61 protein-coding genes, 1 pseudogene and 1 riboswitch (1 of these 63 only partly in view) are annotated in these 55,611 nt (G+C 69.9%); of the genes and pseudogenes, 8 read left to right on the top strand and 54 right to left on the bottom strand.

Going from position 1 to position 55,611, the window contains the following annotated elements; translation table 11 throughout:
* The 4 genes from DLJ58_RS27385 to DLJ58_RS34710 form a co-directional block, all read right to left on the bottom strand.
* Window positions 1–297, bottom strand: partial view of a DUF742 domain-containing protein gene (locus DLJ58_RS27385; protein WP_007465174.1) — the 5' portion only. Its footprint begins 69 nt before the window's first position; 297 of the gene's 366 nt are visible here — the first part of the coding sequence; it begins with the start codon at window positions 295–297; the stop codon falls past the left edge of the window.
* Window positions 298–386: 89 nt separating this feature from the next.
* Window positions 387–794: a roadblock/LC7 domain-containing protein gene (locus DLJ58_RS27380; protein ID WP_007465177.1), complete on the bottom strand. Its 408-nt coding sequence runs from the start codon at window positions 792–794 to the stop codon at window positions 387–389.
* Complete coding sequence (locus DLJ58_RS27375) at window positions 791–3,928, bottom strand: sensor histidine kinase (RefSeq protein WP_124860552.1); 3,138 nt, start codon at window positions 3,926–3,928, stop codon at window positions 791–793. Before DLJ58_RS27375 ends, DLJ58_RS27380 begins: the two co-directional genes overlap by 4 nt.
* 395 nt (window positions 3,929–4,323) lie before the next feature.
* Window positions 4,324–4,470, bottom strand: coding sequence for a hypothetical protein (locus DLJ58_RS34710; RefSeq protein ID WP_244166361.1), 147 nt, complete (start codon window positions 4,468–4,470; stop codon window positions 4,324–4,326).
* On the opposite strand from DLJ58_RS34710, the gene DLJ58_RS27370 reads away from it, so the two are divergent.
* On the top strand, window positions 4,421–5,551 hold the full coding sequence (locus DLJ58_RS27370; RefSeq protein WP_244219146.1) for an ABC transporter substrate-binding protein: 1,131 nt from the start codon (window positions 4,421–4,423) through the stop codon (window positions 5,549–5,551). The genes DLJ58_RS34710 and DLJ58_RS27370 overlap by 50 nt on opposite strands.
* Window positions 5,552–5,766: 215 nt before the next feature.
* Here DLJ58_RS27370 and DLJ58_RS27365 read toward each other — a convergent pair whose 3' ends face one another.
* The gene (locus DLJ58_RS27365) at window positions 5,767–6,624 is read right to left on the bottom strand and encodes an ABC transporter permease (RefSeq protein ID WP_124860548.1); all 858 of its coding nucleotides are present in this window, start codon (window positions 6,622–6,624) and stop codon (window positions 5,767–5,769) included.
* A 103-nt stretch (window positions 6,625–6,727) separates the two neighbouring features.
* A complete protein-coding gene (locus DLJ58_RS27360) occupies window positions 6,728–7,759 on the bottom strand; it encodes an ABC transporter substrate-binding protein (protein WP_124860546.1) in 1,032 nt (343 codons plus the stop codon).
* 270 nt (window positions 7,760–8,029) lie between these two features.
* Between DLJ58_RS27360 and DLJ58_RS27355 the strand changes: the two genes are divergently transcribed.
* The 4 genes from DLJ58_RS27355 (at window position 8,030) to DLJ58_RS27340 (ending at window position 13,314) form a co-directional block, all read left to right on the top strand.
* Window positions 8,030–8,815 carry an ABC transporter ATP-binding protein gene (locus DLJ58_RS27355; RefSeq protein ID WP_124860544.1) on the top strand — a complete coding sequence of 262 codons (786 nt, stop codon included), beginning with the start codon at window positions 8,030–8,032 and terminating at the stop codon, window positions 8,813–8,815.
* 2 nt (window positions 8,816–8,817) lie between these two features.
* The gene (locus DLJ58_RS27350; protein ID WP_124860542.1) at window positions 8,818–9,768 is read left to right on the top strand and encodes an LLM class F420-dependent oxidoreductase; all 951 of its coding nucleotides are present in this window, start codon (window positions 8,818–8,820) and stop codon (window positions 9,766–9,768) included.
* Window positions 9,765–10,073, top strand: coding sequence for a cupin domain-containing protein (locus DLJ58_RS27345; RefSeq protein WP_007465195.1), 309 nt, complete (start codon window positions 9,765–9,767; stop codon window positions 10,071–10,073). The genes DLJ58_RS27350 and DLJ58_RS27345 overlap by 4 nt, the downstream gene beginning before the upstream one ends.
* Before the next feature lie 76 nt (window positions 10,074–10,149).
* Window positions 10,150–13,314, top strand: a complete 3,165-nt coding sequence (locus tag DLJ58_RS27340) for a hypothetical protein (RefSeq protein ID WP_124860540.1) — start codon at window positions 10,150–10,152, stop codon at window positions 13,312–13,314.
* A 308-nt stretch (window positions 13,315–13,622) separates the two neighbouring features.
* On the opposite strand, the gene thiC is transcribed toward DLJ58_RS27340, so the two are convergent.
* From thiC to thiE, 7 genes and pseudogenes are all read right to left on the bottom strand, one after another.
* Window positions 13,623–15,215 carry a phosphomethylpyrimidine synthase ThiC gene (thiC, locus tag DLJ58_RS27335; protein WP_124860538.1) on the bottom strand — a complete coding sequence of 531 codons (1,593 nt, stop codon included), beginning with the start codon at window positions 15,213–15,215 and terminating at the stop codon, window positions 13,623–13,625.
* 17 nt (window positions 15,216–15,232) lie between these two features.
* Complete coding sequence (thiD, locus tag DLJ58_RS27330) at window positions 15,233–16,018, bottom strand: bifunctional hydroxymethylpyrimidine kinase/phosphomethylpyrimidine kinase (protein ID WP_124860536.1); 786 nt, start codon at window positions 16,016–16,018, stop codon at window positions 15,233–15,235.
* Between the two features lie 218 nt (window positions 16,019–16,236).
* Window positions 16,237–16,815 (bottom strand): annotated as a pseudogene (locus DLJ58_RS27325) (thiamine phosphate synthase); the annotation flags it as partial.
* Window positions 16,812–17,591 (bottom strand): thiazole synthase, encoded by a 780-nt coding sequence (locus DLJ58_RS27320; protein WP_124860532.1) that lies wholly within the window; start codon window positions 17,589–17,591, stop codon window positions 16,812–16,814. The gene DLJ58_RS27320 and the pseudogene DLJ58_RS27325, both read right to left, overlap by 4 nt.
* Window positions 17,588–17,788 carry a sulfur carrier protein ThiS gene (thiS, locus tag DLJ58_RS27315; RefSeq protein WP_124860530.1) on the bottom strand — a complete coding sequence of 67 codons (201 nt, stop codon included), beginning with the start codon at window positions 17,786–17,788 and terminating at the stop codon, window positions 17,588–17,590. The genes DLJ58_RS27320 and thiS overlap by 4 nt, the downstream gene beginning before the upstream one ends.
* Window positions 17,779–18,945: a glycine oxidase ThiO gene (thiO, locus tag DLJ58_RS27310; protein WP_425271351.1), complete on the bottom strand. Its 1,167-nt coding sequence runs from the start codon at window positions 18,943–18,945 to the stop codon at window positions 17,779–17,781. The genes thiS and thiO overlap by 10 nt, the downstream gene beginning before the upstream one ends.
* Window positions 18,939–19,565 carry a thiamine phosphate synthase gene (gene thiE / locus DLJ58_RS27305; RefSeq protein ID WP_124860528.1) on the bottom strand — a complete coding sequence of 209 codons (627 nt, stop codon included), beginning with the start codon at window positions 19,563–19,565 and terminating at the stop codon, window positions 18,939–18,941. Before thiE ends, thiO begins: the two co-directional genes overlap by 7 nt.
* A riboswitch (TPP riboswitch) is annotated at window positions 19,560–19,669 on the bottom strand. Its footprint overlaps the gene before it by 6 nt.
* Before the next feature lie 313 nt (window positions 19,670–19,982).
* Here thiE and DLJ58_RS27300 point away from each other — a divergent pair.
* Window positions 19,983–25,814, top strand: a complete 5,832-nt coding sequence (locus tag DLJ58_RS27300) for a ThuA domain-containing protein (RefSeq protein ID WP_124860526.1) — start codon at window positions 19,983–19,985, stop codon at window positions 25,812–25,814.
* 71 nt (window positions 25,815–25,885) lie between these two features.
* Complete coding sequence (locus DLJ58_RS27295) at window positions 25,886–26,455, top strand: hypothetical protein (RefSeq protein WP_124860524.1); 570 nt, start codon at window positions 25,886–25,888, stop codon at window positions 26,453–26,455.
* A 194-nt stretch (window positions 26,456–26,649) separates the two neighbouring features.
* Here DLJ58_RS27295 and DLJ58_RS27290 read toward each other — a convergent pair whose 3' ends face one another.
* Genes DLJ58_RS27290 through DLJ58_RS27280 form a run of 3 tightly spaced genes read right to left on the bottom strand, consistent with a single transcriptional unit; the run spans window position 26,650 to window position 29,960 of the window.
* Window positions 26,650–27,612 carry an aldo/keto reductase gene (locus tag DLJ58_RS27290; RefSeq protein WP_208741354.1) on the bottom strand — a complete coding sequence of 321 codons (963 nt, stop codon included), beginning with the start codon at window positions 27,610–27,612 and terminating at the stop codon, window positions 26,650–26,652.
* Between the two features lie 21 nt (window positions 27,613–27,633).
* Window positions 27,634–29,313, bottom strand: coding sequence for an ABC-F family ATP-binding cassette domain-containing protein (locus tag DLJ58_RS27285; RefSeq protein ID WP_124860522.1), 1,680 nt, complete (start codon window positions 29,311–29,313; stop codon window positions 27,634–27,636).
* Window positions 29,314–29,354: 41 nt separating this feature from the next.
* On the bottom strand, window positions 29,355–29,960 hold the full coding sequence (locus DLJ58_RS27280; protein WP_124860520.1) for a class I SAM-dependent methyltransferase: 606 nt from the start codon (window positions 29,958–29,960) through the stop codon (window positions 29,355–29,357).
* 102 nt (window positions 29,961–30,062) lie between these two features.
* On the opposite strand from DLJ58_RS27280, the gene DLJ58_RS27275 reads away from it, so the two are divergent.
* Window positions 30,063–31,139: a hypothetical protein gene (locus DLJ58_RS27275; RefSeq protein WP_244219144.1), complete on the top strand. Its 1,077-nt coding sequence runs from the start codon at window positions 30,063–30,065 to the stop codon at window positions 31,137–31,139.
* Between the two features lie 12 nt (window positions 31,140–31,151).
* Here the strand turns inward: DLJ58_RS27275 and truA are convergent, their stop codons facing one another.
* From truA to DLJ58_RS27085, 38 genes are all read right to left on the bottom strand, one after another.
* Window positions 31,152–31,982 (bottom strand): tRNA pseudouridine(38-40) synthase TruA, encoded by an 831-nt coding sequence (gene truA, locus DLJ58_RS27270; RefSeq protein ID WP_124860516.1) that lies wholly within the window; start codon window positions 31,980–31,982, stop codon window positions 31,152–31,154.
* A gap of 67 nt (window positions 31,983–32,049) precedes the next feature.
* Window positions 32,050–32,607, bottom strand: a complete 558-nt coding sequence (rplQ, locus tag DLJ58_RS27265) for a 50S ribosomal protein L17 (protein ID WP_053653920.1) — start codon at window positions 32,605–32,607, stop codon at window positions 32,050–32,052.
* Between the two features lie 34 nt (window positions 32,608–32,641).
* Entirely contained in the window at window positions 32,642–33,664 is a 1,023-nt protein-coding gene (locus DLJ58_RS27260) for a DNA-directed RNA polymerase subunit alpha (RefSeq protein ID WP_007465227.1), read from the bottom strand.
* Window positions 33,665–33,762: 98 nt separating this feature from the next.
* Window positions 33,763–34,389: a 30S ribosomal protein S4 gene (rpsD, locus tag DLJ58_RS27255; protein WP_030489600.1), complete on the bottom strand. Its 627-nt coding sequence runs from the start codon at window positions 34,387–34,389 to the stop codon at window positions 33,763–33,765.
* A gap of 13 nt (window positions 34,390–34,402) precedes the next feature.
* Window positions 34,403–34,810 (bottom strand): 30S ribosomal protein S11, encoded by a 408-nt coding sequence (rpsK, locus tag DLJ58_RS27250; protein WP_030329919.1) that lies wholly within the window; start codon window positions 34,808–34,810, stop codon window positions 34,403–34,405.
* Window positions 34,811–34,897: 87 nt separating this feature from the next.
* Window positions 34,898–35,278 carry a 30S ribosomal protein S13 gene (rpsM, locus tag DLJ58_RS27245; RefSeq protein WP_030329917.1) on the bottom strand — a complete coding sequence of 127 codons (381 nt, stop codon included), beginning with the start codon at window positions 35,276–35,278 and terminating at the stop codon, window positions 34,898–34,900.
* A 266-nt stretch (window positions 35,279–35,544) separates the two neighbouring features.
* Window positions 35,545–35,658, bottom strand: a complete 114-nt coding sequence (gene rpmJ, locus DLJ58_RS27240) for a 50S ribosomal protein L36 (protein WP_043965539.1) — start codon at window positions 35,656–35,658, stop codon at window positions 35,545–35,547.
* Between the two features lie 91 nt (window positions 35,659–35,749).
* Window positions 35,750–35,971, bottom strand: coding sequence for a translation initiation factor IF-1 (gene infA / locus DLJ58_RS27235; protein WP_007073013.1), 222 nt, complete (start codon window positions 35,969–35,971; stop codon window positions 35,750–35,752).
* Between the two features lie 307 nt (window positions 35,972–36,278).
* Window positions 36,279–36,830, bottom strand: coding sequence for a DUF1707 SHOCT-like domain-containing protein (locus tag DLJ58_RS27230; RefSeq protein ID WP_124860514.1), 552 nt, complete (start codon window positions 36,828–36,830; stop codon window positions 36,279–36,281).
* A gap of 118 nt (window positions 36,831–36,948) precedes the next feature.
* The gene (gene map, locus DLJ58_RS27225; protein WP_124860512.1) at window positions 36,949–37,800 is read right to left on the bottom strand and encodes a type I methionyl aminopeptidase; all 852 of its coding nucleotides are present in this window, start codon (window positions 37,798–37,800) and stop codon (window positions 36,949–36,951) included.
* 87 nt (window positions 37,801–37,887) lie between these two features.
* Window positions 37,888–38,541 carry an adenylate kinase gene (locus DLJ58_RS27220; RefSeq protein ID WP_088950228.1) on the bottom strand — a complete coding sequence of 218 codons (654 nt, stop codon included), beginning with the start codon at window positions 38,539–38,541 and terminating at the stop codon, window positions 37,888–37,890.
* Window positions 38,542–39,870: a preprotein translocase subunit SecY gene (gene secY / locus DLJ58_RS27215; protein WP_124860510.1), complete on the bottom strand. Its 1,329-nt coding sequence runs from the start codon at window positions 39,868–39,870 to the stop codon at window positions 38,542–38,544.
* A 232-nt stretch (window positions 39,871–40,102) separates the two neighbouring features.
* Window positions 40,103–40,546 carry a 50S ribosomal protein L15 gene (gene rplO / locus DLJ58_RS27210; RefSeq protein ID WP_088950230.1) on the bottom strand — a complete coding sequence of 148 codons (444 nt, stop codon included), beginning with the start codon at window positions 40,544–40,546 and terminating at the stop codon, window positions 40,103–40,105.
* Window positions 40,546–40,728, bottom strand: a complete 183-nt coding sequence (rpmD, locus tag DLJ58_RS27205) for a 50S ribosomal protein L30 (RefSeq protein WP_007465262.1) — start codon at window positions 40,726–40,728, stop codon at window positions 40,546–40,548. The genes rplO and rpmD overlap by 1 nt, the downstream gene beginning before the upstream one ends.
* Window positions 40,728–41,342, bottom strand: a complete 615-nt coding sequence (gene rpsE / locus DLJ58_RS27200) for a 30S ribosomal protein S5 (RefSeq protein ID WP_074314587.1) — start codon at window positions 41,340–41,342, stop codon at window positions 40,728–40,730. The genes rpmD and rpsE overlap by 1 nt, the downstream gene beginning before the upstream one ends.
* Window positions 41,343–41,375: 33 nt before the next feature.
* Window positions 41,376–41,765 carry a 50S ribosomal protein L18 gene (rplR, locus tag DLJ58_RS27195; protein ID WP_091402381.1) on the bottom strand — a complete coding sequence of 130 codons (390 nt, stop codon included), beginning with the start codon at window positions 41,763–41,765 and terminating at the stop codon, window positions 41,376–41,378.
* Window positions 41,762–42,304: a 50S ribosomal protein L6 gene (gene rplF, locus DLJ58_RS27190; protein ID WP_124860508.1), complete on the bottom strand. Its 543-nt coding sequence runs from the start codon at window positions 42,302–42,304 to the stop codon at window positions 41,762–41,764. The genes rplR and rplF overlap by 4 nt, the downstream gene beginning before the upstream one ends.
* Before the next feature lie 16 nt (window positions 42,305–42,320).
* Window positions 42,321–42,728, bottom strand: coding sequence for a 30S ribosomal protein S8 (rpsH, locus tag DLJ58_RS27185; RefSeq protein ID WP_007465270.1), 408 nt, complete (start codon window positions 42,726–42,728; stop codon window positions 42,321–42,323).
* A 116-nt stretch (window positions 42,729–42,844) separates the two neighbouring features.
* Complete coding sequence (locus DLJ58_RS27180) at window positions 42,845–43,030, bottom strand: type Z 30S ribosomal protein S14 (RefSeq protein WP_007465272.1); 186 nt, start codon at window positions 43,028–43,030, stop codon at window positions 42,845–42,847.
* Window position 43,031: 1 nt separating this feature from the next.
* Entirely contained in the window at window positions 43,032–43,598 is a 567-nt protein-coding gene (gene rplE / locus DLJ58_RS27175; protein WP_091402385.1) for a 50S ribosomal protein L5, read from the bottom strand.
* A complete protein-coding gene (rplX, locus tag DLJ58_RS27170; protein WP_172899047.1) occupies window positions 43,598–43,918 on the bottom strand; it encodes a 50S ribosomal protein L24 in 321 nt (106 codons plus the stop codon). Before rplX ends, rplE begins: the two co-directional genes overlap by 1 nt.
* A complete protein-coding gene (rplN, locus tag DLJ58_RS27165; RefSeq protein ID WP_007465279.1) occupies window positions 43,915–44,283 on the bottom strand; it encodes a 50S ribosomal protein L14 in 369 nt (122 codons plus the stop codon). The genes rplX and rplN overlap by 4 nt, the downstream gene beginning before the upstream one ends.
* 97 nt (window positions 44,284–44,380) lie before the next feature.
* A complete protein-coding gene (rpsQ, locus tag DLJ58_RS27160) occupies window positions 44,381–44,659 on the bottom strand; it encodes a 30S ribosomal protein S17 (RefSeq protein ID WP_030489590.1) in 279 nt (92 codons plus the stop codon).
* Entirely contained in the window at window positions 44,656–44,892 is a 237-nt protein-coding gene (gene rpmC / locus DLJ58_RS27155; RefSeq protein ID WP_007465283.1) for a 50S ribosomal protein L29, read from the bottom strand. Before rpmC ends, rpsQ begins: the two co-directional genes overlap by 4 nt.
* Window positions 44,892–45,317 carry a 50S ribosomal protein L16 gene (gene rplP / locus DLJ58_RS27150; RefSeq protein ID WP_053653940.1) on the bottom strand — a complete coding sequence of 142 codons (426 nt, stop codon included), beginning with the start codon at window positions 45,315–45,317 and terminating at the stop codon, window positions 44,892–44,894. Before rplP ends, rpmC begins: the two co-directional genes overlap by 1 nt.
* A gap of 3 nt (window positions 45,318–45,320) precedes the next feature.
* A complete protein-coding gene (rpsC, locus tag DLJ58_RS27145; protein WP_007465294.1) occupies window positions 45,321–46,190 on the bottom strand; it encodes a 30S ribosomal protein S3 in 870 nt (289 codons plus the stop codon).
* A complete protein-coding gene (gene rplV / locus DLJ58_RS27140; protein ID WP_007465297.1) occupies window positions 46,190–46,648 on the bottom strand; it encodes a 50S ribosomal protein L22 in 459 nt (152 codons plus the stop codon). Before rplV ends, rpsC begins: the two co-directional genes overlap by 1 nt.
* Before the next feature lie 42 nt (window positions 46,649–46,690).
* Window positions 46,691–46,972, bottom strand: a complete 282-nt coding sequence (gene rpsS, locus DLJ58_RS27135) for a 30S ribosomal protein S19 (RefSeq protein ID WP_007465299.1) — start codon at window positions 46,970–46,972, stop codon at window positions 46,691–46,693.
* 12 nt (window positions 46,973–46,984) lie between these two features.
* Entirely contained in the window at window positions 46,985–47,824 is an 840-nt protein-coding gene (rplB, locus tag DLJ58_RS27130) for a 50S ribosomal protein L2 (protein ID WP_053653944.1), read from the bottom strand.
* Between the two features lie 12 nt (window positions 47,825–47,836).
* Window positions 47,837–48,139 carry a 50S ribosomal protein L23 gene (gene rplW / locus DLJ58_RS27125; protein ID WP_007465304.1) on the bottom strand — a complete coding sequence of 101 codons (303 nt, stop codon included), beginning with the start codon at window positions 48,137–48,139 and terminating at the stop codon, window positions 47,837–47,839.
* Window positions 48,136–48,786 (bottom strand): 50S ribosomal protein L4, encoded by a 651-nt coding sequence (rplD, locus tag DLJ58_RS27120; RefSeq protein ID WP_030489587.1) that lies wholly within the window; start codon window positions 48,784–48,786, stop codon window positions 48,136–48,138. Before rplD ends, rplW begins: the two co-directional genes overlap by 4 nt.
* A complete protein-coding gene (rplC, locus tag DLJ58_RS27115) occupies window positions 48,783–49,448 on the bottom strand; it encodes a 50S ribosomal protein L3 (RefSeq protein ID WP_091402403.1) in 666 nt (221 codons plus the stop codon). The genes rplD and rplC overlap by 4 nt, the downstream gene beginning before the upstream one ends.
* Before the next feature lie 11 nt (window positions 49,449–49,459).
* The gene (rpsJ, locus tag DLJ58_RS27110; RefSeq protein WP_007073037.1) at window positions 49,460–49,768 is read right to left on the bottom strand and encodes a 30S ribosomal protein S10; all 309 of its coding nucleotides are present in this window, start codon (window positions 49,766–49,768) and stop codon (window positions 49,460–49,462) included.
* A 350-nt stretch (window positions 49,769–50,118) separates the two neighbouring features.
* Window positions 50,119–51,312: an elongation factor Tu gene (gene tuf / locus DLJ58_RS27105; RefSeq protein ID WP_030489585.1), complete on the bottom strand. Its 1,194-nt coding sequence runs from the start codon at window positions 51,310–51,312 to the stop codon at window positions 50,119–50,121.
* A gap of 212 nt (window positions 51,313–51,524) precedes the next feature.
* Window positions 51,525–53,621 (bottom strand): elongation factor G, encoded by a 2,097-nt coding sequence (gene fusA, locus DLJ58_RS27100; RefSeq protein ID WP_030489584.1) that lies wholly within the window; start codon window positions 53,619–53,621, stop codon window positions 51,525–51,527.
* Window positions 53,622–53,695: 74 nt separating this feature from the next.
* Window positions 53,696–54,166 carry a 30S ribosomal protein S7 gene (gene rpsG / locus DLJ58_RS27095; RefSeq protein WP_007465317.1) on the bottom strand — a complete coding sequence of 157 codons (471 nt, stop codon included), beginning with the start codon at window positions 54,164–54,166 and terminating at the stop codon, window positions 53,696–53,698.
* 1 nt (window position 54,167) lies between these two features.
* Window positions 54,168–54,542, bottom strand: coding sequence for a 30S ribosomal protein S12 (gene rpsL / locus DLJ58_RS27090; protein ID WP_007465318.1), 375 nt, complete (start codon window positions 54,540–54,542; stop codon window positions 54,168–54,170).
* A gap of 507 nt (window positions 54,543–55,049) precedes the next feature.
* Window positions 55,050–55,430: a hypothetical protein gene (locus tag DLJ58_RS27085; RefSeq protein ID WP_124860506.1), complete on the bottom strand. Its 381-nt coding sequence runs from the start codon at window positions 55,428–55,430 to the stop codon at window positions 55,050–55,052.
* Window positions 55,431–55,611: the final 181 nt, after the last annotated feature.

The raw sequence follows: 55,611 nt of genomic DNA, 5'->3' as shown, positions 1-55,611 counted from the left end.
AGCAGCAGTGTGTAACGTCAGCAGGCTCTCGGCCACCATGTCGGCGACCAACACCCGTGCGACGCCCAGCGGCATCCGGGTATACGCGGCGATCTCCGCCAGCGACTGTGCTCGGCCCTCACAGACCGTGGCGATGCGGTGCTTGTCGTGCCCGGCGAAGCGGGACTCGGCGACCTGGGTGGGAGACGCGGTCAGGACGGCCTCGAGGGCGATGTCCTGCCGGGGCTCGGTACGACCACGGGTGACCGCGTACGGACGCACCAGCGCGCCACGCGGGTCAGCGCGTCGTTGGTCCATTCCCGATCACCTCCTCGTCCCCTGCGGAGCCGGACTGTGCCGCCTCTCGTCCCTGGTCCGGCGCTCGGTTTGAGCGCCGTTTTCCGGTGCTAAGAGCGCACCGCGTCGCGCGGCAGCGGCACCAGCGCGGCACCCACCCGCTCGACCAGCAGTGCCATCTCGTAGCCCACCTGGCCCACGTCGCAGCTGCGCGCGGCCAGCACGGCCATCGAGGAGCCGTCGCTGATCGACATCAGGAAGAGATACCCGCTGTCCATCTCGATGACTGTCTGCAACACCCCGCCCGCGCTGAACATGCGGGCCGCGCCCTCGGTCAGGCTCACCACCCCGGAGGTGATCGCGGCGAGCTGGTCCGCCCGGTCCCCCGGCAGATCCCGGGAGGACGCGAGCAGCAGCCCGTCGGCGGACACCGCCACCACGTGGGCGATGCCCGCCACGCTGTCGGCGAAGTTGGTGAGCAGCCAACCCATGTCCTGCATGGCAGCTGGCCTGTTCATCGGCTCTCCTTGGTCGAGGTGCTGTTCAGGTCCGTTCCGGCCGTCCGACCGCGCTGCACACCGCGGTGGTAGGCCGACAGCAGACCACGTACTTCATCCGGGGTCCGCCGGCTGCGGTCCCGGCCGCTCTTCGGCTCGATGCCACCCGGCACGAGCTGTTGCTGCGGCACCCGCTTGGGCAACCCGGAGCGGGTGGTGCCGGCGGGAGCCGGCTCGGCAGCCCGGCTGGCCCGGGACCAGCCCTCGTCCGCCGCCGTACGCCATGCCCCCGGGTCGGGGGCCGGCGCGGCCGGAGCCGTCCGGGCGGCCGGTGGCGGGGCGTACGTCGGCGGTGTCGACGGCCGTGCCCCGAACCCGTCCATGGTGGCGCCGAGGCCGTCGGCGCCCGGGGTGGCCGTCCCGTCGGTGCCGGAGCCGCCCGGGGTACGGGTCGGCAGTTTCGGTCGGGCCGGCGACGCGGCCGGCACCGACCCGGCGCTCGGCTGGCCGCCGTTGCCGGTGCGCAGGCCGCCGTCGGCCGCAGCGGTGGTGATGGGCGCGGGCGGCTCGTCGAAGTTGGGCCGGGTGAAGATCGCGGTGGCGTCGTCGCCGTGCGACCGGAACCAGACCGCCTCCATCTCCCGGAAGATCGGAGCCTCGGCGGGGAAGTCGGGCCGGGTGCTGACCGGTGCGGGGGGCACCGACGGAGCGGCTGGCGGTGCCACCGCGCCCGGCCCGGCGACCGGCCCGACCGGGAGGCCCTGGGCGCCACGCCCGTCAGCGTTGTCCGCTGCGTCCGGGGTGGAGCCACGCCGAGGCAGCGGGTCGACGGCCGGGTAGGCCACGGTCGGGCTGCCCAGCGAAGCGCCCGCACCGTTGCTGTAGGCCGGCCGGGCCGGCGGAAGCGGGGCGGCGGGCGCCGGGGCGGCGGGCGCTGGTGGCATGGCCGAGCGCGGACCGGTGTAGCCACCCGCCTGTACGGCCGGGGTGGTGTCCCGCGAGTCCAGCGGCGACTGCCACTGGGCGGGTGCCGGTGCGCTGGTGCGCCACTGGTCGGGCAGCGTCGCCGCCGTCGTGGCGGCACCGGCGAACTGCTCGGCGTGGCCGCCGGCCGGAGTGAGTGGCGCCTGCTCCACGGCCATCGGTTGACGTGGCCGGGTGAGCACCTGCTCGCGGCCCCGGTTGGTGGGCAGCACCACGGTGGCGGCGGGCAACGTCACCTGGGCGACGGTGCCGCCCTCGACGTTGCGGCGCAACTCCACCCGGATGCCGTAGCGGGAGGCGAGCCGACTCACCACGGCCAGACCCATCAGTCGGAACGCGGCGACGTCCACGCTCGGCGGGGCTGCCAGACGCCGGTTGAGAGAGTCGAGCTGGTCGTCGGTGAGGCCGAGCCCGCGGTCCTCGATCTGGATCAGCACGTAGTCGCGGATCCGGCGACCGTCGGCGACCACGGTGGTGTTCGGCGGCGAGAACCGGGTGGCGTTGTCGAGCAGCTCGGCCACGAGGCGTACCACATCGTTGACAGCGTGCGCGGCCACCGAGATATCGGTGTCCACGGTGCCGAACTCGATGCGGTTGTAGAGCTCCACCTCGGACTGGGCGGCGCGCAGCACATCCACCACCAGCGCGTTGTCGTGACGCGGTGCGGCGGAGTCGGCGCCGGCCAGGACGAGCAGGTTCTCGTCGTTACGGCGCATTCGGGTGGCCAGGTGGTCCAGTTCGAAGAGCTGCGCGAGCCGCTTCGGGTCCTCCTCGCCGCGCTCGATCGCGTCCAGCTCGCCGATCATCCGGTCGACCAGGGTCTGACTACGGCGGGCCAGGTTGAGGAACATCGCCGAGACGCTCGTACGCAGTGCCGCCTGCTCGGCGGCGACCCGCACCGCCTCCCGGTGTACGACGTTGAAGGCCAGCGCCACCTGACCGACCTCGTCGCGGGTGTTGAGCTGGATGGGGTCCCGGACCTGGCGAACGATCTCGTCCACCCCGCCGTCACCCACGCTGCCCATGTTCTGCAGCCGCTGCACGGCGTCGGGCAGGTCGTGGTTGGCCACGGAGAGGGCGCCCTCACGCAGTCGGCGCAACGAGTGGTTGAGCGAGCGGGCCAGCACCACGGCCAGCGACACGGCGATGATCAGGGTCAACAGCACCAGGATCGACTCGACCACGGCCTGCCGGATGACGTCCGACCGGGCCTGGTCGGCCTGCTGGAACAGTCGGTCCTGCAGTTGAATCTCGGCCCAGCGCATCAGGTCGTTCACGGCGCCGATCGCCGCGGTGGCGTCCTGTGCGGTGACCAGCGAGCGCTGCCCGACCGAGCGGGTGATGTCGGTGGCCACCCGGTCGGCCAGGCCGACCGCGTCGCCGGAGACGGTGCTGTCGACCAGGGCGCGCTGCACCGGGTCGGCGGCCAGCGAGAAGGCGACCAGGGCCTCCTGCTGACCGGTCAACGTTGCCACGAAGGAGGAGAACTGCTCCGAGTCGAGCTGGCCGGCCGTCAGCGCGGTGAAGGCGACGGCCTCTTCCTCCGCGACGGAAGCCTTGGCGCGGGCGAAGGCGGCGACCGCGCGGCGGCTGTCCGCCAGGCTCTCGTCACCGGGCAGCTGGGCCAGGCCGTCACCGTACGAGACCAGGTCGGTGAGGATGACTCCGTAGCGGAGCACCGCCTCGGCGACCGCCATCTGCCGGCGGTCCAGCACCTCCTGACGGGTGCCGTCCAGGGTGGCCAGGTGGTCGTCGATGGCGGCCAGCCGGGTCCGCAGGGCGGTCGGCACGTCGCCGATCCGGCCCCGCTCGGCGCGGTACTCGTCCACCCGCTGCTGCGTCTGGCGGACCCGCAGGTTGTACGCGTCGGCCGGCTGCTGCGGAGCGGCGAGGTAGGCGGCCGCGGCCATCCGTTCGGCCTGGAGGTCCTGGGTGAGGGCGCTGACGTCGACGGAGAGGGCCGTCAGTGACCGGGCCCGCGTGGCGTCGATCGCGCCCTCGCCGACGGAGATCAGGCGGACCGTGGCCAGCGCGATCACCGCCGCCACCGGGACGACCAGAATCAACGCCAACTTGGACCGGATCCGGGCGTCACGCAGCCTCGGCATCCGTCGGCGCGCAGGCCGACCGCTGTCGCCGAGCGCGGGCAGGGTCGTCGGTCCGGTGCTCACGACATCGCCTCCGTCGTTTCTTCCCCGCCTGAGCCGCCGAGCCATGCCGTAAGCGGAGGGGACCACGCGCGGCACGGCCGCGATTTCATCAGAGATGATCGTGTTTGGGAAGCCGCAGTGAGGTAGGAAACGGTCGGACGGAGCGCATCCCGTGATCCGGGCAACTGATACCTTCATTTCCGCAAGCCCCTGAACAGGGCATGTAACTCCAGAGTGGTCACGCGTGCATGCAAAGTGAGCTTTTGCAAACATTGCGTTACCCCAGCATGTGGGATGGCCGTCCCGAAAGTGCTGCCGGGGTCCGCGCTTGACCACAGCGCCGGCCATTGGCAAGGTTTTGCAGGCTTCGCGCACACCGTACGGCAGAGGAGATCCCGTCCTCCACTGAGGACGGATTAGCGGCGGTGACCGGGCAGCGCCCGCGCCCGCACCTGGAGGACTGAGTTGAGCCCCATCCGCTCCGCGACCATCGCGGCGCTCGCATCGGCCGTAGTGGCCACCACGCTCACCGGCTGCCAGTTTGGCGAGGCGGAACAGGACACGAGTCCGATCGTGATCGCTGCCGATCTCGAACTCTCCGGCGCCGCGGCCACGGTTGGCCGGACATACCAGCGAGCCCTCGAACTCAAGGTCGATCAGTTGAACGCCTCCGGAGCACTGAACGGCCGGAAGATCGACCTGAAGGTGAAGGACAACCGTTCCGACTCGGCCGAGTCACTTCGCAACATCGTCGACTTCAGCAGCGATTCGAAGGTCAGCGCCATCATCATGGGCGGCTGCAACGAATGCGCCGTCGGAGCGGTCGGGACCATCAACGAGAAGCGGATTCCCACCATTGCGCTAGCCGCTTCCGGCGCGATCGCCGCGCCGGCCGCTGAACGGCGCTACGTGTTCAAGCTGGGCCCCAACGCCCCGGACAGCGCCGCAGCACTGACCACCGAACTGCGCCGCAACAACGTCCGTAAGGTGGGGATGCTGGTCACCGACGACGACTACGGCCAGGAAGGCGCGACCGCGCTCAAGAGCGAGCTGGACAAGGCCAAAATCACGCTCCGACAGCAGCGGATCAAGACCACCGACACCGACGTCAGCCAGCAGGTCCAGCAGCTCGCGTCGGGCAAGCCCGACGCGATGGTCTTCTGGACCCCGCCGGAGCAGGCGACACTCGCCGCCACCAGCGTCCAGCAGACCACCTTCCGTGGGTCGATCTACTTCGACGCGGGAGCGGCCGGGGACCTCTTCCTCGGCGCGGCGGCCAAGGCGACCGAGAAGGCCACGCTGATCTTCACGCAGACCATGGTGATCGATGACGTGATCGCGACCACGCCGGCCAAGGCGGCGCGGCGGCAGTGGTTCCAGGACTACACGGCCCGCTTCGGTGGCTACAACGGGTCCTCGTCGTTCGCCGCGGACGCCGTCCAGCTGATCGCCGACGCCGAACTGCGCGCCGGTGGTGAGATCGGGAAGGTGGACCGCAACGGCATCCGGGACGTGCTGGAGACGTCCCAGATGGACGGCCTCTCCGGCCCGATCCGCATGACGCCGGACAACCACAGCGGCCTGATGCCGCAGGCGCTCACCACGCTGGTCGCCCGCAATGGCCGCTGGCGGTTGGCGGGGTAACGCTTCTGGGCCTCGTGTAGCTCGCCGGTCCGGCGGGTTCGTCGGGGTGCCGGGTGGGGTGTGGCCGACCGTGCCCGGCTCCGGGCGGTCAGGCTTGATCCCTCCGCCGGGCACGGTCGGCCACACCCTTTGCGCCGGCAGCGTCGATGAAAAGGGCCGGCCTCCATGTGGAGGCCGGCCCTTCACGTTTCTTGTGGTTGATCTCTTTTGTGGGGTTAGCGGCTGCTGGTGGTTTCTCGGACCCAGGGGAGGGCGAACCGCTCGATCAGCAGGAGCGCCGAGTAGAGCAGGATGCTCACCAGCGCCACCAGCATGATCGCCGCCCAGGCGGTGGCGGCGTCGCCGATGCCGGCGTACTGCGTGATGACGTAGCCGAGGCCGCTCTCGCCGGCCTGGAACTCACCGATCACCGCACCGATCGCGGCCAGTGGCATGGCCACCTTGAGCCCGACGAAGATCTGCGGCAGCGCGGCCGGGAAGCGCACCTTGCGGAACGCCTGCCAGCGGGAGGCGTTCCAGGAACGCACCAGCTCGGCCAGGTCGGCCGGCGTGGTGGTCAACCCGGTCGCGGTGGACAGCACGATCGGGAAGAAGCAGAGCAGGAACACCATGGTCAGGATCGGCTTCTGGCCCCAGCCGAGCGCCACCACCAGCAGCGGACCCAGCGTGATCTTCGGCACCGCGTTCACCGCGACCAGCAGCGGCGTGAACATCCGCTCCACGGTGCGGGAACTGGCCAGCGAGAGCCCGATCAGCACACCGGCGGCCACCGAGAGGGCGAAGCCGGTCAGGATCTCCAGCGTGGTGTCCCAGGTGTGCTCCAGCATCTGGGCGGGCTTGTCGACGAACGCGCTGAACACGTCGCCGGGCGGCGGCAGGGCGAAAGGGTGGACCAGTTCCAGCCGGGCGATCAGCCACCACGCCGCCAGCGCGACCAGGATCCCGACCGCGGGCAGCACGGCGTCGGCCCCGGCCCGAAGACCGGCACCTCGACCCGCGCGCCCCGCTTCGGGGCTGGCACTCGGGGGCGGGGGTTCCGCCACCGCCGGGTCCGCTGACCGGACGTCGGTCATCTCTGTCCTCCTCGAAATCCCACGGCCCGCCGGGGGCCGACGAGCGACGGGGGTACGCCCCACCGGGATCGGCGGGACGTACCCCCTGATGACGACCGGACGATCAGGCCTTCGGCGCGAGGCTGAAGTCGATGATCTGCTCGGGGGTGATGTTCTGCTTCAGCGCGCCGGCGCCCTGCAGGATGGCGATGCTCTTGGCGACCCGACCGCTGTCCAGGGTGCCGATCGCGGTGCCGGTGTTGCCGGAACGGACGTACGCGGCCATCAGCTCCAGCTCGGCGGCGGCGGAGACCGGGTTGGTGGCGTCGACGTTCTTCTTCAGGATGTCGGCGGCCTCCTTCGAGTTCGCCAGGCTGTACTCCAGGCCCTTGAGCAGCGCCGCGGTGAACTTCTTCACCATCTCGGGCTTCTCCTTGGCGATCTTGGAGGAGGTGATCAGCACGTTGCCGTAGAGGTCCTGCATCACGTTGCTGTACGGCAGCATGACGGCCTTCTTCTTGGCCACCGCCTCGATGGTCGGCTGACCGACGACGAACTGACCGATGCCGTCCACCGAGCCGGAGGCCAGCGTGCCGATCAGGTTCTGCGCCTCACCGTTGACCCAGGTCACCTTGGTCGCGTCCACCCCGGCGAGCCGGGCGTACGTCGGGAAGAGGTTGCGGACCACGGACCCGGGGGTGTCGGCGAGCTTCTTGCCCTCCAGGTCCTTCGGGGAGCTGATGTTCTTGCCCTCGACCGTGGCGACACCCGCCATGGTGCGCTGCTGGATCGCGGCCACCGCGGTGAAGTCCTTGGCCTGGCCGTTGCCGAGCTGGAGCAGGCCGCCGGTGAGGTCGATCGGGCCGAAGTCGGCCTGACCACCGACGACGGTCTGGATCACGCCACCGGTGCCCTGACCAGCCTTGATCTCGACGTCGAAGCCGGCTTCCTTGAAGAAGCCCTTGTCCTTCGCCACCCAGGCGTAGGAGTCACGGCCGAAGTTACCGAACGAGGTGAGGTAGGTCACCTTCTCCAGCGTCTTGCCGTCGCCGCCCTTGGCATCGTCGGCCGAATCCGACCCGCTGCTGCAGGCGGAGACAAGGGCGAGGGCGGTGGCCAGCGCGGCCGTAGCGACCGTACGGGTCAGCCTTCTCATCAGTGCACCATGTCCTTTCCGACCGGGGCCGACAGGCCACCGGAGGGGGTTGTCGTGACGGGCCGGCGGGAGGGGTGGAAGCCGGACGCCGCCGTCGTGGGGGGACTCTTCGCGGGCACAGCGTACGAGAAACCCACAGTTGCGACGCCAGGCGTATCGGGTTGCGGAACGGATACAACCTGACGACCACCCCAGCCGGTGCCATACCTCAACGGAGCGGTTAGCCTTTGTCGGATTCCTGACCGTCCACTCAGCGGAGGTGCGCCGGAGATGATCCGACTGTCCGGGGTGTCCCGCACTTTCGAGGGCCGATCCGGCCGGGTGGAGGCGCTGCGCGGCATCAACCTCGACGTGGCCGAGGGCGAGTTCGTCGCCGTGCTCGGCCGCTCCGGCTGCGGCAAGTCCACACTGCTGCGGCTGATCGCCGGGCTGCTCCCGCTGAGCGCCGGCGAGATCACCGTCGCCGGTACGCCGATCACCCGCCCCCGCCAGGACATCGCCATGCTGTTCCAGAAGCCGGCGCTGCTGCCCTGGCGCACCGTGCTGGACAACGTCCTGCTGCCCGTGGAGATCTTCGGCTGGAGCCGCGCCAAGCACCGGGAGCGGGCCCAGCAACTGCTCGACGTCGCCGGGTTGGCCGGCTTCGAGAAGCGGCTGCCCCACGAGCTCTCCGGCGGCATGCAGCAGCGGGTGTCGCTGTGCCGGTCGCTGATCGGTGAGCCCCGGGTGATGCTGATGGACGAGCCGTTCTCCGCGCTGGACGCGCTCACCCGCGAGGAACTTTCCGGCGAACTCCAGCGGGTGCACATGGAGAACAAGCCGACCATCGTCTTCGTCACCCACTCGATCGACGAGGCGGTGCTGCTCGCCGACCGGGTGGTCGTGCTGAGCCCCCGCCCCGGCCGGATCCGCAAGGTCGTCGACGTGGCCATCCCCCGGCCCCGCACCCTGGGCCGCAACGCACACCTGGCCGACGTCGCCCAGGTCAGTGCCGACCTGCACGAACTGCTGATGGAACGCGAACAGCCGGCCACCGCCGGCGCGGAAGGACACTGACCATGCGGGTGTCGGTCTTCACCGAGCCGAACCGTGGCGCCAGCTACGACACCCAGCTCCGGTTCGCCCGGCTGGTCGAGGCCTGCGGCTACGAGGGCTTCCTCCGCGCCGACCACTACCAGTCGATGGGCGCCGACCCGGGCCTGCCCGGCCCCACGGACGCCTGGCTGACCCTCGCCGCGCTGGCCCGGGAAACCGAGCGGATCCGACTCGGCACCCTGGTGACGTCGGCCACGTTCCGCCTGCCCGGCCCCCTCGCGGTGATGGTCGCGCAGGTCGACCAGATGAGCGGCGGCCGGGTCGACCTGGGCATCGGCGCCGGCTGGTACGAGCGCGAGCACACCTCGTACGGAATCCCGTTCCCGTCGGTCGGCGAGCGCTTCGACCGGCTGGCCGAGCAGCTTGAGGTGATCACCGGATTGTGGGGAACCCCGCCCGGCGAGACCTACAGCTTCACCGGCGACCACTACCGCCTGGTGGACGCTCCCGCCCTGCCCAAGCCGGTGCAGGTACCCGGCCCGCCGATCATCGTGGGCGGGCGTGGCCCCAAGCGCACACCCGAACTGGCCGCCCGGTACGCCGACGAGTTCAACATGCCGTTCAAGTCCGTGGCCGCCACCGCCGAGGCGTACGACCGGGTGCGCGAGACGTGTGAGCGCACCGGGCGGACGGAGTCCGGGCGCGCCCCGTTGGTGCTGTCCGCCGGGGTCGTCGTCGCCATCGGCCGGACCGACGCGGAGGCCCAGCGTCGGGCCGCGCCCCTGCACGAGAAGAGCGCTCTGCCACCGGAGGACCCGGTGGTCGGCTCCCCCGCGCAGCTCGTGCAGCGGCTCGGTGAGTTCGCCGCGATCGGCACCACCCGGGTCCACCTGCGCCTGATCGACTTCGATGATCTCGACCACCTCGAGCTGATCGCCGCCGAGGTGCTGCCCCAACTGGACGGAGCACGATGACCGACGTGATCGACGGAACCGAACTCGGACCGGTGGGTCAGGAGATCGTGTACGAGAACGACCGGGTCCGGGTCTGGCACATCCGCCTTGAGCCCGGCGAGCGGCAACCGCTGCACCGGCACGACCACCCCTACCTGGTGGTGGCGATCGAGGGCGCCAAGAACGTCGTACAGACGATCGACGGCACGCGGATCGACGCCGACGAGCCCACCGGCGGAGTGGTCTATCGGGACCCGGGCGCGGTGCACATGCTGACCAATGTCGGAGATACGACTTACCTGGCCCGGCTGGTCGAACTCAAGTAGACCCGCCGATGGCCACCGGCGTGCCGCGCGGCGCGCCGTTGGCGATCGGGTGTACCAGGTGCGTAACGTGCCGGACATGGCCTTTCGGACCTGGGGCAGACTGCTGCTCACGGCGCTCGGGGTGAGCGTGCTGGCCGGAGCCGGCCAGCTCGGCGTCGCGTACGGTTTCGGCATCGTCCGCCTGACCGGCGCATTCACCGGTACGACCGTCAACCAGTGGCCGGCCCAGCTCGTCTGGGTGGGCTGGTTCGCCGCGAACGCAGCCGTCGCCGGCGCGGTCCTGACCGGACGCCTCGCTCGCCGCGACGCTCCGGCGGCCAGCACCGGCCGGCAGTTGGCCGTCGCCGGTGCGGCGGCGCTCGGCGCCACCGTCATCGCCCCGCTCTGCATGCAGCCCGCCCGTGCCGCGGAGCTGATCTCCGTCGACCCGGTCTGGGCGGTGGGCATCTGCGCCATGGTCGGTGCGGTGATCGGGGCGGGCGCGGCGATCGCCGTCCTGTTCCGGCCCGAGCTGGGATGGAACATGGCGGCTGTGGCCGGCGCGGTCTGGCTGCTGGCGCTGATCTCCGTCCTACCGTCGCTCGGCACGGCCGGCCCACTGCCGACCGTCCGGCTCGGCGTACTGGAGCCGAGCTGGCTCGACGACGCCGCCGCACAGCGGCTGGCGCTGCTCCTGCTGCCCATCGTGGCGCTCCTGGCCGGCGCGGCGACCGCCGGGCTGGCTCGCTGGCGGGGCCAGGCCCCACTGGTCAGCGGGGCCACCGGGGTGGCCGGTCCGGTGCTGGTGGCGTTCGCCTACCTGACCGCCGGTCCGGGCGACGCGGTGGACCGCTACCAGACCGCCCCCTACTACGGCTCTTTGATCGCGATCCTCGCCGGAGCGCTGGGCGCGGCCGCCGCCGCGCTGCTGCGCTGGCCGACGGGCACCCGTACCGCCGATCCGCAGGCGATCGAGCCCACCGCCATCCTGCGCCCGCTGCCCGCCGGCCCGGCGCTGCCCGGCGCGGCGAAGGACCGGGACAGCGCGGCGAACGACCGGGACAGCGCCGAGCGCAGCGACACGGAGACGACCAACGCCGAGCTGGCCACCGGCACGAAGCCTGCCGGTGTCGTTGCGGGTCCGAGGGCGACGGGCGACCCCGATGCCGTACGCACCGTCCCGGCCCACTGGGACTGGCCGGAGGCCACAGCGAGCGGACAGCACGGTCCGGCTCCCGCCACTGCGGCTCCCACCCCGACTCAGCCCGCAGCCTGGCTGACCGCGCCGACCGGTGAGTTCACCGCCGAAGGGCAGACGCCCCAGCGCCACGATGATGTCCTGGCCACGACGGAGCCCTCGGCCGGCACCGACGTCAGCAACGTCACCGCGACCGGCACCACGTCCGGACGCGCTGACGCCGCGACCCCGACGAGCGGCCGAGCGGTCGACGAGGCGACCGGCAGCACCGCGACGGACACGAGCGGCAGCACGGCGACCAGCGGCAGGCCGACCGGTGGGCGCACCACCCGCAGGTCCGCCGCCACCCCGAGCGGCACGGGTGCACCCGGTTCCGGCACGACCAGCGCGGCCCCGACCAGCGCAGCCCCGACCAGCACAGCCCCGACCAGCGCAGCCCCGACCAGCGCGGTCCCGACCAGCGCGGCCCGGACCGGTACGACCCCGACCAGTACGGGCAGCGGTATCGAGGCGACCAGCACAGCCCCGACTGGCACGGACGCTCCCGGTCCCGCCGCCACGGCCTCGACGGGCACGGGGTCAGGCACGAGCACGGAGGCGAGCAGCGCGGGCACGACCGCCCACGGCGCGCCCGAGGCGCCGCTGACGATCAAGCCGCGACGCGGCCGTAAGTCGAAGGCCAACCCGGACACCACCGCCTCCGACGTGGCTGACGACAGGTCCCCCGCCGGTTCGGCAACCACCAGCGAGACGACCACCAACGAAACGACCACTCGCGAGACGACCACCGACGCAACGGCCACCCGCGAGACGACCACCGGCCGCGCCACGAAGGGCACCCGGCCGGGCAGGTCCGCCGACAGCACCGCCTCCGACGCGGCCACCGACACTCCGGCGCCCAGCCGGGGAGGCCTGGGCGAGCGGTCGAGTTCGACCTCCGAGGTCGCCTCGGCTGCTGCCTCCGACACGGCAGCGGCCACCGCTACCGGCGCGACGCGAGCATCTGCCACCCCCGCCACCGGCTCGAAGCGAGCACCGGCCGCCTCGACGACCGCCGAAACCGGCGTGACACAGGTGTCCGCCAACCCGGAGTCCTCGACCACGCCAACCGACGCCACACAGACCCCGGCCACCGGGACCGGGGCGACACCAGCACCGGCCACCGCAACCGGCGCGACGCGAGCCGCGGCGGCGCCGACCACCGCGGCCGGCCAGGTTGGCGCGGAAGCCATCCCGCGCATCCCAAAGGCCGGCACGGGCAGCAAGGCAGCGCCGGCCGACGCGACCAGCGATTCCGCAATAGCCGGGCCTCGTGGCACCGACAGCGCGCAGCCCGCCGCCGAGGACGTTCCCACTGCCGGGTTGTTCGGGGCCCCCGACGCCAGTGACCAGGACACGGACCGGTGGACACCCGCGCCGTCGGCCTGGCCGGTCACCTCGACGTGGACGGTGCCACCGCAGGCCTCCGAGCCGGAGGCAACCGCATCGGACGGGTCGAGCAGGCCCGACGAGCCGACCGGGCCGACCCCCAGGCCCCGGCATCGGGCACCGTTGCCGGACCTGAGCCGGGCCGGCACCTGGAACGCGTTCGACACCTCTCGGCGCCGCGGATCGGCGGGATCGCAGGACAATCCGGCGGCACGGACAACGCCGGCCGAAGCCGGCGAGACGACCGGCCCGGCCGAACACCCGGGCCGGCCGGAGTTCCCAGGCACGGTGGGCGCGCCCTCCGGTGCCGCCGCCGACAGCACCACCACCGACGGCGCCACCGGGGGCACCGGCGACGTGGCGGCTACCGACGCCACGTCGGCAACTCCGACGCACCCGAAGGTGGCAGAGCAGCCCTCCCGGCGAGGGCGGCTCGGCGGGCTGTTCCGCCGCAACCGGTCCCGCGCCGACGAGGAGAGCCCGAAGACGTCGGATGAAGCGGAGCCGCTGGCGTCCCAGGACGAGGAATTCGTCGACTGGGTCGCCGGTCTGAGCAAGCCGGTGTCGGACAACGAGCCTGAGCAGGAGAACGGCCGCCGGTCGTTGCGCTCCACCGGTCGACACCACCGCGACTGACCCACCGCGACTGACCCACCTCGACTGACCCGCACCACGCAGCGCACAGACGCACCGACCGATCGTTTGATCGACTCGGGTTCACTGATATCGGGCTATCCCACGCGGCCCGACACCCCGACATCAATGAACCCGAGTCGATCACCCCGCGACATCCCCATGCACCGGGGCCACGCACGACACCCCACGCAGGCCGACCCCCGCGACACCCCCACGCACCGGCCACGCAGGCCCGACCCCGCGAGGCCATACGCACCGGGCCACGCGCGCCGCCCCGCACCACAGGGGACGCCACGTCCTGGAAGCGGTCAGGCGAGCGGTAGGTAGACCCGGCTCCCGCCGGAGACGAACTCCTCCGACCTGTCCTTCATGCCGCGCGCCGCGTACTCCTTGAGCTCTTGGGTGATCTTCATGGAGCAGAACTTCGGGCCACACATCGAGCAGAAGTGGGCGGTCTTCGCCGGCTCCGCGGGCAGGGTCGCGTCGTGGTACGAGCGCGCCGTCTCCGGGTCCAGTGAGAGGTTGAACTGATCCTCCCAGCGGAACTCGAACCGCGCCTTCGACAGGGCGTCGTCCCAGGCCTGCGCGCCGGGGTGCCCCTTGGCCAGGTCCGCCGCGTGTGCCGCGATCTTGTAGGCGATCACGCCCGCCTTCACGTCGTCCCGGTCCGGCAGGCCGAGGTGCTCCTTCGGCGTGACGTAGCAGAGCATCGCGGTGCCGAACATGCCGATCATCGCGGCGCCGATCGCCGAGGTGATGTGGTCGTACGCGGGCGCGATGTCGGTGGTCAGCGGACCGAGCGTGTAGAAGGGCGCCTCGTGGCACCACTCCTGCTGAAGGTCCACGTTCTCCTTGATCTTGTGCATCGGTACGTGACCGGGGCCCTCGATCATCACCTGGACGTCGTACGCCCAGGCGATCTTCGTCAGCTCACCGAGGGTGCGCAGCTCGGCGAACTGCGCCTCGTCGTTGGCGTCGGCGATCGACCCGGGGCGCAGCCCGTCGCCGAGGGAGAACGTCACGTCGTAGCGCGCGAGCAGCGCGCACAACTCCTCGAAGTTGGTGTAGAGGAAGTTCTCCTCGTGGTGCGCCAGGCACCACGCCGCCATGATCGAACCGCCTCGGGACACGATCCCGGTCACCCGGTCCACGGCCAGCGGCACGTACGGCAGGAGCACCCCGGCGTGCACCGTCATGTAGTCCACGCCCTGCTCGGCCTGCTCGATCACTGTCTCCCGGAACACCTCCCAGCTCAACTTCACCGGGTCGCCGCCGACCTTCTCCAGCGCCTGGTAGATCGGCACCGTCCCGATCGGCACCGGCGAGTTCCGCACGATCGCCTCACGGGTCTCGTGGATCCGCTTACCCGTGGACAGGTCCATCACGGTGTCCGCGCCCCAGCGGGTGGCCCAGGTCAGCTTCTCCACCTCCTCCGCGACCGACGAACTGACCGCCGAGGTGCCGATGTTGGCGTTCACCTTGACCAGGAACGCCTTACCGATGATCGCCGGCTCGCACTCCGGGTGGTTGACGTTGAGCGGGAGCACCGCCCGGCCGGCGGCGATCTCGGCCCGTACGAGTTCCGGTTCGACGTTCTCCCGGATCGCCACGAACTCCATCTCCGGCGTCACCACACCGGCCCGCGCGTACGCCAACTGGGTGGGCCGGCGATTGTCCACCCCGGCCAGCGGTGTGCCCGCACCCCGCACCGGTGCCACGTCACCCCGCTCGGCGATCCACGGGCCCCGCAGTGCGGGCAGCCCCACCGATGGGTCCGACCCCGGGCCGGACGTGTCGTAGAGCCGCACCGGCGGCAGGTCCCCGGTCAGCCCCACCTCCGCGAACGGCACCCGGACATCCGGCCGCGAACCCTCGACGTACACCTTGCCTCGTGCGTGCATGACAGCCTCCCTGGTGATCAAGCGGACCAGCCGAAGTGGTTCAGCGGCCCACGCCCCGCGCCCAGCTCCCAGCCCCGCGCGCCGGTCAGCGCACGGAGCACGTACTCCTTGGCGGCCCCCACGGCGGCCGGCACCGGATCGCCCAGACCGAGCCGCACCGCGATCGCCGCCGAGAACGAGCACCCGGTGCCGTGGGTGTGCCGGGTGGTCACCCGGGGTGCGCGCAGCAGGGTGGTGACGCCGCCGCCGTGCAGCACGTCGACCGCCTCGCCCCCGTCCAGGTCACCCCCCGTGACCACCACGTACTCCGGGCCGCCGGCCACCAGGGCCTCGGCGGCCACGACCATCGCGGCCACGTCGTCGACCGGGCGTCCCGTGATCGCCGCGGCCTCCGCGCAGTTCGGGGTCGCCACCCTGGCGTACGGCAACAGCCGCTCCACCGCGCCCACCACGCCGAGCCGGTGACCGCTCGTGGCGACCAGCACCGGGTCGACGACGAGTTGAGGCAGCCGGCCGTCCCGGGCGGCCTCGGCCACCACGTCCGCGATCGCCGGGGTGCCGAGCATCCCCGTCTTCACGGCGCGGACGGTGAAATCGGTGAGCACGCTGTCCAACTGCTCGGTGACAGTGCGTGGGGGCAGCGGCAGCACCGCGTCGACACCTCGGGTGTTCTGCGCGGTGACCGCCGTGAGGACGCTGGTGCCGTACGCGCCCAGCGCGGCGAAGACCTTGAGGTCGGCCTGGATGCCTGCGCCGCCACCGGAGTCCGAGCCGGCGATGGTTAGCAGTGTTCGCGGGGTCATTTTCTATCCCTGGTTGCGGTTGGGGGCTGGGGCTGACCGTTTCTGGCTGCGGTTTGGGGCTGCGGCCGACCGTGCCCACTCCGGGCGGTCAGGCTTGATCCCTGCGCGGGCACGGTCGGCCGCAGCCCCGACGTGGGAACGGTCGGCCGCAGCCCTGACGTGGGGACCTGGGTGACCCCGCGCCGGGTTTGGGTCAGCTTGGGGGTGACCGCCTCTGCATAGGCGCTGGTCAGGGCGGCGGCTGTTTCGGTGGGGTCTTCGGCTCGCATGAGCGCGCCCAGGACTGCTACTCCGGTGGCTCCTGCTTGGACGCAGGCGGTTACCTGTTCTGGGGTCTCGACTCCACCGAGGGCCAGCAGCGGCACGGGGGTGGCCTCGACCAGCTTTCGCAAGCCGTCCGGTCCCAGGGGTGGGCCGTAACCCGGTTTGGTCTTTGTGGGCCAGACCGGGGAGATGGTGGCGTAGTGCTCGGTGGTTAGGCGGTCCAGCTCGGGTTGGTGGTGGCAGGAGCGGCCGACCAGGCCGTGGGCTGGCGGTGGGTACGGGCCGGCGGCGGGCAGGTGCACGGCGTCACCGCCGAGTGGGTCGGGGCCGGCCACGATGAGGGTTCCGCCGACGTCGGCGAGGATCGCACGCAGGTCGGCGGCGATGGTGGCGCGTTCGGCGCGGGGCAGGTCCTTCTCCCGCAGCACCACCCAGCGCACTCCCCCGGCCACGGCACCCGCCACCACCTGGTCGAGCCGGCCCCGCGCGACGAGCCGGTCGGTCAACAGAACAACCCCCGACGGCGGGGTCACAGCTCGGGTCTTCCCTCGTCGGGGGTGGAGGCGAGCGCGTGGAAGCGGCGCTCGATCCGGCCGGCCTGGGCCGCCAGTCGGCCCGCCTCGACCGCGTACCGCATCGCGGTGGCCATCGCCACCGGGTCGGCCGCCCGGGTGACCGCGCTCGCCAGCAGCACCCCGTCACAGCCCAGCTCCATGGCCAGCGCCGCGTCGGACGCGGTGCCGATGCCGGCGTCGAGGATCACCGGCACGTCCACACCCTGCCGGATGAGTCGAATGTGGTGCGGGTTGCCGATGCCGAGCCCCGAACCGATCGGGGAGCCGGCCGGCATCACCGCGGCGCAGCCCACGTCGGCGAGGCGGCAGGCGAGCACGGGGTCGTCGCTGGTGTACGGCAGCACTGTGAAGCCGTAGGAGACCAACTCCTCGGCGGCGCGGAGCAGTTCCACCCCGTCGGGCAGCAGCGTCCGCTCGTCGCCGATCACCTCCAGCTTGACCCAGTCGGTGTCGAACGCGTCCCGGGCCAACCGGGCCACCTTCACCGCCTCGGTGGCGGTGTGACAGCCGGCGGTGTTCGGCAGCAGGCGTACGCCGCACCGGTCCAGCAGCTCCAGCAGCCCACCGGTGGAGCCCGGTGCCGTGCCCACCCGCCGCAGCGCCACTGTGACCAGCTCGGTGCCGGACGCCCGGATCGCCTGCTCCAGGACGTGCAGGTTCGCGGCACCGCCGGTGCCGAGGATCAGCCGTGAGGTGAAGGTCTCCCCACCCAGCTCGAAGGGCACGCCGCTCACCCGCCCTGCGCCGCGGTGAGCACCTCGACCCGGTCACCGTCGTGCAGTGCCCGCGCCGGCCAGCCGGTCCGGGGCACCACCTCGCCGTTGACCGCGACCGCCACCCCACGCGGCTGCGCCACGATGTCGCGGACCAGGTCCGCCACGGACGCGCCGGCGGCGACGCTGCGCCCGGCCCCGTTCACAGTCAACTCCACAGGTCCCCCTTCAACGTCGGTTCAGGTCCGCCCGGCGCGGCCACCGCGGCACCGCCGAAGCGGTCGGCCCGGAATGGCGCGAGCAGCGGGTCGGGTACGCCGCCGAGCACCAGGTCGGCGATCAGGTCGGCGGTGATCGGGGTGAGCACGATGCCGTGCCGGTGGTGCCCGGTGGCGGCCAGGACGTCCGGTCGGTCGGGCAGCGGCCCGAGGATCGGCGCGTTGTCCGGGGTGCCGGGGCGCAGCCCGGCGACCGCCTCGACCAGGTCGTACTCGGCCAACTCGGGCAACAGGTCGACCCCGGCGCGCAGCAGCCGTTGCACAGCACCGGCGGTGACAGTGGTGTCCGAGCGCTCCTCGACCGTCGCGCCGAGCACGACCTCACCGTCGGCGCGGGGCACCAGGTAGACGTGCTCGCCGTCGGCGTACCCCCGGATCACGTGCCGGAAGCCCGGCGCGACGCCGTCGGGCGCGCGGAGCCGGAGGACCTGGCCCTTCACCGGCCGCACGGGCAGGCCGGTGAGCGCGGCGGCCCCGCAGCCGGCGGCGACCACTGTGACCTGCCCGTCCACATCGGACAGGGACCGGACCGGCTGCGGCACGAGCACCGCGCCGGCCCGCTGCGCGGCCGTGCGCAGCGCCGGCACCAGCAGCCGGGGGTCGACCTGATGGTCGGTGGGCGCGAGCGCGCCGCCGCGCACCCGCGGGGCGAGCGCCGGTTCGCGGTCGCGCAGCTCGCTGGGGCGCAGCGGCGTCACCGGCAGACCCAACCCCTGCTGGTACGCCCACAGCCGGCGCGCCTCGGCCAGGTCGTCGCCGGTGAGCCCGACCATCAGCGTGCCCTCGGTCCGGTAGCCGATCTCGGCTCCGGTCGTCTCGGTCAACTCGGCGGCGAACGCCGGCCAGCGGGCGGCGGACGCCAGCAGCAACCCGGTCAGCTGCCGCTCACCGAAGTACGCCTCGGCTACCGGGGAGAGCATGCCGGCGGCCACCGCCGACGCCCCCGAACCAGGCGCCGGATCGTGCACCACCACCCGCAGCCCACGCGCGGCGCAACGCCAGGCGATCGCCAGCCCGATCGGCCCCGCCCCCACCACTGCCACGTCCGGCCGGACCCGGTCGCTCGACGGCGGTGACGGGGACCGGCCGGTCAGCACGTCAGGGCCTCGATCAGCTCGGCGGTAGCCCGTGCCGGGTCGGCTGCGGTGGAGACCGCACCGACCACCGCCACCCCGTACGCCCCGGCGGCCCGCAGCGCCGGCACCCGGGCGGCGGTCACTCCGCCGATCGCGATGACCGGAACGTCGACGGCGTCGACGACGGCGCGTACCCCGGCGGGCCCGATGGGGTCCGGCAGGCCGGTCTTGGTGCTGGTGGTGTGACACGGCCCGACGCCCAGGTAGCTGGCGCCCGCCGCGACTGCCTCGCGCGCCGGGCCCGGCGCGCGAGCCGTGGCGCCCAGCACACCGGTGGGGCCGAGCACCCGGCGGGCGGCGGCGACCGGCAGGTCGTCGGCGCCGACGTGCCCACCGGCGGCGCCCACCGCCAGCGCCACGTGCAACCGGTCGTTGACCAGGCAGGTCGCCCGGTACGACGCGCAGAGCGCGAGCACCCGCCGGGTCAGGTCGTACGCCTCGCGGTCGGTGGCGGAATCCCCGACCCGGACCTGTACCACCAGGTCGGCATGGGCCACGGTGAGGGCGGCGCGAACCACGGCAAGTGGGTCGCGACCCGGTCGGGTGTCGGTGATGAGATGCAATCGCCCCAGGGACGGCACGGCAACGCTCCTCCCTGCGCCGGCATTACCCGGATCAGGTTCGACGGTCGGGGGCTGTCAGCCCCCCTCTCAGCCCGGTACACCGGGCTCCCGTGGGTTACTTGCGTGTCACCGTACGACAGATCCGCCGGCCTGCCAAGGCGCGGGGTCGGCGGTGGCCGGCCGGCCGGGCCGCGTCAAAACGAGCGAGATCCAATGGGGCACTTCATGCGGTCCTGTTCGGAATGTCGCCCCCCGTTGCAGAACCGTTACCCGTCCGCATCTTGCCCGACATCGAGAGAGCCGAATTAATTTGTTCAGCGATTCGACAAAATGTCGGTGGGGGCACCCTGGCACGGTGTGACCACCGGCTCCATCAGGGACGGCCTTCGGCGAGCCGACTCCCGCGAGCTCTGTCACTACGACACAGGAGGCGGCGTGTCCCGTTCTCGTCGTGCCCGTACACCCATCACCGCAACCCTGATCTCCCTGGCCATGGCCTCGACCACCCTGTTCGGCGCGCCCGCGCAGGCGGCCGCCCAGGTTCCCCCACGGGATGCGAAAGCCGCAGCCCCGGTCAGCCAGGTGGCGCCGAAGGCGCCAAAGGCCGCGGCCGATCCCTTCTCCGTCCTCGTCTTCTCCAAGACCGCCGGCTTCCGGCACGACTCCATCCCCACCGGCGTCGCCGCCATCCAGCAACTCGGCGTCGCCAACGGATTCACAGTGGACAACTCCGAGGACGGCGCCGCATTCAACGACGCCAACCTGGCGAAGTACAAGGCGGTGATCTGGCTCTCCACCACCGGTGACGTGCTCAACGCCGACCAGCAGGCGGCGTTCGAGCGCTACGTGCAGGCCGGCGGCGGCTACGTCGGCATCCACGCCGCGTCGGACACCGAGTACAGCTGGGCCTGGTACGGCGACCTGGTCGGCGCGTACTTCGCCAACCACCCGCAGAACCAGCAGGCCACGGTCAAGGTGGAGGACCACGCCCACCCGTCCACGGCCGGGTTGCCGGACCGGTGGTCCCGGTTCGACGAGTGGTACAACTACCAGAGCAACCCCCGGCCGGACGTGCACGTGCTGGCCAGCCTGGACGAGAAGAGCTACACCCCCGGCGCCGGCGCGATGGGTGCGGACCACCCGGTCGCCTGGTGTCAGGACTACGACGGTGGCCGCTCCTGGTACACGGGCCTGGGGCACACCCGGGAGTCGTACGCCGAGCCCGAGTTCCTGTCCCACCTGCTCGGCGGCATCCGCACCGCGGCCGGTGTCGAGAACGCCGACTGCGGCGCCTCGAAGACCTCGAACTTCGAGAAGGTCACGCTGGACAGCAACACCAGCAACCCGATGGAGCTGGACGTCGCCCCCGACGGGCGGGTCTTCTACATCGAGCGCGACGGTCGCGTGCAGATCGTGAAGCCGGACACCGGCAACACCGTCACCGCCGTCGACCTGGACGTCTTCACCGGTAACGAGGACGGCCTCATCGGCATCCGGCTCGACCCGGACTTCGCCACCAACAAGTGGGTGTACCTGTACTACGCCCCGAACGACGGGGTCACCCGCAACCTGCTGTCCCGGTTCACGGTGACCGGCGACACCATCGACCTGGCCAGCGAAAAGCAGGTGCTACGGGTCGACACCCAGCGCAACACCTGCTGCCACGCCGGCGGCAGCATGACCTTCGACGGCGACGGCAACCTCTACCTGGCCACCGGTGACAACACCAACCCGTTCGAGTCGAACTCGTACTCGCCGCTCGACGAGCGGTCGGGCCGCCAGGACTACGACGCGCAGCGCACCTCCGCCAACACCAACGACCTGCGCGGCAAGGTGATCCGGATCCACCCGGAGGACGACGGGACGTACACCGTTCCGGCGGGCAACCTCTTCGCGGCGGGCACCGAGAAGACCCGTCCCGAGATCTACGCGATGGGCTTCCGCAACCCGTTCCGGATCGGCACCGACCCGAAGACCAACACGCTGTACGTCGCGGACTACGGACCGGACGCCAACGCGGACAACCCGAACCGGGGCCCCCGCGGTCTGGTCGAGTGGAACGTCGTCACCCCGGGCAACTACGGCTGGCCGTACTGCACGGGCACGAACGAGGCGTACAACGACTACACGTTCCCGTCCGGCCCGAGCGGTCCGAAGTTCGACTGCGCCGCCCCGGTGAACAACTCGCCCAACAACACCGGCCTGACCAACCTCCCGCCGGTGGTTCCGGCGACCGTCGACTACGGGTACGCCGGTGACGCGCGTTACCCGGAGATCGGTGGCGGCGGCGCCCCGATGGGCGGCCCGGTCTACCGCTACGACGCCGACCTGAACTCGAACCGCAAGTGGCCGGCGTACTACGACGGCAAGGCTCTGCTCGGCGAGTGGAACCAGAACAAGATGTACACCATGCAGTTGACCCCCGACGGCAAGTCGTTGGTGGACATCAACCAGTTGCTCACCGGCATGAGCATGGTCCGGCCGATGGACTTCGAGTTCGGCCCGGACGGGGCGCTGTACCTGATCGAGTGGGGCAGCGGCTTCGGCGGCAACAACGACAACTCGGGCGTCTACCGGATCGACTACACCGCCGGTGACCGCGCCCCGATCGCCGCGGCGTCCGCCAACCCGACCTCGGGGCCGGCACCGTTGACGGTGACCTTCTCCAGCGCCGGCTCCCGGGACCCCGACGGTGGCACGCTCACCTACGCCTGGACGTTCGGCGACGGGCAGACCTCGACCGAGGCCAACCCGACCCACACGTACGCCACGGCGGGCAACTACACCGCCCAGCTCACCGTCACCAACCCCAAGGGTCGGACCGCGGTGGCCAACGTGCCGGTCACCGTGGGCAACACCGCGCCGACGGTCTCCATCGAGTTCCCACCGGACGGCGGCTTCTTCAACTGGGGTGACCAGGTCCGCTACTCGATCAAGGTGACCGACCCCGAGGACGGGCAGATCGACTGTGACAAGGTGCAGCTTCAGGTGCTGCTCGGTCACGACGAGCACGCCCACCCGCTGGAGCAGCACACCGGCTGCACCGGCACCGTCCAGACGTCGCTCGCCTCCGGGCACGGCGCCGAGGCGAACGTCTTCGCGGTCTTCGAGGCCACCTACACCGACGAGGGTGGTGCCGGCGGCTCCGGTGCCCTGACCGGCCGGCAGATCGAGGTCCTCCAGCCGAAGCAGAAGCAGGCCGAGTACTTCACCGCCACCGGGCGCGCCCCGGTGAGCACCGGCGGTGGAGACCCCGGCGTGCAACGCGAGGCCGGTGCCGACACCGCCGGTGGCGGTCAGAGCATCGCCTTCATCGAGGACGGTGACTGGTGGTCGGTCGCCCCGGCGAACCTGACCAACATCACCGAGATCCGCTTCCGGGCCGCCTCCGCCGCCGCCGGCGGTCGGATCGAGGTTCGCGCGGGTGCTGTTGACGGACCGGTGGTCGCCACGGCCGTCGTACCGTCGACCGGCGCGTGGCAGACGTACACGGACGTGAGCGCACCGGTCACCGGCGCCGCGAGCGGCTCGCTGTACTTCCTGGCCCGCGATCCGAACGGCGGAACGGGTTCGCTGTTCAACGTCAACTGGATGGACTTCGTCGGCCGCGGTGTCACCGAGAACGGGCCGCCGGTGGTCAGCGCCACAGCCACCCCGGCCACCGGCACCGCACCGGTCACCGTCGCCTTCGACGGCACGGCCACCGACGCCGAGGGCGACACCCCGTTGACGTACGCCTGGGACTTCGGTGACGGAGGCTCGGCGACCACCCTGGACGCCAGCCACACCTACACCAGCCCGGGTACCTTCACGGCCACCCTCACGGTGACCGACAGCAAGGGCGCCAAGTCGTACGCCACCGTGCCGGTGCGGGTCGACGCGCCGGACACGTCCTGCTTCGGGGCGCGTTCGGACGACTTCAACGGCAACAGCCTCGACAAGGCCCGCTGGACCAGCGTGATCCGGGAGAACCAGCTCTACTCGCTCAGTGGCGGCGCGCTCCGGCTGCCCACTGGCGTTGGTGACCTCTACGGCGCTCGCAACGACGCCACGAACCTGGTGCTCCAGGCGGCCCCGACCGGCGCGTGGGAGATGACCACCAAGGTCACCCTGCCGGTGACGGCCAACTACCAGCAGGCAGGTCTGCTGGTGTACGGCGACGACGACAACTACGCCAAGGTGGACCTGCTGTACAACGGCAGCCGTCGGGTGGAGTTCATCCGGGAGACGGCGGCCACTCCTCGCAACGAGGCCGCCGACGCCACCAACGCACCTGCCGGTGACACCGTGTACCTGCGGATCACCAGCGACGGGACGAACCTGACCGCGTCCGTTTCGGGCGACGGGCAGACGTTCACCCCGGTCGGCCGTTCGGCCGCGCTCGAGGGCATCACCAACCCGCGGATCGGGGTCTTCGCGCTCAACGGAGGCACCGAGGCGCCTGTTGTCGACGCCGCGTTCGACTCGTTCCAGGTCACGCCGGACGCTCCGGCCGGCCCGGTCGACCCGTCGGACGAGTTCACCGGCAGCACGTTGGACAAGTGCCGGTGGGACGCCGTGACGCGGGAGGACCCGAGCGGTTACCGGGTCACCGATGGCGCGTTGCGGATCGACGTGCCCAACGGTGACATCTACGGCACCGACAACACCGGGCCGAAGAACTTCATCCTCCAGAACGCGCCGTCCGGCGACTGGACCCTGGAGACGAAGGTCGACGGCAGCCTGCTGAACGAGCAGTACCAGCAGGCCGGTCTGCTCGTGCAGGCGGACGACGACAACTACCTGAAGCTCGACTTCATCGCGGACAACCAGGCCGGCCAGGCGGTGACGCGGCGGATCGAGTTCCGCAGCGAGATCGCCGGGGTGGTCCAGAACCCGCAGCCCGAGGCGGGCAACCTGACCTCGGCGGTGTGGCACCTGCGGCTGGCCCGCACGGGCGACACGTTCACCGCGTCGTACTCGGCCGACGGGACGACCTGGACCGCGTTGACGGCGCTGACCAACAGCGCGGTCGGGGCAACCCCGAAGGTCGGGCTGTTCACCCTCGGCGCCAACCAGACGGCGTCGAAGACCGCCTCGTTCGACTACTTCCGGCTCAGCACGAAGGTGGCCGACGAGACGGCACCGGTGACCACCGCGGCGGTTTCCGGCACCCCGACCGACGGGTGGCACACCGGGCCGGTGACGATCACGCTCACCGGTGCCGACGAGGCCGGCGGTAGCGGGCTCGCCGGTACGGAGTACCAGCTGGACGGTGCCACCACCTGGACGGCGTACACCGCTCCGGTGGCGGTCAGCGGGGACGGCGAGCACGAGCTCCGGTTCCGCTCGACGGACAAGGCCGGCAACGTGGAGGCGACCAAGACCGTCTCGGTCAAGATCGACGCCACCGCGCCGGTGACCTCGGCGACGTTCGCTCCGGCGAACGACGCCGGTTGGCACAACGGGACCATCCCGGTCGTGCTGGCCGCCACCGACGCCGGTTCCGGCGTCAAGACGGTGGAGTGGTCGCTGGACGGTGGCGCGTGGACGCCGTACTCGACGCCGGTCGAGGTGACCGGTGACGGGCAGCACGAGCTGCTGTTCCGCTCGACGGACAAGGCGGGCAACGTCGAGACGCTGAAGTCGGCGGTGCTGCGCATCGACGGCACCAAGCCGACGCTGCTGGTGTCCGGGCTGGCCGACGGCCAGCTCTACGGCGACAGCCAGGACGTCCGGGTGGCCTGGCAGGCCGTCGACCCGACCTCGGGCATCGCGAGCGTGGTCGGTCAGCTCGACGGCCAGGCATACACCAGTGGCACCCTGCAGGCCATGTACGACCTGTCGCTCGGCCTGCACGAGCTGACCGTTACCGCGACCGACAAGGCGGGCAACAAGACCACCTCGACGGTCCGGTTCTTCGTCACCACCTCGTTCCGGGACCTGCAGAGTCTGCTGGACCGGTTCAAGGCGACGGGGCGGCTCTCGACCAAGGCGCACAAGCAGCTGTCGAACAAGCTCGACGCTGTTCGCGCGTCCGAGGCGGCCGGCGACGACAAGGCTGCCGTCCGGCAGCTGACCGCGTTCCGGACGCTCGCCAGCGACGCCACGCTGGTGCCCGAGGCAGAGGTCCGGGACGTTCTGATCCGGGACGCCGACGCCATGATCGTTAGGCTCGGCGGCGCGGCCAGCAAGGCCGGGGTCAAGGCGAACGACGGCGACTCGGTCAAGGGCACCGGGCGGCTCGGTGGCGATGCCACCCGGCTGGCACCCGGTCGCCAGCTCTGATCCGACGAGGCCCCTTCCCGGCGCTGCGGCGTCGGGGAGGGGCCTCCCTCATCGGTAGGGAGGAGATGTCCGTGACGGGTATCCGCAAGGTCCTGGCCGCCGTGGTCGTCGGCCTGGCCCTGACCCTGTCCGCCGCCCCGGCGGCGCAGGCCGCGCAGGCCACCCCGGCGGCGCAGGCCGCGCAGGCCGCCCCGGCGGCGCAGGCCGACAAGCTCAAGCTCACTGTGGCCGGCGACGGGGCTCAGGGCGTCACCATCCAAGCCACCTACGCCGATGGCCGCCGGCTGGAGCAGGTGGTGCGGTTGGTCCTCACCGCCACCGGCCCGGACGGGCAGCGGGTCGGGCCGGTGCAGCTCGAACCGCAGCCCGAGGGGCAGGGTTTCTACAGCAGCGGCCCGGTGCTCTCCACCGGCACGTGGAAGGTGTCGGTGAACTCCCCCGCTCCTCTGGCGGGCAAGGCCACCGCCACGGTGCAGGCGAAGGCGGCACAGTCACCGCCGGCGCCCGCGCCGGTCGCGGTGACCAAGCGGGTGGACGGCGGGTCGGGCACCGGTTGGTGGCCGTTCGCGGCGGCCGGTCTCGTGCTCGTCGCCGCGGCGATGGGGGTGGCCATGCTCTTCGGCCGCCGCCGCACCGACTGACCACAGAGCATTCGACTACCGGGCCGGGCCGCGACGAGCAGCCCGGCCCGGTGTCGTCTGACTGGCTCGTGATCGACTCGACTTCCCGGAAGTCGGGGTGTCCCGCGCGACAGGTCACCCCGACTTCAAGGAACGCGAGTGGATCAAGCGCGGCGCACGCCCCCGCGCACGACGAGGCACGCGTCTCGCCGCGCTCAGAGGATGGCGCGCAGCGCCGCCAGATCGTCGTCGCTGGGCTCCCAGGTGCCGGCGGCGGCGTTGGCGCGCACCTGCTCCGGCGTGGTGGCACCGGCGATCACCGAGGTCACCGCCGGCTGGGCGGCCAGACCGCCGATCGCCACCTGGAGCATCGTCAGACCCCGCTCGGCCGCGTACGCCTCGATCGCCTCGATGGTGTCCCAGTCGGCTGCGGCGAGCCGCTCCGCGTACCGGCCACCACCGGAGAGTCGGCTGCCGGCCGGCGGCTGACCCTCCCGCTTGTACTTGCCGGTGAGCAGACCGTTGGCCAGCGGGAAGAACGGCAGCATGCCGAGGCCGAACCGCTCGCACGCCGGGATCACCTCGGCCTCCACCGAGCGCTCCAGCAGGCTGTAGTGGTTCTGCGCGCTGATGAAGCGGGACCGGCCGTTGGACGAGGCGACCCAGTCCGCGTCGGCGATCTGCCAGCCGGCGAAGTTGGAGTTGCCCAGGTAGCGCACCTTTCCGTCGCGGACCAGGTCGTCCAGGGCGGCGAGGGTCTCGTCGATCGGGGTGCCCGGGTCGGGCTCGTGCATCTGGTACAGGTCGATGTGGTCGGTGCCGAGCCGGCGCAGCGACGCCTCCACCGCGCGGGCGATGTAGCGCCGCGCACCACGAGCGCCGTAGTCCGGCCCGTTGAGGCCGTTCATGTCCATGCCGAACTTGGTGGCCACCACCACGTCGTCCCGGCGGCCCTTGAGCGCCTGGCCGAGCAGCTCCTCGGAACCGCCCTGCGGCTCGCCGTAGATGTCGGCGGTGTCGAAGAGGTTGATCCCGGCGTCCAGGGCCGCGTCCACCACCGCCCGGGTGCCGTCGAGGTCCAACTTGCGGCCGAAGTTGTTGCAGCCGATGCCGACCACGGACACCACGAGCCCGGAGTCGCCCAGCCGGCGATAGGTCATCTCAGTCACGAGATCCACCCTATGCCGGCCCGGCGCCCGTCACCCGACGTCCCAGACCGGTTCCGGGGTCTCCACCACCTCGCTGTCGCCTCGGAACAACACGAACCGGTCGAACGAGCGGGTGAACCAACGATCGTGGGTGACCGCGATCACCGTGCCCTCGAAGGCGGTCAGGCCCGCTTCGAGCGCTTCCGCGCTGGCCAGGTCGAGGTTGTCGGTGGGCTCGTCGAGCAGCAGCAGGGTCGCCCCGGACAGCTCCAACAGCAACACCAGGAACCGGGCCTGCTGCCCGCCGGAGAGCGTGCCGAAGCGCTGGTCGCCCTGCGCGGCCAGCTCGTAGCGACTGAGCACGCCCATCGCCGCGTGCCGGTCCATCCCGGTGCGGTGCTCGTCGCCCCGCCAGAGGATCTCGACGAGCGTCTTCGACATCAGCTCCGGCCGGTCGTGGGTCTGGGAGAAGTGCCCGGGGCGGACCCGGGCACCGAGGCGGGCCGTGCCCTCGTGCGCCACCGGAGCGAGCGCGCCCGCGCCGTCGACCGGCCCGTTCGCCGGGTCCGGGTCGGTGCCGCCGCGGGCCAACAGCCGCAGGAAGTGCGACTTGCCGGTGCCGTTGGCACCGAGCACCGCCACCCGGTCGCCGTACCAGATCTCCAGGTCGAAGGGGAAGGTAAGGCCGTCGAGCTCCAGCTGCTCGCAGACGACCGCGCGCTTGCCGGTCCGCCCGCCGCTGAGCCGCATCCGGATGTCCTGGTCCTTCGGCGGTACGGGCGGCGGCCCGGCCTCCTCGAACTTGCGCAACCGGGTCTGCGCGGCCTGGTAACGCGAGGCCAACCCGTCGTTGTACGCGGCCTTCTGCTTGTACATCAGCATCAGCTCGCGCAGCTTCTGGTGCTCCTCGTCCCAGCGCCGGCGCAGCTCGTCGAGGCGGGCGTGCCGAGCCACCCGAGCCTCGTGCCAACTGGCGAAGCCGCCGGGGTGCACCCAGGCGCTGCCACCCTCGACGGCGACCACCCGGTCGGCGCTCTGGGCCAGCAGCTCGCGGTCGTGCGAGACGTAGAGCACCGACTTCGTCGACTCGCGCAGTCGCGCCTCCAGCCAGCGCTTGCCGGGCACGTCGAGGAAGTTGTCCGGTTCGTCGAGCAGCAGCACCTCGTCCGGGCCGCGCAGCAGCAACTCCAGGGCGAAGCGCTTCTGCTGGCCGCCGGAGAGGGTACGCACCGGACGGTCCCGTACGGCGTCCCACGGCTGGCCGAGCACGATGGTCGCGACGGTGTCGAAGAGCACCTCGGCGTCGTACCCGCCGGCCTCGCCCCAGGCGCCGAGCGCATCGGCGTACGCCAGCTGGGCCTTGCCAGCGGCGTTGCTGAACTTGCCGTGGGCCTCGGTCGCCCGCATGGCCGCCTCGGTCTCGCCGAGCCGCCGGCCGGCATCGCGAAGCGCCGGAGGGGCCAGCGACAACGCCAGGTCGGCGAGGGTCGACTCGTCACCGATCATGCCGATGAACTGGCGCATCACACCCAGCCCGCCGGCCCGCGCGACGACGCCGCTGCGCACCGGCAGGTCGCCGGCGACCATCCTCAGCAGCGTCGTCTTTCCCGCGCCGTTCGGCCCGACCAGGGCGACCTTGCTGCCCTCCCCGACCCGGAACGACACGTCGGCGAAGAGTTCCCGACCGTCGGGCAGGATGTGCCCGACCGCTGCCACGTCCACGTATCCCACGCCGGGATCCTGCCCCAACGAGGGTCGGGGGGTACATCCAATTACCGGGTGACGCGCAGCACCCGGAAGCCCTTCTGGCTGGCGTACCGCTCGACCTGCCAGCTCTGCTCGGTGAGCCAGCGTTGCAGGGAGTCGCCGCCGAGGTGCCGGGCGACGACCAACCAGCCGACACCATCCGGGGCGAGTCGGGGCAGCCAGCGCAGCAACAGGTCGTGCAGCCCGTCCTTGCCGATCCGGATGGGCGGGTTCGACCAGATCTGGGCGAAGCGGACGCCGTCCGGAACGTCGTCCGGCGCGCTGACCCGGACCCGGTCGGCGGCGCCGACCCGAGCCGCGTTGGCGGCGGTCAGCTCGCGGGCCCGGGCGTTGACGTCGACGGCCCAGATGGTGCTGGTGGGCGCGAGGTCGGCCAGCACGCAGCTGATCGGCCCGAAGCCGCAGCCGAGGTCGAGCAGGTCGCCGGTGGTGGCGGCAGCGGGCAGCTCGGCCTTGCGCAGCAGCACCGCGGTGCCCGGGTCGAGCCGGCTGGCGGAGAACACCCCGCCGGCCGAGGAGAGCCGGTAGTCGCGGTCGGCGACGGAGAACTCGACCTCGCGCGCCGGGGCGTCGCTGGTGGGTTGAGCAGTGAAGTAGTGGTCGCCGGTCACCCGGTAATTCTCGCACCGGTCCGGGGCGGACCTGACACGGCCCACACGCACATTTCCCGGATATTACCCCCTAAAGGGACAATGCCTCCTACTCTGGGCGACATGGTGTATCGGTACCAGTCCGATGAGGACGCTTTCGAGGAGTACCCGGAGCCCGGGTCCGACCTGTCGGTGCTCGGCGCCGGTCCGCCCCCGGCGGCCGGGCCCTCTCCGTCGCGCTTCCCCACGCCGTCGCTGCCCCGGCCGAACCAGCTCTCGCTGCCCTCGTCGCAGCCAGCGCCGGCTCGTGCCGTTGCGTCGCAGCCACTGCCGACACGTGCCGACATCCCGCCCGCCCCGCCGCGCAGCCAGATCTACACCTCGGCGACGTCGGCGGAGCCGCCCACCCGGCGCGGCGGCGGTCGACTGTGGCAGGTACTGATCGGCGGGGCAGCCGTCCTGGTGCTGCTCGCCCTCTGCGGTCTCGGCGCCGCCGCGTTGCTCATCGACCGCAACGAGCAGCCACAGAGCAACCCGACGTACCAGCCGAACGCCGCCCCGACGTCGGCACCGCCGGAACGGCTGGCCCTCGACTCCCGGGACACCGACCAGGCCCCGCTCACCGCCAAGGAACTCTTCCCCGGCAAGGAACTGAAGCTCACCGACGGCCAGCCGAGCTACCAGGTGCTCAAGACACAGTCCAGCGGCAGTTGCGCCGTCGCCGCCACCGACGAGGTGGCCGACCTGCTGGTCCGGCTCGGCTGCAACCAGGTCGTCCGGGCCACGCTGAGCACGCCCGACGACAGCCACCTGGTCACCGCCGGCCTGTTCAACCTCACCGACAAGGTCAGCGCGGAACGAGCCCGAGACCGGCTCCGGCAACTGCTCGACGAGCGGCAGGGCCGCTTCCGTGGCCTCACCGCCGACGACGCCGACGGCACCGATGTCCTGGCCCGCGCTCCGTCACGCGTCGGCTGGCAGGTCCGTGGCCACTACCTGGCGTACGCGCTGGTGGTCCGCAAGGACGGGGCGGCGGTCAAGGCGGGTGACGCCAAGGTCCGCGAGATCCTGTTCGACATGATCGAGCTGCACCTCAGCCGGGGCGTACTGCAGAGCCGGGCCGACGGTGGCACCGCCGCGCAACCGACGACGGGACCTACCGGCAGCAACGCCAACCAGGGCGATCTGCCGGGCGACTGACCCCGCGGACGGTCAACCCTCGATCGGGACCCGCAACCGGCGGGTGAGGGTGGCGCGGTGGGCGTACTCGGCCGGATCCGCCGGGTAGCCGACGGCGACCAGGGTCAGCCCGCGCGCGGGGGCCACGGTCACCTCGCTGGACCGCTCCCGCTGAGTGAGCAGGGTGCCCGGCCACTCGACCGGACGGCGGCCGTCCCCGGCCACCAGCATGGCTCCCACCAGGCTGCGCACCATCGCCTGACAGAACGCGTCGGCCTGCACGGTGGCGACCAGGATGCCGTCCGGGTCGCGCCGCCAGTCCAGCCGGGTCACCTCGCGCAGCGTGGTCGCGTGCTCCTTGCGCCGGCAGTACGCGGCGAAGTCGTGCTCCCCCACCAGCCCGGTCGCGGCGGCGTTCAGCGCGGCCAGTTCCAACGGCTTCGGCCAGGCCAGCACCTCGTGGCGGCGCAACGGCTCGGCACCGAAGGGCGCGTCGGTGACCCGGTACTCGTAGCGCCGGAAGGTGGCCGAGAACCGGGCGTCGAAGTCGGCCGGTACCTCGGTCATCGCCCGTACCCGCACGTCGGTGGGGAGCAGCCGGGCCAGGCGACGCAGCAGCCGTCCCTCGTGCTGCCGCCACACGTCCACGGGCAGGTCCACGTGGCACACCTGCCCCGTGGCGTGCACTCCCGCGTCGGTCCGCCCGGCCACCGTCAGCCCGGTGGCCGTACCGGCGCCCAGGACCAGGTCCAGGGTCTCGACGAGCACCCCCGCGACGGTGCGCCTGGTCGGCTGGGCTGCCCAGCCGGAGAAGTCGGTGCCGTCGTACGAGACGTCCAGCCGCAGCCGGATCCGCTCGTCCACCTCGTACCTCCTGTTACGGGTCGGGCCCGGCACCCCGATGGGGTGCCGGGCCCGACGATGCCCTTGATCAGGCCTTGTTCTCGGTGGCCTCGTCGCTGTCCTCGCGGGCGGCGTCGGTGTCACCGGACGCCGACACCGGCGCCTCGGAGTCCTGGTCGGCCGGAGCCGACTTCGGGGCCTCGTCGGCCGGGGCGAGCGCCTCGACCTTGTCCTGCTGGGCGGCCTTGCGGGCGGCGGTCTTCTTGTTCACCTTCGGCTCGGCGACCTGAAGCTCCTCCACCAGCTCGATGATGGCCATCGGCGCGTTGTCACCCTTGCGCGGACCGGTCTTCACGATCCGGGTGTAACCGCCGGGGCGGTTGGAGTACCGGGGCGCGATCTGGTCGAACAGGGCGTAGACCACGTCCTTGTCCTTGACGACACCCAGCACCCGACGCCGCGAGGCGAGGTCACCGCGCTTGGCCTTGGTGATGAGCTGCTCGGCCAGCGGGCGCAGCCGCCGGGCCTTCGTCTCGGTGGTCTGGATCTTCCCGTGCTGGAACAGCGCGGTCGCCAGGTTGGCCAGCATCAGCCGCTCGTGCGAGGGGCTGCCGCCGAGGCGGGGGCCCTTGGTGGGCGTGGGCATTTTTGGTGCTCCTCAGTTGTGGCGGCAGCGCGGACTAGAGCTGCTCGGTCTCGCGGTAGTCGTCGGTGTCGTAGTCGGCCTCGCCGAAGGTGTCCACGACGTGCGCCGGGTCGAAGTTCGGAGCCGAGTCCTTCAGCCCGAGACCCATCCCGGCGAGCTTCATCTTGACCTCGTCGATCGACTTCTGACCGAAGTTGCGAATGTCGAGGAGGTCGGCCTCGGTACGCCCGATGAGCTCACCAACGGAGTTGATGCCCTCGCGCTTGAGGCAGTTGTAGGAGCGGACGGTGAGGTCCAGCTCCTCGATCGGCAGAGCGAGGTCCGCCGCCAGCTGGGCGTCCTGCGGGGACGGCCCGATGTCGATGCCCTCGGCGGTCTCGTCCAGCTCCCGGGCGAGCCCGAACAGCTCCACCAGCGTCGAACCGGCGGAGGCCAGCGCGGTACGCGGACCCATCGACGGCTTGGTCTCGACGTCGATGATCAACCGGTCGAAGTCGGTGCGCTGCTCGACACGGGTCGCCTCGACGCGGTAGGTCACCTTCAGCACCGGCGAGTAGATCGAGTCGACCGGGATCCGGCCGATCTCGGCACCGGACTGCTTGTTCTGCGCCGCCGTCACGTAGCCCCGGCCCCGCTCGACGGTCAGCTCCATGTCGAGCCGGCCCTTGCCGTTCAGGGTGGCGAGCTTGAGATCCGGGTTGTGCACCGAGACGCCGGCCGGCGGCTGGATGTCGCCCGCGGTCACGTCGCCCGGGCCCTGCTTACGCAGGTACATGCTGACCGGCTCGTCGTGCTCGGAGCTGACGCACAGCTCCTTGATGTTCATGACGAGCTCGACCACGTCCTCCTTGACACCGGGGATCGTGGTGAACTCGTGCAGCACACCGTCGATCTTGATCGAGGTGACGGCCGCGCCCGGGATCGACGACAGCAGCGTACGCCGCAGCGAGTTACCCAGGGTGTAGCCGAAGCCCGGCTCCAGCGGCTCGATGGCGAACCGGGACCGAGTCTCGTTGATCGACTCCTCGGAGAGGGAGGGTCGCTGGCTGATGAGCATCTTTTCTCTTCTCTTCCGGGGCGCCCGCTATTTGACGCCCACGACACAAACTGTTCCGGTGGCCCGCCCCGAAGGGCGGGCCACCGAACGAGCTCGGACTACTTGGAGTAGAGCTCGACGATCAACTGCTCCTGGACCTGCGTGTCGATGACCTGCCGGGCCGGGAGGGAGTGCACGAGCACCTTCATCTGGCTCGGGATGGCCTCAAGCCACGCCGGAACCGTCTTCGAGCCGGCCTGAGCCTGCGCGACGATGAACGGGGTGAGCTCCTTGCTCTTGCCCCGAACCTCGATGATGTCGTGCTCCTTGACGCGGTACGACGGGATGTCGACCTTCTTGCCGTTCACCGTGAAGTGACCGTGCTTGACCAGCTGGCGGGCCATGTCCCGCGAGTGGGCGTAGCCGGCCCGGTAAACGACGTTGTCGAGCCGCGACTCGAGGATCTGCAGGAGGACCTCACCGGTCTTGGCCTGCTTGCCAACGGCTTCCTCGTAGTAACCGCGGAACTGCTTCTCCAGCACGCCGTAAACCCGGCGGGCCTTCTGCTTCTCACGGAGCTGGAGCAGGTACTCCGTCTCCTTGGTGCGGCCGCGGCCGTGCTGCCCGGGCGGGAACGGCCGGGACTCGAACGGGCACTTCGGACCATCGCACTTGCTGCCCTTGAGGAACAGCTTCATCTTCTCCCGCCGGCAACGGCGGCAGTCTGCACCGGTGTAACGAGCCATCTCTCTCTACCTCTCAGACCCGGCGACGCTTCGGCGGACGGCATCCGTTGTGCGGCTGCGGGGTGACGTCGGCGATCTGCCCGACCTCGAGGCCCACGGCCTGCAGCGAACGGATGGCGGTTTCCCGGCCGGAGCCGGGGCCCTTGACGAACACGTCGACCTTGCGCATGCCGTGCTCCATGGCGCGACGCGCGGCAGCCTCGGCGGCCAGCTGCGCAGCGAACGGAGTCGACTTGCGGGAGCCCTTGAAGCCGACCTGGCCAGCGGAGGCCCAGGAGATGACCGCACCGGTCGGGTCCGTGATGGACACGATGGTGTTGTTGAACGTGCTCTTGATGTGCGCCTGCCCGTGGGCGACGTTCTTGCGTTCCTTGCGCCGGACCTTCTTTACAGCGGCTCCGGCACGAGCCTTCGGTGGCATAAGTCTGTGCGCTCCTAGTTGACTTTCCGGATTGGGTTGCGGCCTGACCCACCTCGGCGGCGGCCGACCCCGTCATCCGGTTAAGAACTACTTCTTGCCGGGCTTCTTCTTGCCGGCGACGGTCCGCTTCGGGCCCTTGCGGGTCCGGGCATTGGTCTTGGTCCGCTGGCCACGCACGGGCAGGCCCCGGCGGTGCCGGATGCCGGCGTAGCAGCCGATCTCAACCTTGCGGCGGATGTCAGCGGCGACCTCGCGGCGCAGGTCGCCTTCAACCTTGTAGTTGCCCTCGATGTGGTCGCGGAGCTGCACGAGCTCCTCGTCCGTGAGGTCCCGAGCGCGCTTGTCCGGCGAGATGCCGGTGGCGGCGAGTGTCTCCAGGGCGCGGGTGCGACCGACCCCGAAGATGTAGGTGAGCGCGATCTCCAACCGCTTTTCGCGGGGGAGATCCACGCCGACTAGACGTGCCATGTGCGGGCGTACTCCTCGTGATGTGTGGCGGAGGTGTGGACCCGTCCCACCCCGCTACCGGCCGTCCCGTCCTTCCGACGCGGTGAGCGCCGGCGACCGGGATCGGTCGCTGCCCGAGCGGGCCCCGGCCTCCGACCGGGGGTCAGCCACGCAGAGGTACGTCTGGCGTACCGCTCGCGGCTGGGACGAGCATGTGTGATGTGTGTGTCGCTGAGGATCTGCCTGGACCAACGCCACCCGGCCGTGCTCCGGCCGGACGGGCTGAGTCAGCCCTGGCGCTGCTTGTGGCGCGGGTCGCTGCAGATGACCATGACCCGGCCGTGCCGGCGGATAACCCGGCACTTGTTGCAGATCCTCTTGACGCTCGGCTTGACCTTCACGGTTGCCTTACTTCCCATCTGGCCCGGCTACGCGCTGCGCGCGACACCGGACGTCGAAGACGGACACGGGACTTCCCGGCCGTCGTCAGGACTACTTGTAGCGGTAGACGATGCGCCCGCGGGTCAGGTCGTACGGCGAAAGTTCGACGACGACCCGGTCCTCCGGAAGGATGCGGATGTAGTGCTGCCGCATCTTGCCGCTGATGTGAGCCAACACCTTGTGGCCGTTCGCGAGCTCCACCCGGAACATGGCGTTCGGCAGGGGCTCGATGACCCGACCCTCGATCTCAATGGCTCCGTCTTTTTTCGGCATGTCCTCCGCTGTCCTGACGTCGATTGCTCCGGGCGGCCCACAACGTCTTACACGGAAATCTGATCAGAATCAGAAGCCCGCGCCAGCCGCGGCTCCAGCTCCCACCGAAGCGCAGGGTGGGCATGCCGGAGTGGACGCTGTGCGCCGATCTGAAAGTGTACGCCGGCCTGCAGTCCCCCGCCAAACCGACCACCCACCAACCCGCGCGTCGCCCCAATCGACCCCACCGCCAGCCCTGTTGATCATGACGTTGGTGCCACGACGGCGGCATCAACTTCATGATCACCGAACGGGTAGGCGGGGTGGTTCAGGAGGCTGGGGGCTGGTCGTCCGTTTTGAGGGCGCGCTTTGCCTGCTTGCGCTCTCGGCGACGTTGGCGCTTGACGGCCTGGCGTTGGGGCTCCTTCGCGGCCAGCCCGCTGACCGTGCGGACCACCAGCACCGCGCCCCACGGCCCCGCCACCCAGGCCGGCCAGAAGTAGAGCAGGTCTTGGCTGAGCACCGACGTCACCGCCCAGATGGTCACCACGATGGCGATCACCCGCAGGTACGGAAACCACACCTCGGCCATCCAGCGTGCGGTGACGCCCCTGCTGGGGCCCGGACCGAGTTGGTCGCCCAGCAGGCTCACCGTCGGCCCGGCAACCGGCGCCAGGCCCGACCGCTGCGCCGGCGTCACCGGCGGCAGGTCGGTGAGCAGGGCCTCAAGATCGGCGTACGTGCGTGCCGCGTAGGCCCGCTGCAACCGCTCGTCGTACTCGTGCAGATCAAGTCGGCCCTCGTCGAGGGCGACCCGCAACCGGTCGGCCACCGCCGCACGGTCCGAATCCGCGGCTCGTATCCCGTCGCGCCCGTCCATGCCGGCAAGCATGCCACCGTCGCGCCACCCCGCCCGACCCCGGACGCGGGTCGATCATGAATTTGTCGCCCGCCCGGCCGGCGTGTCAGGGCAACAACTTCATGATCAACGGAAGAGGTCAGGAGGTTTTCGTGGCCGCGGGCTGGCGGGCGGTCACCAGGTCGCCCAGGCGCGCCCGGCCACCGTCGAACGCGGTGAGCACCCAGACGCCGTCCGGCAGCAGCGCCATCGAGTGCTCGACGTGCGCGGCCACCGACCCGTCCCGGGTGACGACAGTCCACCCGTCGGCCAACTCGGCAGTACGCGGGGACGCCATGGTGATCATCGGCTCGATGGCCAGGGCCATCCCAGGGACCAGTCGCGGACCCTTGCCCGGCCGCCCGTGGTTGAGCACGTGTGGGTCCTGGTGCATCTCGGTGCCGATGCCGTGCCCGCCGTAGCCGTCGACGATGCCGTACCGGCCGCCCTTGCGGACAGCGGTCTCCACGGCGTGCGAGATGTCGGTCAGGCGGCCCTTGCCGCTGGCGGCGCCACGCGCCGCGGCGGCGATGCCGGCCCACATCGCGTCCTCGGCGACCGCGGCCATCTTCAGCAGCGCCGGGTCGACGTCACCGACCCCGACCGTGATCGCGGAGTCGCCGTGCCACCCGTCCAGCACCGCGCCGCAGTCGATGGAGATCAGGTCACCGGCCTGGAGCACCTGCTCCGGCGACGGGATGGCGTGCACGACCTGCTCGTTGACCGAGGAGCAGATCGACGCCGGAAAACCGTGGTAGCCCTTGAACGACGGAACGCCACCCGCCTCGCGGATGGTCGCCTCGGCGATGGCGTCCAGATCGGCGGTGCTCACACCGGGGGCCACAGCCTCCCGCATCCGGCGCAGCGCCTCGGCCACCACCAGCCCGGCGGCCCGCATCTTCTCGATCTGGTCAGGGGTCTTCAGCTGGATGTCCAGCTGGGGACGACGCATGGAGCGGTTACCTTTCGTTGCCGAACAGCGGGGCACATAACGCGTACCCCGCTGTTCGCACTCTATCCGCCGTGGCCCGGCCGGACCTCAGCCGCCGTACGACCGCAACGCGTCGATGGCCCGGGTGGTGACGTCCTCCACCGGCCCGGTGGCGTCGATCCCGACCAGCTTGCCCTGAGCGCCGTAGTAGTCGACCAGGGGTGCGGTCTTCTCGCTGTACTCACGAAGCCGCGTGGCGATCGTTTCCGGCTTGTCGTCGTCGCGCTGGAACAGCTCGGCGCCGCACCGGTCACAGATGCCGGGCCGGGTGGTGGCGTCGAACTCGACGTGCCAGATCTTGCCGCAGCCCCGGCAGGTACGCCTGCCGGAGAGCCGCCGGATCACCTCGTCGTCGTCGACGACCAGCTCCAGGACCAGATCCAGGGCAGTGCCCAGATCGGCCAGGAGCTTGTCCAGAGCGGCCGCCTGCGGAGTCGTCCGCGGGAAGCCGTCGAGCAGGAAACCCTCGCTGGCGTCGGGCTCGGCCAGCCGGTCCCGGACCATGTTGATGGTGACCTCGTCCGGAACCAGCTCGCCCGCGTCCATGTACCGCTTCGCCTCGACACCGAGCGGCGTGCCCTGGGTGACGTTCGACCGGAAGATGTCTCCGGTCGAAATCTTCGGCACCGAGAGGTGCGCGGCGATGAACTCGGCCTGCGTGCCCTTGCCCGCGCCCGGCGGGCCAACCAGAACGAGTCTCATCTACCGCAGGAACCCTTCGTAGTTCCGCTGCATGAGTTGGCTCTCGATCTGCTTCACGGTCTCCAGACCGACGCCGACCATGATGAGCACAGCGGTGCCGCCGAACGGGAAGTTTTGGTACTGCTGGTTGTCCAGCCAGATGAAGAAGAAGTTCGGCAGGATCGAGATGACGCCGAGGTATAGCGCGCCCGGCAGCGTGATCCGGCTGAGGATGAAGTCCAGGTAGTCGGCGGTCGGCTTGCCCGGGCGGATGCCCGGCACGAACCCGCCGTACTTCTTCATGTTGTCCGCGACCTCGGTCGGGTTGAACGTGATCGAGACGTAGAAGTACGTGAAGAAGATGATCAGCAGGAAGTAGACCGAGATGTAGATCGGGCTGCTCGGGTTGACCAGGTTGTTCTGGATCCACGACTGGGTCTTGCCCGGGTCGGTCTGGTCGAAGAACTGCAGCGCCAACTGCGGCAGGTAGAGCAGCGACGAGCCGAAGATGACCGGGATCACACCCGCCTGGTTGACCTTGAGCGGGATGTAGGTCGAGGTGCCGCCGTACATCCGCCGGCCGATCATCCGCTTGGCGTACTGCACCGGGATCCGGCGCTGCGCCTGCTCGATGAAGGTGACAGCGGTGATGACCACCAGGACCAGCGCGATGACCAGGGCGAACATGTCCCAGCCCTTGCTGGTCTTGATCTGCCAGCCCTCGCTGGGCAGCCGCGCCGCGATCGAGGTGAAGATCAGGACGGACATGCCGTTGCCGACGCCACGGTCGGTGATCAGCTCACCGAGCCACATGACCATGCCGGTGCCGGCGGTCATCGTCATCACCAGGATGGCCAGGGTCAGCCAGTCCGGGATGCCGGTGCCGGTCGGGATGATCGGGAACTGGTCGCACTTGTTCTGGAACAGCTGGCCCGAGCGGGCCAGGGCCACGAACGCCGAGGCCTGCAGCACACCGAGACCGAGGGTCAGGTAGCGGGTGTACTGGGTGATCTTCGCCTGACCGGCCTGGCCCTCCTTGCGGAGCTGCTCAAGGCGGGGGATCACGACGGTCAGCAGCTGCAGGATGATCGACGCGGTGATGTAGGGCATGATGCCCAGCGCGAAGACCGAGAGCTGTAGCAGCGCTCCGCCGGAGAAGAGGTTGAGAAGGTTCACCACCCCGGTGGTGTCACCCTGGATGGTGTCGAGGCACTTCTGCACGTTGCCGTACGAGACGCCCGGGCTGGGGAGCGTTGCACCCAGCCGGTAGACCGCAATGATGCCTACTGTGAACAGCAGCTTCTTGCGCAGGTCAGGCGTACGGAACGCACTGAGAAAGGCGGACAGCAACTTCTTCCTCCTGCGCGAGGCGGGCCGCCGGTGATCCCTGGCGGGTCGGGGTGGATCACGGGCGAGTGCCCGCAATCCATGGCTGGGATGGGACTCTAACAGCCTCACCCCGGTCCGGGCAGATGCGCCCGACTACATAAATCGCTTCCGATGTTACCGGGCGCTCAGGCCCCAGGCAGACCATGGCGCCCGCCAGTTGCTCTCAACTGGACGGGCGCCATGGTCGTACGCCTTACAGCTCGGTGGCGGAGCCACCGGCAGCAGCGATCTTCTCCTTGGCCGACGCACTGAACGCGTGCGCGGACACCTGGAGCGCCACACCGCCGAGGTCCCCGGTGCCGAGGACCTTGACCGGGTGACCCTTGCGGACCGCGCCGGACTCGACGAGCTCCAGCGGGCCGACCTGACCACCATTCGGGAACAGCTCAGCGAGTCTGTCCAGGTTGACCACCTGGAAGACCACCTTGAACTTGTTCTTGAAGCCCTTCATCTTCGGCAGGCGCATGTGGATGGGCATCTGCCCACCCTCGAACGCCGCCGAGATGTTCTTGCGGGCCTTGGAACCCTTGGTACCGCGACCAGCGGTCTTGCCCTTGGAACCCTCACCGCGACCCACACGGGTCTTCGCGGTCTTGGAACCGGGCGCCGGGCGCAGGTGATGCACCTTGATCGTCATTACTCGACCTCCTCGACCTTCACGAGGTGGCTCACAGTGAAGATCATGCCGCGGATCTCGGGCCGGTCCTCCTTGACCACCACGTCGTTGATCCGCTTGAGACCGAGCGAACGCAGCGACTCACGCTGGTTGTGCTTGGTCCCGATACCGGATCGGAGCTGGGTGACCTTCAGGCGTGCCATCAGTGCGCCACCCCCGCACGCGACGCCAGCATGGCGGCCGGCGCGACGTCCTCCACCGGCAGACCACGACGCGCCGCGACCTGCTCGGGGGACTCAAGCCCCTTCAGGGCCGCCACGGTGGCGTGCACGATGTTGATCGGGTTCGACGAACCGAGGCTCTTGGAGAGCACGTCGTGGATCCCAGCGCACTCCAGCACGGCACGCACCGGTCCACCGGCGATGACACCCGTACCGGCCGAGGCCGGCTTGAGCAGCACCACACCAGCGGCGTCCTCACCCGTCACCGGGTGCGGGATCGACTGACCGATCCGCGGGACCTTGAAGAAGTGCTTCTTGGCCTCCTCGACACCCTTGGCGATGGCCGCGGGCACCTCCTTGGCCTTTCCGTAGCCCACGCCGACCGTGCCGTCGCCGTCGCCCACGATCACCAGGGCGGTGAAGCTGAAGCGACGACCACCCTTCACGACCTTGGCGACGCGGTTGATCGCGACGACCCGCTCAAGGTGCGGGGTCTTCTCGACGGGCGCGTTTCCGCGGCCGCCCTCACGGCGGTTGTCGCGGCGACCACCCTCGTTGCCACCGGACCCGCCGCCACGGCGCTGTTGACCTGGCATCAGCAGCCTTCCTTCTCTCTCGTGACGGGGTTGTTAGAACTCGAGCCCGGCTTCGCGGGCGGCGTCGGCAAGCGCGGCGACTCGCCCCGCGTACCGGTTGCCGCCGCGGTCGAAGACGACCTTGGAGACGCCGGCGGCCTTGGCCCGCTCGGCGAGCAGCGCGCCCACCTTGCCAGCCAGGGCGCTCTTGTCGCCCTCCGCACCGCGCAGCGAGGCGTCCAGGGTCGACGCCGACGCCAGGGTGTGACCCTTGGTGTCGTCGACGACCTGGGCGACCATGTGCCGCAGCGAGCGGGTGACGACCAGGCGCGGACGCTCGGCCGTACCGCTGACGTTCTTGCGGACGCGGAAGTGTCGACGCGCACGCCCAACGGCGCGCTTGGCGGCGACACCGCGGCGGCGCTTGAGCAGCGTGGCGCTCACTTCTTACCTGCCTTTCCAGCCTTGCGGCGGATGACCTCGCCCTGGTACTTGACGCCCTTGCCCTTGTAGGGCTCCGGCGGGCGGATCTTCCGGATGTTGGCGGCGACCTCACCGACCTGCTGCTTGTCGATGCCAGCCACGTGGAACAGGGTCGGCCGCTCCACCGTGAAGGTGATGCCCGCCGGGGCGGGGACGACCACCGGGTGCGAGAACCCGAGCGCGAACTCGAGGTCCGAACCCTTGGCGGTGACCCGGTAACCGGTGCCGGCGATCTCCAGGCTCTTGCGGTAGCCCTCGGTGACCCCGACGATCATGTTGGCAACCAGCGTACGGCTCAGGCCGTGGAGTTCCTTGGCCTTGCGCTCGTCGTTCGGCCGGTTGACGCTCAGCTGCCCATCCTCGGCCCGCTCGATCGTGATCGGCTCGGCGAGGGTGTGCTGGAGCTGGCCCTTGGGGCCCTTGACCTTGACGGTCTGCCCGTCGATCGTGATGTCGACGCCGGCTGGTACCGGGATCGACTTACGTCCAATTCGCGACATTTCTACCTGTCTCCCGTTACCAGACGAAGGCGAGGACTTCCCCGCCAACACTCCGCTTGCGGGCCTGCCGGTCGGTCAGCAGCCCCTGGGACGTCGAAATGATCGCCACGCCCAGCCCACCGAGCACCCGCGGGAGCCCGTCCGACTTGGCGTACACCCGGAGACCGGGCTTGGACACGCGCTTGATGCCGGCCAGGCTCCGCTCGCGGTTCTGGCCGTACTTCAGCTCGACGACCAGTCGCTTGCCGACGGCGCCCTCCTCGGGCTCCTCGACCGACCAGGTGGCGATGTAACCCTCGGCCTTCAGGACCTCGGCGATGTTCGCCTTGATCTTGGAGTAGGGCATCTTCACCTGATCGTGGTACGCCTGGTTGGCGTTACGCAGACGCGTGAGCATGTCTGCGATCGGGTCGGTCATCGTCATGGATTTCGTCAGCCTTTCTCGCCGGGGTTCCCGGGGCATCAGCCCCGGGCCTACGGCGAAGAGCAATACCTAATCGGTGCAGGAGTTCCCGGCCGACGGCCGGGACGCGGTCGCCCTTACCAGGAAGCCTTGGACACGCCCGGCAGCTCACCGCGGTGAGCCATCTCCCGGATGCAGACCCGGCAGAGCCCGAACTTGCGGTAGACCGCCTTCGGACGCCCGCACCGCTGGCAGCGGGTGTACGCGCGAACCGAGAACTTCGGCTTCGCGGCCGCCTTGATGATCAGCGCCTTCTTGGCCATCTCAGTTCTCCTTGAACGGGAAGCCCAGGAGCTTGAGCAGCGCCCGGCCCTCGTCGTCGGTCGTGGCGGTCGTGACCACCGTGATGTCCATGCCCCGCTGGCGATCGATCCGGTCCTGGTCGATCTCGTGGAACACCGACTGCTCGGTCAGACCGAACGTGTAGTTGCCGTGCCCGTCCAGCTTGCGCCCGTCCAAGCCGCGGAAGTCGCGGATACGCGGCAGCGCGATGGAGAGCAGCCGGTCCATGAACTCCCACATCCGGTCACCGCGAAGGGTGACCTTCGCGCCGATCGGCATGCCCTCGCGGAGCTTGAACTGCGCGATGGACTTGGTCGCCCGCCGCACCTGCGGCTTCTGGCCGGTGATCGTGGCGAGGTCGCGGACCGCGCCGTCGATCAGCTTGGCGTCGCGAGCAGCCTCGCCGACACCCATGTTGACGACGATCTTGACCAGCCGCGGCACCTGCATGGGGTTGCCGTAGCTGCGCTGCTCACGCAGCTGGGCCACGATCTCGTTGCGGTACCGCTCCTTGAGGCGCGGCAGGGTCTTTTCGGTAGCCGTGGTCATCACAGGTCCTTACCGGTGCTACGCGCGATGCGGACCTTCTGGCCGTTGTCGTCGATCCGGTAACCGACGCGGGTCGGCTTGCCGTCGGAGTCCAGGACCTGCACGTTCGAGACGTGGATCGGGGCCTCCTGAGTGACGATGCCGCCGGTCTTGGCGCCACGCTGGGTGGTGCTGATGCGGGTGTGCTTCTTGACCCGGTTCACGCCCTCGACCAGGACCTTGTCCTGCCGCGGGTAGGCCTGAATGACCTTGCCCTTGGCACCCTTGTCCTTGCCGGCGATGACGACGACCGTGTCGCCCTTCTTGACCTTCACGGTCACAACACCTCCGGCGCGAGGGAGATAATCTTCATGAACCGCTTGTCCCGCAGCTCCCGGCCCACCGGGCCGAAGATACGGGTTCCACGCGGGTCCCCGCCGTCCTTGATGATGACGGCGGCGTTCTCGTCGAAGCGGATGTACGAGCCGTCCGGACGCCGCCTCTCCTTGGCCGTGCGAACGACGACAGCCTTGACGACGTCGCCCTTCTTCACACCGGCACCCGGGATCGCGTCCTTGACCGTGGCCACGATGACGTCGCCGATACTCGCGTAGCGCCGACCCGAGCCGCCGAGAACCCGGATGCACAGGATCTCCCGAGCACCCGTGTTGTCGGCGACGCGCAGTCGCGACTCCTGCTGAATCACGTCTATCTCCTATGTCTGCCGGTTCTCCGGCCGCCGTAGCGGCCGGAGCCTGGCGGAACCTACGCCCGACGCAACGCCGGGCGAGCTCGAGCCTTCGCTACTTGGCCTTTTCCAGGATCTCCACGATCCGCCAACGCTTGGTGGCGCTCAGCGGCCGGGTCTCCATGATGAGAACCCGGTCACCGGTGCCAGCGGCGTTCTGCTCGTCGTGCACCTTCAGCTTGGCCGTACGGCGCATGATCTTGCCGTACAGCGCGTGCCGAACCCGGTCCTCGACCTCGACAACGACGGTCTTGTCCATCTTGTCGCTGATCACCAGGCCCTCGCGGACCTTGCGGCGCGACCGCGCGGCGGCGGTGGCGGTCTCTTCGGTCATGATGCAGTCACCTCAGTCGGCGCGGCCGAGAGCCCCAGCTCGCGCTCACGCATGATCGTGTAGATCCGGGCGATCTCCCGACGGATGACCTGCAACCGCCGGTTGTTGTCCAGCTGCCCGGTTGCGGCCTGCACGCGGAGGTTGAACAGCTCCGCCTTGGCCTCCCGCAGCTTCGTGACCAGCTCCTCTTCGGAGAGCTCACGCAGCTCGGTCGCCTTAACGCCCGCTGCCATCAGGATTCACCCACTTCGCGCGTAACAATGCGGCACTTCATCGGGAGCTTGTGGATCGCGCGACGCATGGCCTCTCGCGCGGTCTGCTCGTTGGGGAAGGACATCTCGAAGAGAACCCGCCCCGGCTTGACGTTGGCAACCCACCACTCGGGCGAACCCTTACCGGAACCCATGCGGGTCTCGGCAGGCTTCTTGGTGAGGGCCTGGTCCGGGAAGATCGTGATCCAGACCTTGCCACCACGCTTGATGTGGCGAGTCATCGCGATACGTGCCGACTCGATCTGCCGGTTCGTCACGTACGCCGGCTCGAGAGCCTGGATCCCGAACTCGCCGAACACCACCCGGTTACCACCCTTGGACGCGCCACTGCGGTCCGGGTGGTGCGGCTTGCGGAAGCCCTTCGGGGGCTTGCGCGGCATCAGCATCTGTCAGCCCTCCTGCTGCGTTTCTGCCGGAGCAGCAGCGGCGGCGACAGCTGCGCTGTCGACCGGCTCGCCGCTCGGCGTCTCGGCCTGCTGCGCGATGGTGGTCGCAGCAGCCCGACCGGCCTCGGTGCCACCAGCCGTGGTGCCGGACGAACCCGACCGGCCACGGCGCGGACGCTCGGGACGGTCGCCGCGCTCACCACGACGCGGGCGGGACGGACCGGCCTCAGCCGGAGCTTCCCGGCCCGGGACGGCGTCGCCCTTGTAGATCCAGACCTTCACACCGATCCGACCGAACGTGGTACGGGCCTCGAAGAAGCCGTACTCGATGTTGGCCCGCAGCGTGTGCAGCGGAACCCGGCCCTCACGGTAGAACTCGGTCCGGCTCATCTCGGCGCCGCCGAGGCGACCCGAGACCTGAACCCGGATGCCCTTGCAGACCGGGTTCTTCATCGCCGACTGCATGGCCTTGCGCATCGCCCGACGGAAGCTGACCCGGCTGGACAGCTGCTCGGCCACGCCCTGCGCAACCAGCTGAGCGTCCGACTCGGGGTTCTTCACCTCGATGATGTTCAGCTGAACCTGCTTGCCGGTGAGCTTCTCAAGCTCGCCGCGGATCCGGTCGGCCTCCGCACCCTTACGGCCGATGACGATGCCCGGCCGGGCGGTGTGGATGTCGACCCGGACCCGGTCGCGGGTGCGCTCGATGTCGACCTTGGAAATCCCGGCACGCTCGAGGCCCTTGGACATCATGCGGCGGATCTTGACATCCTCGCCGATGTAGTCCTTGTAGAGCTTGTCCGCGAACCAGCGGGACTTCCAGTCGGTCGAGATGCCGAGCCGGAACCCAGTGGGGTGAACCTTCTGACCCATTACTCGGCGTCCTCCGTCTTGCTCTGCGCTTCGGCCGGTGCGGCCTCCGTGGCCGGGGCGGCCTTCTTCGCCGCGGCCTTCCTCGGCGCTGCCGGCGCGACCGCTTCGACCGCCACAGTGATGTGGCAGGTGCGCTTGCGGATTCGGTACGCCCGACCCTGCGCCCGCGGCTGGAACCGCTTCATCGTCGGGCCCTCGTCCACGAAGGCCTCGCTGACGAGCAGCGCGTCGGGGTCCAGCCGCTCGTTGTTCTCCGCGTTGGCGATCGCGCTAGCGAGCACCTTGTACACCTGCTCGCTCGCAGCCTGCGGCGCGAACTGCAGCACCGTGAGCGCCTCCTTCGCGGGCAGGCCGCGGACGAGGTTGACCACCCGGCGCGCCTTCATCGGCGAGATGCGCACGTGCCGCGCAACCGCCCGCGCGCCCGGAAGCACCGGAGCGTCGCCCTTTCCTGGCATCGCTGTAACCCCTTGTTCCCTCTATCCGTATGCCTGGCGGCGTCAGCGCCGACGGCTCTTCCGGTCGTCCTTCTCGTGACCCTTGAACGTGCGGGTCAGCGCGAACTCGCCGAGCTTGTGCCCGACCATCGCCTCGGTCACGAACACCGGGACGTGCTTGCGTCCGTCGTGCACGGCGATCGTGTGCCCCAGCATCTCGGGGATGATCGTCGAGCGCCGCGACCAGGTCTTGATCACGTTCTTGGAGCCCTTGTCGTTCTGAACTTCCACCTTCTTGAGCAGGTGGTCGTCTACGAACGGGCCCTTCTTCAGGCTGCGAGGCATGTCTTATCTCCCTCAGCCGCGCTTACGCGTGGCGTAGCGGCGGCGGACGATCAGCCGGTCACTCGGCTGGCCCTTACGGCGGGTGCGGCCCTCGGGCTTACCCTGCGGGTTGACCGGGTGGCGACCACCGGAGGTCTTACCCTCACCACCACCGTGCGGGTGGTCGACCGGGTTCATGGCGACACCACGGACGGTCGGGCGCTTGCCCTTCCACCGCATCCGGCCGGCCTTACCCCAGTTGATGTTCGACTGGTCGGCGTTGCCGATCTCGCCGACGCTGGCGCGGCAGCGCACGTCCACCCGCCGGATCTCGCCGGACGGCATACGCAGGGTCGCGTACGCGCCCTCGCGGCCGAGCAGCTGGATGCCGACGCCTGCGGAACGGGCCAGCTTGGCCCCGCCGCCCGGACGGAGCTCCACGTTGTGGATCGTGGTACCGACCGGGATGTTGCGCAGCGGCAGGTTGTTACCCGGCTTGATGTCGGCGCCCGGACCGGACTCGACGCGGTCGCCCTGCTTCATGTCCTTCGGCGCGAGGATGTACCGCTTCTCGCCGTCGGCGTAGTGCAGCAGCGCGATGCGCGCCGTGCGGTTCGGGTCGTACTCGATGTGAGCGACCTTCGCCGGCACGCCGTCCTTGTCGACCCGCTTGAAGTCGATCAGACGGTACTGACGCTTGTGACCGCCACCGTGGTGCCGCGTGGTGATCCGGCCGTGGGCGTTACGCCCGCCCTTCTTCGGCAACGGAGCCAGCAGCGACTTTTCCGGCGTGGACCGGGTGATCTCGGCGAAGTCAGCGACACTCGAGCCACGTCGGCCCGGCGTCGTCGGCTTGTACTTACGGATAGCCATTGTCTACACCCCTCAGCTGACCGGGCCGCCGAAGGCCTCGATGCGGTCACCGTCAGCCAGCTTCACGATCGCCCGCTTGGTCGCCTTGCGCTGACCGAAGCCGGTCTTGGTGCGCTTGCGCTTACCCTGGCGGTTGAGCGTGTTGACCGTCAGGACGCGGACGTTGAAGATCTGCTGGATAGCGATCTTGATCTCGGTCTTGTTCGCGTCCGGGTGCACCAGGAAGGTGTACCAGTTCCGGTTCAGCTCGCTGTAGCTCTTCTCCGAGACGACCGGCGCCACGATGATGTCGCGCGGGTCGGCGATCGTGCTCACTTGCCACCCTCCTCGGTGGTCTCGGCGGGCACGCCCAGGAACTCGTCCAGGGCGTCCTTGGTGAAGACCACGTCGTCGGCCACGAGCACGTCGTACGTGTTCAGCTGGCCGGACTCGATCAGGTGCACCCGCGGCTCGTTGCGCAGCGACACCCAGTTCAGCTCGTCGGTGCTGCTCAGCACGACCAGGACCCGACGGGCCTCGGTGAGCTTGGTCAGCGTGGCCAGGGCCGCCTTGGTCGACGGCTTCTCGCCCGAGACGAACGCCTCGACGACGTGCACCTGCCCGGCGCGGGCCCGGTCGGAGAGGGCACCCCGCAGAGCGGCGGCCTTCATCTTCTTCGGGGTCCGCTGGCTGTAGTCGCGCGGCACGGGACCGTGCACGACGCCACCGCCGGCGAACTGCGGCGCGCGGATCGAGCCCTGCCGGGCGCGACCGGTGCCCTTCTGCTTGTACGGCTTCTTGCCGCCACCGGCGACCTCGCCGCGGGTCTTGGCCTTGTGCGTGCCCTGTCGGGCCGCCGCGAGCTGGGCCACCACGACCTGGTGCATCAGCGCGACGTTGGCCTGCACGTCGAAGATGTCCTCCGGCAGCTCCACGGAGCCGCTGGTGGTGCCTTCGACGGTGCGCACGTCAACGGTGGTCACTTGGCCGCACCGCCCTTCTTCACCTTGCTCTTGGCCGCGGTACGGACCAGAACGAGCGCGCCCTTGGGACCAGGAATGGCACCCCGGACGAGCAGCAGGTTGTTCTCGGTGTCGACCGCCTGGACGGTGAGGTTCTGCACGGTGTACCGCACGCCACCCATACGACCGGCCATCCGGGTGCCCTTGAAGACACGACCCGGAGTGGCGCAGGCGCCGATGGAGCCGGGCGAGCGGTGCTTGCGCTCGACGCCGTGCCCGGCGCCCAGGCCGTGGAAGCCGTGCCGCTTCATCGGGCCGGCGTAGCCCTTGCCCTTGGTCTTGCCGGTGACGTCGATGGTGACGCCGGCCGGGAACTCCTCGACCGTGACTTCCTGGCCGAGCGAGTATTCCCCAGCGTCCGTGGTGCGCAGCTCGACGATGTGCCGGCGCGGCGCCACGTCCGCCTTGGCGTAGTGCCCGCTGATCGGCTTCTTGACCTTGCGCGGGTCGATGGTGCCGTACGCGAGCTGGACCGCGGAGTAACCGTCCTTCTCGGCGCTACGAACCTGGCTGATGACGCACGGGCCGGCCTCGACCACGGTCACGGGAACAACACGGTTGTTCTCCCAGACCTGGGTCATGCCGAGCTTGGCGCCCAGGATCCCCTTGACTTGCCTGTCCATTTGTCCGGTCCCTACAGCTTGATCTCGATGTCGACGCCAGCCGGCAGGTCGAGGCGCATGAGCGAGTCGACCGTCTTCGGGGTCGGGTCGATGATGTCGATCAGCCGCTTGTGAGTGCGCATCTCGAAGTGCTCGCGCGAGTCCTTGTACTTGTGCGGCGAGCGGATAACGCAGAAACGGTTGATCTCCGTGGGCAGCGGCACCGGGCCCGCGACCTGCGCCCCGGTGCGCGTCACCGTCTCGACGATCTTCCGAGCCGAGGAGTCGACGACCTCGTGGTCATAGGCCTTGAGCCGGATGCGGATCTTCTGTCCCGCCATGGTGGCTTCTGTTCCTTCTCTCGATGCCGCTGTGTTGCGGGCGCCTGTACCGGCTGGTACAGGCCCACTTCGCCGACCCCCGCGGTCGGGCGTGTCGCGCCCTCGGGCCGAGCTCCGCCCCTAGGTACCGGAGTGGTGCTGACCGCACGGGGGGTCAAGGCGCCGATCGCATTACCGCGACCTGAACGCCGTGCGAGGGTGGTTGGCGACTGGGCCGCCAACCACCCTACGCTCGACTGCCTCGCCACCCGGAGGTTCAGCGAAAGCCGAACACAGGCGACGAACTGTCGTTACGCAACCTGACTAGTATGCCGCACGACCGGCGGCGGGTCTAATCGGGGTTACCTAGCTCACTTGTTAATCTTGGTGACGAACCCGGCGCCGACGGTGCGGCCACCCTCGCGGATCGCGAACTTGAGGTTCTCCTCCATGGCGATGGGCTGGATCAGCTTCACCGACATGGACGTGTTGTCACCCGGCATGACCATCTCGGTGCCCTCGGGGAGGGTGACGACACCGGTGACGTCCGTGGTCCGGAAGTAGAACTGCGGGCGGTAGTTCTGGAAGAACGGGGTGTGACGGCCACCCTCCTCCTTGGAGAGGATGTAGACCGTCGCCTCGAACTCCGTGTGCGGGGTGTTCGAGCCCGGCTTCACGACGACCATGCCGCGCTCGACCTCGTCGCGCTTGGTACCACGCAGCAGCAGGCCGACGTTCTCGCCTGCGCGGGCGTCGTCCAGGGTCTTCCGGAACATCTCGATCGCGGTGACCTTGGTCTTGAAGCTCTTCTCCTTGATACCGACGAGCTCAACATCCTCGTTCGGCAGGAGAACGCCGCGCTCCACGCGACCGGTGACGACGGTGCCACGACCGGTGATCGTGAAGACGTCCTCAACCGGCATCAGGAACGGCTTGTCGACCTCGCGCTCCGGCTGCGGGATCGAGGTGTCGACAGCGGTCATCAGGTCCAGCAGCTTGCCGGTCCACTCGGGGTCACCCTCGAGGGCCTTCAGCGCCGAAACCCGAACGACCGGCAGGTCGTCACCCGGGTACTCCTGCGAGGAGAGCAGCTCACGGACCTCGAGCTCGACGAGCTCCAGGAGCTCCTCGTCATCGACCATGTCGCTCTTGTTGAGCGCCACGACGATGTACGGCACACCGACCTGACGGGCCAGCAGCACGTGCTCGCGGGTCTGCGGCATCGGGCCGTCAGTCGCCGCGACCACCAGGATCGCGCCGTCCATCTGCGCGGCACCGGTGATCATGTTCTTGATGTAGTCGGCGTGCCCGGGGCAGTCGACGTGCGCGTAGTGCCGCGACTCGGTCTGGTACTCGACGTGCGCGATCGAGATCGTGATGCCGCGGGCCTTCTCCTCCGGCGCCTTGTCGATCTCGTCGAACGGCGTGTAGGGGTTCAGGTCCGGGTACTGGTCGTGCAGGACCTTGGTGATGGCCGCCGTCAGCGTCGTCTTACCGTGGTCGATGTGACCAATGGTGCCGATGTTGACGTGCGGCTTAGTCCGCTCGAACTTAGCCTTCGCCACTGGTGTCCTCCTGTGGACTTCTTGGTTCGTACGCCCGGCGCGCCGGTCGGCGCTTAGGACTCTGTCGACAGCCTTTCCGGCCTTACGGCCGGAGAGCCTTTGTGGGTTCTGCGGCGATGAAGCCTACAGGCCCGGTCTCACGCGATCCGATCGTGGTGGCCGCGGGCGGGTGAACCCTCCCGCGACCAACCACGAATCACCTGCTCAGAGCGCTACTCGCCCGTTGCCTTGGCGATGATCTCCTTCGCGACGCTCTGCGGAACCTCGGCGTAGGAGTCGAACTGCATGCTGTAGCTAGCCCGGCCCTGGGTCTTCGACCGCAGGTCGCCGACGTAGCCGAACATCTCCGACAACGGCACCAGGGCCCGGACGATGCGGGCGCCGCTGCGCTCCTCCATCGCCTGGATGATGCCGCGGCGGGAGTTGAGGTCACCGATGACGTCACCCATGTTCTCCTCAGGAGTGGTGACTTCAACGGCCATCATCGGCTCGAGCAGTGCCGGATCGGCCTTGCGGGCCGCGTCCTTCATCACCATCGAGCCGGCGATCTTGAATGCCATTTCCGACGAGTCGACCTCGTGGTACTGGCCGTCCAGCAGGGTCAGCTTCACGCCGACCAGCGGGAAGCCCGCCAGGATGCCGTACTGCAGCGCGTCCTGCGCACCGGCGTCCACCGAGGGGATGAACTCCCGGGGGATGCGGCCGCCGCTGACGGCGTTGGCGAACTCGTAGGTCGGCGAGTCGTTGTCCAGCGGAAGCGGCTCGACGCTCACGATCACGCGGGCGTACTGGCCGGAACCACCGGTCTGCTTCTTGTGGGTGTACTCGACCTTGTCCACCTTGCGGCGGATGGTCTCGCGGTACGCCACCTGCGGCTTGCCGACGTTCGCCTCGACGTTGAACTCGCGGCGCATCCGGTCGACCAGGATGTCCAGGTGCAGCTCACCCATGCCGGAGATGACCGTCTGACCGGTCTCCTCGTCCAGCTGGACGCGGAAGGTCGGGTCCTCCTCGGCCAGGCGCTGGATGGCCGTGCCCAGCTTCTCCTGGTCGGACTTGGTCTTCGGCTCGATCGCCACCGAGATGACCGGCTCCGGGAAGGTCATCGACTCCAGGATCACCGGGTTCGCCGGGTCGGAGAGAGTGTCGCCGGTGGTGGTCTGCTTGAGACCCTGCACGGCGATGATGTCGCCGGCCTGCGCCGACGGACGCTCTTCCCGCTTGTTGGCGTGCATCTGGTAGATCTTGCCGATCCGCTCCTTGCGGTCCTTCGTGGAGTTGACCACCTGGGAGCCGGAATCGAGCGTGCCGGAGTAGACCCGCACGTAGGTGAGCTTGCCCAGGTGCTTGTCCGTCTGGATCTTGAAGGCCAGGCCGGAGAAGGGCTCCGAGTTGGACGGCTTACGCAGCAGCGGGGTCTCGCCGTCGGTGGCCGTACCCTCGATCGCCGGAACGTCCAGCGGCGACGGCAGGAAGTCGACCACGGCGTCGAGCATGGGCTGGACGCCCTTGTTCTTGAACGCCGAGCCGCAGAGCACCGGGTTGGCCTTGCCGGCGATGGTGGCACGCCGGATGGCGGCCTTGATCTCCTCGACGGAGATCTCCTCGCCCTCCAGGTACTTCTCCATCACCGCGTCGTCGACGTCGGCCAGCGTCTCCATCAGCTTCTCGCGCCACTCGGCTGCGGAGTCGGCCAGCTCGGCCGGGATCTCCTCAACCGCGTAGTCCTCACCCTTCTGGGTCTCCCCGCGCCAGGTGAGCGCGCGCATGCCGATCAGGTCGACGACACCGATGTGGTCGCCCTCGAGCCCGATCGGGATCTGGAGCACCAGCGGGGTGGCGTTCAGCCGGTCGATCATCATCTGCACGCAGCGGAAGAAGTCGGCGCCGGTCCGGTCGAGCTTGTTGACGAAGCACATACGCGGGACGTTGTACTTGTCGGCCTGCCGCCAGACGTTCTCCGTCTGCGGTTCCACGCCGGCGACACCGTCGTAGACCGCGACCGCACCATCCAGGACCCGCAACGACCGCTCGACCTCGACCGTGAAGTCGACGTGACCAGGCGTGTCGATGATCTGGATCGTGTGGTCTTTCCACTCACACTTGGTAGCAGCGGAGGTGATGGTGATACCACGCTCCTGCTCCTGCTCCATCCAGTCCATGACGGCAGCGCCCTCGTGGACCTCACCGATCTTGTACGTGATGCCGGTGTAGAACAGGATTCGCTCGGTGGTCGTGGTCTTACCGGCATCGATGTGCGCCATGATGCCGATGTTGCGTACCTTGGCGAGCGCGTCTGCGGCGGCCACTTCAATCCCTACTTATCGTCGTCTCGACTCAACTGGTGGCGGTTCCGGCGCCCGGAGGCGCCGGAACCAGGGTGTTACCAGCGGTAGTGCGCGAAGGCCTTGTTCGACTCGGCCATCTTGTGCGTGTCCTCGCGCCGCTTGACGGCGGCACCGAGGCCGTTGCTCGCGTCCAGCAGCTCGTTCATCAGCCGCTCGACCATGGTCTTCTCGCGACGGGCGCGGGAGTACGTGACCAGCCAGCGCAGGCCCAGGGTGGTCGCCCGGGTCGGGCGGACCTCGACCGGAACCTGGTAGGTGGCGCCACCGACACGACGGCTACGCACCTCGAGGGTCGGCTTGACGTTGTCCATCGCCCGCTTGAGGGTGACGACCGGGTCGGTGCCGGACTTCTCGCGGCAGCCCTCGAGGGCCGCGTACACGATGGACTCGGCGAGCTGACGCTTGCCGCGGAGCAGGATCTTGTTCACCAGCTGGGTGACCAGCGGCGAGTTGTACACCGGGTCAGCGACCAGTGGCCGCCGCGGAGCGGGTCCCTTACGCGGCATGTCAGCTCTTCTCCTTCTTGGCGCCGTAACGGCTGCGCGCCTGCTTGCGGTTGCGGACACCCTGGGTGTCCAGCGAGCCGCGAACGATCTTGTAACGCACGCCGGGGAGGTCCTTCACCCGGCCACCGCGAACGAGCACGATCGAGTGCTCCTGCAGGTTGTGACCGACGCCGGGGATGTAGGCCGTCACCTCGATCTGGCTGCTGAGCTTCACGCGAGCGACCTTGCGCAGCGCCGAGTTCGGCTTCTTCGGGGTAGTGGTGTACACGCGGGTGCACACGCCGCGCCGCTGAGGGGAACCCTTCAGCGCCGGGGTCTTGGTCTTGGTCGTCTTCGCCTGGCGGCCCTTTCGGACCAGCTGCTGGATCGTGGGCACCGGGTTTCTCCGCTCCCTTCGGCCGCATCCGCGGCCGCGCCGTCTGCTCGTTAGCCGGCCTGATGACCGGCTCTCCTACATTCCGACCAGGGTCGCCTTGCGGAGACCCCGGCACCCGCGGTCGGGCGTGTCGCCCTCGTCACGGTCCCGTTGCGAAGCTCTCGCGTTCGTACCGGGTTTTGTCACCGGCGCGCGGGTCGCCCCGCCCCGGATCTTTGGCTTGTCGTGCCGCCGCCCGTAAGCGGAAACAGCGCACGCACGAGTTGCCCGGGCATGCCCGGGCACAAGAGGAAAGAGTACCTACCACAACCGCCCAGGTCAAAACGGAATGGCCCGGCGACTGTCTCACACCCGCCGGCCGGATCTCGTCCTGCCCTGTCGCCCGCGATGGGCACCTACGAATGCAAGTGTACCGGCTTCCCCGCAGAAGCACCCATCGCCCCCGGGCTGACCGGAAGCCTTCCGCGGAAAACCCCCGTCAGGTGCCGGATCTGTCGGCGAAGACCCTCACGTCAGGGCGAGAAGCAGGGCAAGACCCAGGCCCAGCAGGCTGAGCAGTGCCCCCGCCGCGCCGCAGCTGATCCCGGCCATCGCCAGCCCGCGGCCGGTGAACTGGACCGCGGAGGGCGCGGTCGGCCGCCGGATCTGCCTCCGGGCGAGCAGCCCGATGACGACCGCCGCCCCGCCGGCCAGCACACCCAGCGCGGCGAACGCCCCGGAGGCCCAGGCCCCGCCGTCGTTCTTGAAGGCCACTCCGAAGCAGATCACCAGAAGTGAGACCAGAAGTGACGCGATCCCCGCCACCAACGCCCCGATGGCCGGCCCGGAGGTGACCGGTGCCACGTCCAGGTGCACGACGCCGAACGGCGTACCCGAAACCGCCTCCACCCGCTTCGGCGGCCGGCGCTGGTCGTCGGTGGGCGGCGGTACCGAACGCCCCGGCGTGCCACCCCACCCGGGGCCGTGCCCCGGCGGCGTGTGGCTGCGACGGGGGGAGTGGATGGCCTGGACCGGCCTGGTGCTGGTCGCGGTCAGCGTGGTGGCCGCGGTGGTCATCGGGGTGGTCCGG

Origin of the sequence: Micromonospora arida, from assembly GCF_003857035.1 — a bacterium.
Taxonomy (GTDB): domain Bacteria; phylum Actinomycetota; class Actinomycetes; order Mycobacteriales; family Micromonosporaceae; genus Micromonospora; species Micromonospora arida.
This window is presented reverse-complemented; position numbering and strand designations above follow the sequence as displayed.

Bases quoted from the DNA above. Each gene is read 5' to 3' on its own strand.
- DLJ58_RS27380 (WP_007465177.1), bottom strand. From the start codon at position 794: ATGAACAGGCCAGCTGCCATGCAGGACATGGGTTGGCTGCTCACCAAC.
- DLJ58_RS27365 (WP_124860548.1), bottom strand. From the start codon at position 6,624: ATGACCGACGTCCGGTCAGCGGACCCGGCGGTGGCGGAACCCCCGCCC.
- DLJ58_RS27360 (WP_124860546.1), bottom strand. From the start codon at position 7,759: ATGAGAAGGCTGACCCGTACGGTCGCTACGGCCGCGCTGGCCACCGCC.
- DLJ58_RS27355 (WP_124860544.1), top strand. From the start codon at position 8,030: ATGATCCGACTGTCCGGGGTGTCCCGCACTTTCGAGGGCCGATCCGGC.
- DLJ58_RS27350 (WP_124860542.1), top strand. From the start codon at position 8,818: ATGCGGGTGTCGGTCTTCACCGAGCCGAACCGTGGCGCCAGCTACGAC.
- DLJ58_RS27345 (WP_007465195.1), top strand. From the start codon at position 9,765: ATGACCGACGTGATCGACGGAACCGAACTCGGACCGGTGGGTCAGGAG.
- DLJ58_RS27340 (WP_124860540.1), top strand. From the start codon at position 10,150: ATGGCCTTTCGGACCTGGGGCAGACTGCTGCTCACGGCGCTCGGGGTG.
- thiC (WP_124860538.1), bottom strand. From the start codon at position 15,215: ATGCACGCACGAGGCAAGGTGTACGTCGAGGGTTCGCGGCCGGATGTC.
- thiD (WP_124860536.1), bottom strand. From the start codon at position 16,018: ATGACCCCGCGAACACTGCTAACCATCGCCGGCTCGGACTCCGGTGGC.
- DLJ58_RS27275 (WP_244219144.1), top strand. From the start codon at position 30,063: ATGGTGTATCGGTACCAGTCCGATGAGGACGCTTTCGAGGAGTACCCG.
- rplQ (WP_053653920.1), bottom strand. From the start codon at position 32,607: ATGCCCACGCCCACCAAGGGCCCCCGCCTCGGCGGCAGCCCCTCGCAC.
- DLJ58_RS27260 (WP_007465227.1), bottom strand. From the start codon at position 33,664: ATGCTCATCAGCCAGCGACCCTCCCTCTCCGAGGAGTCGATCAACGAG.
- rpsD (WP_030489600.1), bottom strand. From the start codon at position 34,389: ATGGCTCGTTACACCGGTGCAGACTGCCGCCGTTGCCGGCGGGAGAAG.
- rpsK (WP_030329919.1), bottom strand. From the start codon at position 34,810: ATGCCACCGAAGGCTCGTGCCGGAGCCGCTGTAAAGAAGGTCCGGCGC.
- rpsM (WP_030329917.1), bottom strand. From the start codon at position 35,278: ATGGCACGTCTAGTCGGCGTGGATCTCCCCCGCGAAAAGCGGTTGGAG.
- infA (WP_007073013.1), bottom strand. From the start codon at position 35,971: ATGCCGAAAAAAGACGGAGCCATTGAGATCGAGGGTCGGGTCATCGAG.
- DLJ58_RS27230 (WP_124860514.1), bottom strand. From the start codon at position 36,830: ATGGACGGGCGCGACGGGATACGAGCCGCGGATTCGGACCGTGCGGCG.
- map (WP_124860512.1), bottom strand. From the start codon at position 37,800: ATGCGTCGTCCCCAGCTGGACATCCAGCTGAAGACCCCTGACCAGATC.
- DLJ58_RS27220 (WP_088950228.1), bottom strand. From the start codon at position 38,541: ATGAGACTCGTTCTGGTTGGCCCGCCGGGCGCGGGCAAGGGCACGCAG.
- rplO (WP_088950230.1), bottom strand. From the start codon at position 40,546: ATGACGATCAAGGTGCATCACCTGCGCCCGGCGCCCGGTTCCAAGACC.
- rpmD (WP_007465262.1), bottom strand. From the start codon at position 40,728: ATGGCACGCCTGAAGGTCACCCAGCTCCGATCCGGTATCGGGACCAAG.
- rpsE (WP_074314587.1), bottom strand. From the start codon at position 41,342: ATGCCAGGTCAACAGCGCCGTGGCGGCGGGTCCGGTGGCAACGAGGGT.
- rplF (WP_124860508.1), bottom strand. From the start codon at position 42,304: ATGTCGCGAATTGGACGTAAGTCGATCCCGGTACCAGCCGGCGTCGAC.
- rpsH (WP_007465270.1), bottom strand. From the start codon at position 42,728: ATGACGATGACCGACCCGATCGCAGACATGCTCACGCGTCTGCGTAAC.
- DLJ58_RS27180 (WP_007465272.1), bottom strand. From the start codon at position 43,030: ATGGCCAAGAAGGCGCTGATCATCAAGGCGGCCGCGAAGCCGAAGTTC.
- rplE (WP_091402385.1), bottom strand. From the start codon at position 43,598: ATGACCACGGCTACCGAAAAGACCCTGCCGCGCCTCAAGGAGCGGTAC.
- rpsQ (WP_030489590.1), bottom strand. From the start codon at position 44,659: ATGACCGAAGAGACCGCCACCGCCGCCGCGCGGTCGCGCCGCAAGGTC.
- rpmC (WP_007465283.1), bottom strand. From the start codon at position 44,892: ATGGCAGCGGGCGTTAAGGCGACCGAGCTGCGTGAGCTCTCCGAAGAG.
- rplP (WP_053653940.1), bottom strand. From the start codon at position 45,317: ATGCTGATGCCGCGCAAGCCCCCGAAGGGCTTCCGCAAGCCGCACCAC.
- rpsC (WP_007465294.1), bottom strand. From the start codon at position 46,190: ATGGGTCAGAAGGTTCACCCCACTGGGTTCCGGCTCGGCATCTCGACC.
- rplV (WP_007465297.1), bottom strand. From the start codon at position 46,648: ATGCCAGGAAAGGGCGACGCTCCGGTGCTTCCGGGCGCGCGGGCGGTT.
- rpsS (WP_007465299.1), bottom strand. From the start codon at position 46,972: ATGCCTCGCAGCCTGAAGAAGGGCCCGTTCGTAGACGACCACCTGCTC.
- rplB (WP_053653944.1), bottom strand. From the start codon at position 47,824: ATGGCTATCCGTAAGTACAAGCCGACGACGCCGGGCCGACGTGGCTCG.
- rplC (WP_091402403.1), bottom strand. From the start codon at position 49,448: ATGGACAGGCAAGTCAAGGGGATCCTGGGCGCCAAGCTCGGCATGACC.
- rpsJ (WP_007073037.1), bottom strand. From the start codon at position 49,768: ATGGCGGGACAGAAGATCCGCATCCGGCTCAAGGCCTATGACCACGAG.
- rpsG (WP_007465317.1), bottom strand. From the start codon at position 54,166: ATGCCGCGTAAGGGACCCGCTCCGCGGCGGCCACTGGTCGCTGACCCG.